60 protein-coding genes and 1 tRNA gene are annotated in these 53,432 nt (G+C 65.4%); 38 read left to right on the top strand and 23 right to left on the bottom strand.

From position 1 onward, the window contains the following. Positions 1-88 precede the first annotated feature (88 nt). Entirely contained in the window at positions 89-1,594 is a 1,506-nt protein-coding gene (gene dacB, locus Q1W68_RS03815) for a D-alanyl-D-alanine carboxypeptidase/D-alanyl-D-alanine-endopeptidase (protein ID WP_300715638.1), read from the top strand. Between the two features lie 16 nt (positions 1,595-1,610). Continuing rightward, complete coding sequence (locus Q1W68_RS03810; protein ID WP_300655799.1) at positions 1,611-1,877, top strand: SemiSWEET transporter; 267 nt, start codon at positions 1,611-1,613, stop codon at positions 1,875-1,877. Here Q1W68_RS03810 and Q1W68_RS03805 read toward each other — a convergent pair whose 3' ends face one another. From Q1W68_RS03805 to purE, 3 genes are read right to left on the bottom strand one after another with little or no spacing between them, the layout of a single operon-like run. Beyond that, positions 1,878-2,891 (bottom strand): L-threonylcarbamoyladenylate synthase, encoded by a 1,014-nt coding sequence (locus tag Q1W68_RS03805; protein WP_300655801.1) that lies wholly within the window; start codon positions 2,889-2,891, stop codon positions 1,878-1,880. It abuts the gene before it with no gap. A 7-nt stretch (positions 2,892-2,898) separates the two neighbouring features. Then, complete coding sequence (locus tag Q1W68_RS03800; protein ID WP_300655803.1) at positions 2,899-4,134, bottom strand: 5-(carboxyamino)imidazole ribonucleotide synthase; 1,236 nt, start codon at positions 4,132-4,134, stop codon at positions 2,899-2,901. 10 nt (positions 4,135-4,144) lie between these two features. Beyond that, entirely contained in the window at positions 4,145-4,633 is a 489-nt protein-coding gene (gene purE, locus Q1W68_RS03795) for a 5-(carboxyamino)imidazole ribonucleotide mutase (RefSeq protein ID WP_300655805.1), read from the bottom strand. A 137-nt stretch (positions 4,634-4,770) separates the two neighbouring features. Between purE and trxA the strand changes: the two genes are divergently transcribed. Beyond that, positions 4,771-5,679 carry a thioredoxin gene (trxA, locus tag Q1W68_RS03790; RefSeq protein WP_300655807.1) on the top strand — a complete coding sequence of 303 codons (909 nt, stop codon included), beginning with the start codon at positions 4,771-4,773 and terminating at the stop codon, positions 5,677-5,679. A gap of 6 nt (positions 5,680-5,685) precedes the next feature. On the opposite strand, the gene Q1W68_RS03785 is transcribed toward trxA, so the two are convergent. From Q1W68_RS03785 to Q1W68_RS03775, 3 genes are all read right to left on the bottom strand, one after another. Continuing rightward, positions 5,686-6,594 (bottom strand): phosphoribosylaminoimidazolesuccinocarboxamide synthase, encoded by a 909-nt coding sequence (locus Q1W68_RS03785; RefSeq protein WP_300715637.1) that lies wholly within the window; start codon positions 6,592-6,594, stop codon positions 5,686-5,688. Between the two features lie 109 nt (positions 6,595-6,703). Beyond that, positions 6,704-7,714 carry a tripartite tricarboxylate transporter substrate binding protein gene (locus Q1W68_RS03780; RefSeq protein ID WP_300655811.1) on the bottom strand — a complete coding sequence of 337 codons (1,011 nt, stop codon included), beginning with the start codon at positions 7,712-7,714 and terminating at the stop codon, positions 6,704-6,706. A gap of 70 nt (positions 7,715-7,784) precedes the next feature. Then, the gene (locus Q1W68_RS03775) at positions 7,785-9,473 is read right to left on the bottom strand and encodes a long-chain fatty acid--CoA ligase (protein WP_300715636.1); all 1,689 of its coding nucleotides are present in this window, start codon (positions 9,471-9,473) and stop codon (positions 7,785-7,787) included. 205 nt (positions 9,474-9,678) lie between these two features. Here Q1W68_RS03775 and Q1W68_RS03770 point away from each other — a divergent pair, with 205 nt between their 5' ends. Continuing rightward, on the top strand, positions 9,679-10,506 hold the full coding sequence (locus Q1W68_RS03770) for an IclR family transcriptional regulator (RefSeq protein WP_300715634.1): 828 nt from the start codon (positions 9,679-9,681) through the stop codon (positions 10,504-10,506). Positions 10,507-10,562: 56 nt separating this feature from the next. Here the strand turns inward: Q1W68_RS03770 and fba are convergent, their stop codons facing one another. From fba to Q1W68_RS03750, 4 genes are all read right to left on the bottom strand, one after another. Continuing rightward, the gene (gene fba / locus Q1W68_RS03765; protein ID WP_300715633.1) at positions 10,563-11,627 is read right to left on the bottom strand and encodes a class II fructose-bisphosphate aldolase; all 1,065 of its coding nucleotides are present in this window, start codon (positions 11,625-11,627) and stop codon (positions 10,563-10,565) included. Between the two features lie 77 nt (positions 11,628-11,704). Then, positions 11,705-12,586, bottom strand: a complete 882-nt coding sequence (locus Q1W68_RS03760) for an alpha/beta hydrolase (RefSeq protein ID WP_300655253.1) — start codon at positions 12,584-12,586, stop codon at positions 11,705-11,707. Positions 12,587-12,649: 63 nt separating this feature from the next. Further along, the gene (gene pyk, locus Q1W68_RS03755) at positions 12,650-14,083 is read right to left on the bottom strand and encodes a pyruvate kinase (protein WP_300715632.1); all 1,434 of its coding nucleotides are present in this window, start codon (positions 14,081-14,083) and stop codon (positions 12,650-12,652) included. 106 nt (positions 14,084-14,189) lie between these two features. Further along, positions 14,190-14,684, bottom strand: coding sequence for a hypothetical protein (locus tag Q1W68_RS03750; RefSeq protein ID WP_300654567.1), 495 nt, complete (start codon positions 14,682-14,684; stop codon positions 14,190-14,192). A 198-nt stretch (positions 14,685-14,882) separates the two neighbouring features. On the opposite strand from Q1W68_RS03750, the gene Q1W68_RS03745 reads away from it, so the two are divergent. The 3 genes from Q1W68_RS03745 to Q1W68_RS03735 are packed head-to-tail and all read left to right on the top strand — an operon-like array spanning position 14,883 to position 16,694. Further along, the gene (locus Q1W68_RS03745; RefSeq protein ID WP_300654565.1) at positions 14,883-15,383 is read left to right on the top strand and encodes a YiaA/YiaB family inner membrane protein; all 501 of its coding nucleotides are present in this window, start codon (positions 14,883-14,885) and stop codon (positions 15,381-15,383) included. 26 nt (positions 15,384-15,409) lie between these two features. After that, on the top strand, positions 15,410-15,871 hold the full coding sequence (locus Q1W68_RS03740; protein ID WP_300654562.1) for a hypothetical protein: 462 nt from the start codon (positions 15,410-15,412) through the stop codon (positions 15,869-15,871). Positions 15,872-15,881: 10 nt separating this feature from the next. Next, positions 15,882-16,694, top strand: coding sequence for a DUF2145 domain-containing protein (locus tag Q1W68_RS03735; RefSeq protein ID WP_300658070.1), 813 nt, complete (start codon positions 15,882-15,884; stop codon positions 16,692-16,694). Here Q1W68_RS03735 and Q1W68_RS03730 read toward each other — a convergent pair. After that, positions 16,676-17,863, bottom strand: coding sequence for an MFS transporter (locus tag Q1W68_RS03730; RefSeq protein ID WP_300653567.1), 1,188 nt, complete (start codon positions 17,861-17,863; stop codon positions 16,676-16,678). The two genes, Q1W68_RS03735 and Q1W68_RS03730, sit on opposite strands and share 19 nt — an antisense overlap. Before the next feature lie 194 nt (positions 17,864-18,057). On the opposite strand from Q1W68_RS03730, the gene Q1W68_RS03725 reads away from it, so the two are divergent. After that, complete coding sequence (locus Q1W68_RS03725) at positions 18,058-19,038, top strand: hypothetical protein (protein WP_300653565.1); 981 nt, start codon at positions 18,058-18,060, stop codon at positions 19,036-19,038. A gap of 347 nt (positions 19,039-19,385) precedes the next feature. Here the strand turns inward: Q1W68_RS03725 and tgt are convergent, their stop codons facing one another. The 3 genes from tgt to Q1W68_RS03710 form a co-directional block, all read right to left on the bottom strand. Next, positions 19,386-20,558 carry a tRNA guanosine(34) transglycosylase Tgt gene (gene tgt / locus Q1W68_RS03720; protein WP_300715631.1) on the bottom strand — a complete coding sequence of 391 codons (1,173 nt, stop codon included), beginning with the start codon at positions 20,556-20,558 and terminating at the stop codon, positions 19,386-19,388. Further along, complete coding sequence (gene queA / locus Q1W68_RS03715) at positions 20,545-21,657, bottom strand: tRNA preQ1(34) S-adenosylmethionine ribosyltransferase-isomerase QueA (RefSeq protein WP_300715629.1); 1,113 nt, start codon at positions 21,655-21,657, stop codon at positions 20,545-20,547. Before queA ends, tgt begins: the two co-directional genes overlap by 14 nt. Positions 21,658-21,739: 82 nt before the next feature. Then, positions 21,740-22,357 (bottom strand): flavin reductase family protein, encoded by a 618-nt coding sequence (locus tag Q1W68_RS03710; RefSeq protein WP_300655134.1) that lies wholly within the window; start codon positions 22,355-22,357, stop codon positions 21,740-21,742. A gap of 101 nt (positions 22,358-22,458) precedes the next feature. On the opposite strand from Q1W68_RS03710, the gene recG reads away from it, so the two are divergent. The 4 genes from recG to ubiA are packed head-to-tail and all read left to right on the top strand — an operon-like array spanning position 22,459 to position 26,989. Further along, entirely contained in the window at positions 22,459-24,558 is a 2,100-nt protein-coding gene (gene recG / locus Q1W68_RS03705) for an ATP-dependent DNA helicase RecG (RefSeq protein ID WP_300715626.1), read from the top strand. A 55-nt stretch (positions 24,559-24,613) separates the two neighbouring features. Continuing rightward, entirely contained in the window at positions 24,614-25,573 is a 960-nt protein-coding gene (locus Q1W68_RS03700; RefSeq protein ID WP_300658078.1) for a hydrogen peroxide-inducible genes activator, read from the top strand. 29 nt (positions 25,574-25,602) lie between these two features. Beyond that, positions 25,603-26,106, top strand: coding sequence for a Dps family protein (locus Q1W68_RS03695; protein WP_300715625.1), 504 nt, complete (start codon positions 25,603-25,605; stop codon positions 26,104-26,106). A 10-nt stretch (positions 26,107-26,116) separates the two neighbouring features. Next, on the top strand, positions 26,117-26,989 hold the full coding sequence (gene ubiA / locus Q1W68_RS03690; protein ID WP_300655143.1) for a 4-hydroxybenzoate octaprenyltransferase: 873 nt from the start codon (positions 26,117-26,119) through the stop codon (positions 26,987-26,989). Between the two features lie 1,265 nt (positions 26,990-28,254). On the opposite strand, the gene proC is transcribed toward ubiA, so the two are convergent. From proC to Q1W68_RS03675, 3 genes are read right to left on the bottom strand one after another with little or no spacing between them, the layout of a single operon-like run. Next, positions 28,255-29,082, bottom strand: coding sequence for a pyrroline-5-carboxylate reductase (gene proC, locus Q1W68_RS03685; RefSeq protein WP_300715624.1), 828 nt, complete (start codon positions 29,080-29,082; stop codon positions 28,255-28,257). 32 nt (positions 29,083-29,114) lie between these two features. Next, complete coding sequence (gene glpK, locus Q1W68_RS03680; RefSeq protein ID WP_300715623.1) at positions 29,115-30,608, bottom strand: glycerol kinase GlpK; 1,494 nt, start codon at positions 30,606-30,608, stop codon at positions 29,115-29,117. A gap of 18 nt (positions 30,609-30,626) precedes the next feature. Next, complete coding sequence (locus Q1W68_RS03675) at positions 30,627-31,409, bottom strand: DeoR/GlpR family DNA-binding transcription regulator (protein ID WP_300658088.1); 783 nt, start codon at positions 31,407-31,409, stop codon at positions 30,627-30,629. A gap of 162 nt (positions 31,410-31,571) precedes the next feature. Here Q1W68_RS03675 and Q1W68_RS03670 point away from each other — a divergent pair, with 162 nt between their 5' ends. The 26 genes from Q1W68_RS03670 (at position 31,572) to Q1W68_RS03545 (ending at position 48,517) form a co-directional block, all read left to right on the top strand. After that, positions 31,572-32,648, top strand: coding sequence for an ABC transporter ATP-binding protein (locus tag Q1W68_RS03670; RefSeq protein ID WP_300658090.1), 1,077 nt, complete (start codon positions 31,572-31,574; stop codon positions 32,646-32,648). Beyond that, a complete protein-coding gene (locus Q1W68_RS03665) occupies positions 32,648-33,724 on the top strand; it encodes an ABC transporter ATP-binding protein (protein WP_300715621.1) in 1,077 nt (358 codons plus the stop codon). Before Q1W68_RS03670 ends, Q1W68_RS03665 begins: the two co-directional genes overlap by 1 nt. Beyond that, a complete protein-coding gene (locus Q1W68_RS03660; RefSeq protein WP_300715620.1) occupies positions 33,721-34,614 on the top strand; it encodes a sugar ABC transporter permease in 894 nt (297 codons plus the stop codon). The genes Q1W68_RS03665 and Q1W68_RS03660 overlap by 4 nt, the downstream gene beginning before the upstream one ends. Then, positions 34,607-35,419, top strand: coding sequence for a carbohydrate ABC transporter permease (locus tag Q1W68_RS03655; RefSeq protein ID WP_300715619.1), 813 nt, complete (start codon positions 34,607-34,609; stop codon positions 35,417-35,419). Before Q1W68_RS03660 ends, Q1W68_RS03655 begins: the two co-directional genes overlap by 8 nt. Positions 35,420-35,476: 57 nt before the next feature. Next, the gene (locus Q1W68_RS03650) at positions 35,477-35,785 is read left to right on the top strand and encodes a DUF2160 domain-containing protein (RefSeq protein ID WP_300654768.1); all 309 of its coding nucleotides are present in this window, start codon (positions 35,477-35,479) and stop codon (positions 35,783-35,785) included. Between the two features lie 91 nt (positions 35,786-35,876). After that, positions 35,877-37,610: an ABC transporter substrate-binding protein gene (locus tag Q1W68_RS03645; RefSeq protein WP_300715618.1), complete on the top strand. Its 1,734-nt coding sequence runs from the start codon at positions 35,877-35,879 to the stop codon at positions 37,608-37,610. 70 nt (positions 37,611-37,680) lie between these two features. Next, on the top strand, positions 37,681-39,264 hold the full coding sequence (locus tag Q1W68_RS03640; RefSeq protein WP_300649853.1) for a glycerol-3-phosphate dehydrogenase/oxidase: 1,584 nt from the start codon (positions 37,681-37,683) through the stop codon (positions 39,262-39,264). A gap of 200 nt (positions 39,265-39,464) precedes the next feature. Next, the gene (gene rplN, locus Q1W68_RS03635; RefSeq protein ID WP_056268999.1) at positions 39,465-39,833 is read left to right on the top strand and encodes a 50S ribosomal protein L14; all 369 of its coding nucleotides are present in this window, start codon (positions 39,465-39,467) and stop codon (positions 39,831-39,833) included. 9 nt (positions 39,834-39,842) lie between these two features. Beyond that, entirely contained in the window at positions 39,843-40,163 is a 321-nt protein-coding gene (gene rplX / locus Q1W68_RS03630) for a 50S ribosomal protein L24 (protein ID WP_069045173.1), read from the top strand. A 2-nt stretch (positions 40,164-40,165) separates the two neighbouring features. Beyond that, entirely contained in the window at positions 40,166-40,705 is a 540-nt protein-coding gene (rplE, locus tag Q1W68_RS03625) for a 50S ribosomal protein L5 (protein WP_159603317.1), read from the top strand. An 8-nt stretch (positions 40,706-40,713) separates the two neighbouring features. Next, entirely contained in the window at positions 40,714-41,019 is a 306-nt protein-coding gene (gene rpsN, locus Q1W68_RS03620) for a 30S ribosomal protein S14 (RefSeq protein WP_056268994.1), read from the top strand. Positions 41,020-41,037: 18 nt separating this feature from the next. Next, positions 41,038-41,433: a 30S ribosomal protein S8 gene (rpsH, locus tag Q1W68_RS03615; protein WP_056268992.1), complete on the top strand. Its 396-nt coding sequence runs from the start codon at positions 41,038-41,040 to the stop codon at positions 41,431-41,433. A gap of 22 nt (positions 41,434-41,455) precedes the next feature. After that, positions 41,456-41,989, top strand: a complete 534-nt coding sequence (gene rplF, locus Q1W68_RS03610) for a 50S ribosomal protein L6 (RefSeq protein WP_300649852.1) — start codon at positions 41,456-41,458, stop codon at positions 41,987-41,989. An 11-nt stretch (positions 41,990-42,000) separates the two neighbouring features. Next, positions 42,001-42,366, top strand: a complete 366-nt coding sequence (gene rplR / locus Q1W68_RS03605) for a 50S ribosomal protein L18 (RefSeq protein WP_056268986.1) — start codon at positions 42,001-42,003, stop codon at positions 42,364-42,366. An 18-nt stretch (positions 42,367-42,384) separates the two neighbouring features. Beyond that, on the top strand, positions 42,385-42,903 hold the full coding sequence (gene rpsE, locus Q1W68_RS03600) for a 30S ribosomal protein S5 (protein WP_056268984.1): 519 nt from the start codon (positions 42,385-42,387) through the stop codon (positions 42,901-42,903). A gap of 11 nt (positions 42,904-42,914) precedes the next feature. Next, on the top strand, positions 42,915-43,097 hold the full coding sequence (rpmD, locus tag Q1W68_RS03595) for a 50S ribosomal protein L30 (RefSeq protein WP_056268982.1): 183 nt from the start codon (positions 42,915-42,917) through the stop codon (positions 43,095-43,097). A gap of 14 nt (positions 43,098-43,111) precedes the next feature. Then, positions 43,112-43,543, top strand: coding sequence for a 50S ribosomal protein L15 (rplO, locus tag Q1W68_RS03590; RefSeq protein WP_300650471.1), 432 nt, complete (start codon positions 43,112-43,114; stop codon positions 43,541-43,543). A 23-nt stretch (positions 43,544-43,566) separates the two neighbouring features. Further along, a complete protein-coding gene (gene secY / locus Q1W68_RS03585; protein WP_300650465.1) occupies positions 43,567-44,886 on the top strand; it encodes a preprotein translocase subunit SecY in 1,320 nt (439 codons plus the stop codon). Between the two features lie 8 nt (positions 44,887-44,894). After that, positions 44,895-45,113 (top strand): translation initiation factor IF-1, encoded by a 219-nt coding sequence (gene infA / locus Q1W68_RS03580; RefSeq protein ID WP_029461331.1) that lies wholly within the window; start codon positions 44,895-44,897, stop codon positions 45,111-45,113. A 43-nt stretch (positions 45,114-45,156) separates the two neighbouring features. Beyond that, a complete protein-coding gene (gene rpmJ / locus Q1W68_RS03575; RefSeq protein ID WP_009514917.1) occupies positions 45,157-45,270 on the top strand; it encodes a 50S ribosomal protein L36 in 114 nt (37 codons plus the stop codon). A gap of 20 nt (positions 45,271-45,290) precedes the next feature. After that, complete coding sequence (gene rpsM / locus Q1W68_RS03570) at positions 45,291-45,656, top strand: 30S ribosomal protein S13 (RefSeq protein WP_056268975.1); 366 nt, start codon at positions 45,291-45,293, stop codon at positions 45,654-45,656. 18 nt (positions 45,657-45,674) lie between these two features. Continuing rightward, the gene (gene rpsK, locus Q1W68_RS03565) at positions 45,675-46,079 is read left to right on the top strand and encodes a 30S ribosomal protein S11 (protein WP_300715614.1); all 405 of its coding nucleotides are present in this window, start codon (positions 45,675-45,677) and stop codon (positions 46,077-46,079) included. 161 nt (positions 46,080-46,240) lie between these two features. Continuing rightward, entirely contained in the window at positions 46,241-46,864 is a 624-nt protein-coding gene (gene rpsD / locus Q1W68_RS03560) for a 30S ribosomal protein S4 (protein WP_056269099.1), read from the top strand. Positions 46,865-46,958: 94 nt separating this feature from the next. Further along, on the top strand, positions 46,959-47,942 hold the full coding sequence (rpoA, locus tag Q1W68_RS03555) for a DNA-directed RNA polymerase subunit alpha (protein ID WP_069045178.1): 984 nt from the start codon (positions 46,959-46,961) through the stop codon (positions 47,940-47,942). Between the two features lie 85 nt (positions 47,943-48,027). After that, a complete protein-coding gene (gene rplQ, locus Q1W68_RS03550) occupies positions 48,028-48,423 on the top strand; it encodes a 50S ribosomal protein L17 (RefSeq protein WP_159603329.1) in 396 nt (131 codons plus the stop codon). A 17-nt stretch (positions 48,424-48,440) separates the two neighbouring features. Then, positions 48,441-48,517, top strand: a tRNA-Met gene (locus Q1W68_RS03545). Positions 48,518-49,156: 639 nt separating this feature from the next. Here the strand turns inward: Q1W68_RS03545 and Q1W68_RS03540 are convergent. From Q1W68_RS03540 to Q1W68_RS03515, 6 genes are all read right to left on the bottom strand, one after another. Next, a complete protein-coding gene (locus Q1W68_RS03540; RefSeq protein WP_008904214.1) occupies positions 49,157-49,504 on the bottom strand; it encodes a cytochrome c in 348 nt (115 codons plus the stop codon). Further along, entirely contained in the window at positions 49,501-50,733 is a 1,233-nt protein-coding gene (locus Q1W68_RS03535; protein WP_041484972.1) for a sulfite oxidase, read from the bottom strand. The genes Q1W68_RS03540 and Q1W68_RS03535 overlap by 4 nt, the downstream gene beginning before the upstream one ends. Positions 50,734-50,818: 85 nt before the next feature. Continuing rightward, positions 50,819-51,421, bottom strand: a complete 603-nt coding sequence (locus tag Q1W68_RS03530; protein ID WP_066787015.1) for a hypothetical protein — start codon at positions 51,419-51,421, stop codon at positions 50,819-50,821. Continuing rightward, positions 51,418-51,951 carry a sigma-70 family RNA polymerase sigma factor gene (locus tag Q1W68_RS03525; RefSeq protein WP_050813810.1) on the bottom strand — a complete coding sequence of 178 codons (534 nt, stop codon included), beginning with the start codon at positions 51,949-51,951 and terminating at the stop codon, positions 51,418-51,420. Before Q1W68_RS03525 ends, Q1W68_RS03530 begins: the two co-directional genes overlap by 4 nt. Positions 51,952-52,021: 70 nt before the next feature. Next, a complete protein-coding gene (locus Q1W68_RS03520; RefSeq protein WP_008904210.1) occupies positions 52,022-52,381 on the bottom strand; it encodes a DUF305 domain-containing protein in 360 nt (119 codons plus the stop codon). Further along, the coding region (locus Q1W68_RS03515; protein ID WP_300715611.1) for a beta-propeller fold lactonase family protein at positions 52,378-53,432 on the bottom strand (1,055 nt) is incomplete at its 5' end. The genes Q1W68_RS03520 and Q1W68_RS03515, both read right to left, overlap by 4 nt.

The following is a 53,432-nucleotide window of genomic DNA, read 5'->3' as shown; positions in this document are numbered from 1 at the left end:
ATCGGCCAGCGTGCCGGTCGTCCGTCCTGTGGCCCATTGAACAAGGGCAATGCCGCGCCGGGCGCGGTGCCGTTTCATAATGAAACACATGTCCCTCACCCGCTCCTTGTTCGCCCTGCTGGCCACCGCCGTGGTCGCGCTGCCCGCCTGCGCCCAGCTCCCCGGCGAATACGGCGCCCTGCCACCCACGGTGGTGGCCGCGCTCAAGCGCGCGCAGGTGCCGCCGAGCGCCTTGTCGGCGCTGGTGGTGTCGGTCGACAACCGGGCCGAAGAGCGGCTGCGTTTTCGCGCCAGCGTCCCGGTGAACCCGGCCTCGGTGATGAAGCTGGTGACCACCTACGCCGCCATCGACCTGCTGGGCGCCGACTACACCTGGAACACCCGCTTCTACACCGACGGCACCATCGACCAGGGTGTGCTGCGCGGCAACCTGTATGTGCGCGGTGACGGCGATCCGAAGTTCGTGCTCGAACGCATCCAGAGCGCCTTTTTTGCCCTGCAGGACAAGGGTGTGCGCGTGGTGCTGGGCGACATCGTGCTCGACCACAGCGCTTTCGAGATCGCCGCCACCGATCCCGGTGCGTTTGACGGCGAATCCCTGCGTCCCTACAACGCCACGCCCGACGCGCTGCTGGTGAATTTCAAGTCGGTCGTGCTGACCTTTCAGCCCGACGGTGCCAACGGCGTGGCGCGCGTGATCAGCGAGCCGCCCATGGCCGGCCTCGCGATCGACGCCACCGTGCCGCTGGCGCGCGTGGGAGAGCGCTGCGGTGACTGGCGCAGTGGCCTGCAAGCCCGCTTTGACGACGCCAACAGCATCCGCTTCGAGGGCCGTTACCCCCAGAGCTGCGGCGAACTCAAGTGGCCCGTGGCCTACCAGGACCCCGCCAGTTACGCGTCGCGTGCCCTGGAAGGTCTGTGGCGCACCAGCGGCGGTGCGATCACCGGCCACGCCCGCCCCGGTCTCACACCACCGGGCGCCACGCTGCTGCACGAGGCCGCGTCGCTGCCGCTCTCGGACATCATCACGGACGTGAACCAGTGGAGCAACAACGTGATGGCGCAGCAGGTGTACCTCACGCTGGGCCGCCTGGTGCCCACGCCGGCACCTCAGCCGGGGATGACGCCTGGTGTCGCTGGCCACCTGATCCCCATGCGCCCGGCGCGCTTCGAGCGCTCGCGCGAGGTGGTTGAAAACTGGTGGAAACGCACCTTCGGCATCCGCAGCGCCATGCCGGTGATGGACAACGGCTCGGGACTCTCGCGCGAGGAGCGCATCACGCCCGAAGCCCTGGCCAACCTGCTGCGCCACGCCAGCCGCCACCCGCAGGGAGAGCGTTTCGCCAACTCCCTGTCGGTGGCCGGTGTCAACGGCACGGCCGCCCGCATGGCCCGGGCGCCCGGCAGCGCGGCGCGCGGCAACGCGCAGCTCAAGACCGGTACGCTCAGGGACGTCACCGGCATCGCCGGTTATGTGAACGCCGTCAATGGTGCGCGTTATGTGGTCGTGGGCTTCGTGAACCACCCCAATGCGCCGGCCGCCCGGCCAGCGCTGGAGGCGCTGGTGGAGTGGACTGCCGCGCAGCAAGACTGAAAGAAGCGCACCGACCATGTCCGGCGATCTCATCGGCTTCAGTGCCGCGTTCCTCACCACGGCCAGCTTCGTGCCGCAGGCCTGGCTCACCTTCAAAACGCGCGACGTGAGCGGGATCTCGCTGGGCATGTACAGCGCGTTCACGCTGGGCGTGGCGCTGTGGCTGGTTTACGGCCTGACGTTGGGCGCGTGGCCAGTGGTGGTGGCCAACACGATCACGCTGATGCTGGCCTTGTCGATCCTGGTGATGAAGCTGCGCTACGGGCGCAGCACTTCAAACTGATCAGGCCGCTGCGCGCACCAGCCGGTCGCGCACACCGTCCCACGCCGCGTCGGGCGGCGGCGTTTCCACCCAGATCAGGCGCACACCCGTGGCATCGAGCTCGCGCAGCACCGCAAACAACTCCTGTGCGCTGCGCACGGCATCGGCCGGCATGCGTCGAACGTTCACGCCCCGTGCGGCCGTGATGGGCGTGCGGGCATACACCGCGATGTGGCGCGCATCCGCGCCCAGCACATCGAGCGCGGCCTGCAGGGGTTGGGCGTCCATCAGCCGCACCTTGGCGCGTGGCGCGTAGTGCGACTCCAACGTGCCCGAGGCGCGGGGCGCGGCGTCGTCGCGCCCGCGCAGCGGCTGCTGGCACACCGCCTCAATCTGCGCAGCCGTGACCATGCCCGGGCGCAGCAGCACCGGCCAGGCGCGGGTGGCGTCGACGATGGTGGACTCGATGCCCACTGGGCAGGCGCCGCCGTCGAGGATGAGCAGGTCGGCTTCCGACAGCGCCGTGAATTCCCCGGCCACGTGGGCGGCGGTGGTGGGGCTCACGCGGCCGAAGCGGTTGGCGCTGGGCGCGGCGACACCGCTCACCCCCATCGCGGCGGCCGCCGTGAGCAGCGCCTGCGCCACCGGGTGGGCCGGGCAGCGCAGACCCACCGAGTCCTGCCCGCCGGCGGCCACCGCCGCCACCCCGTCGCGGCGCGGCAGGATCAGCGTGAGCGGGCCGGGCCAGAAGGCGTTCATGAGCGCGGTGGCAAAGGCCGGCACGTCGCGCGCGTAGTGGTCGACCCCGGCGCGCCAGCCTTGCGCACCCGTGCCGGGCGCCAGGTGCACGATCAGCGGGTGGTCGGGTGGGCGGCCCTTGGCTTCAAAGATGCGGTGCACCGCGGTGGCGTTGTCGGCATCGGCGGCGAGGCCATACACGGTTTCGGTCGGCATGCCCACCAGCGAGCCCGCCGCCAGCCGCTGCGCCGCCTGCTCCACGGCAGACGCCTGGTCGGCGCTCAGCAGCAGCGGCATGGGGTGCTCAGGCGTCCAGTGGGGGCAGGCCGAGCAGCGTCAACACCTTCGCGGCGGTCTCGCGCACCTCGGCCACGGTGGGCGCGGTGATGTTGAGGTGGCCCATCTTGCGGCCGGGCCGCGCGCTCAGCTTGCCGTAGAGGTGCAGGTGGGTGCCGGGCAGCGCCAGCACCTGCGCCCACGGAGGCGACACCCCGCGTTCGCTCACCTTCTCGCGCACGGCGTTGGGCGCGAACCAGAGGTCGCCCAGCAGGTTGACCATGATGGCCGGGCTGTGCTGGCGCGGTGTGGGCAGCGGCAGGCCGGCGAGGGTGCGCACCTGCGCCTCGAACTGCGAGATGTCGCAGGCGTTCTGGGTGTAGTGGCCGCTGTTGTGCGGTCGCGGCGCCATCTCGTTGACGATCAGGTCCACGCCGTGGGCGGTGTCGATCAGGAAGTACTCCACGCACAACACACCCACGTAGTTGAGGTGGTCGGCCAGTGCCACGGTGCTGGCCTGCGCGCGCGCGGCCAGGGTGGGGTCCAGCGCGCCTTCATACACCTCGGTGATGGCGAGGATGCCGTCGTGGTGCGTGTTCTTCTGCACCGGGAAACTCACCGTCTGACCATCGGCGCCGCGCGCCACGATCACCGAGCACTCGCCGCGCAGCGGCATGAGCTTCTCCAGCACACAAGGCACCTTGTTCAGGCTGGCCCAGGCGGCGGCCAGTTCTTCGCGCGTGGACACGCGCACCTGACCCTTGCCGTCGTAGCCCAGCCGCGCCGTTTTCAAGATGCCGGGCAGCAGCTCGGCCGGCACGGCGGCGAGCAGCGCGTCGGTGGTGATGGCGGCATACGGCGCGGGGAACACGCCGCTGACCGGTGCGCACTGCACGAAGTGCGCTTTTTCCTTGATGCGGTCCTGCGCCACCGCCACGCAGCTCGCTGAGGGCGCGACCGGGCGGTGTGCGCCGAGCGTGACCAGCGCGGGCGAGGGCACGTTTTCGAACTCGGTGGTGATGGCTTCGCAGCGCTGCATCAGCTGCGCCAGACCCTGTTCGTCGTCGTAAGGCGTCTGGATGTGGAAGTGGCTGATCAGGCCGGCCGGGCTGGCGGGATCGGGATCGAGCACGGCGGTGAAGTAACCCATGGCTTGCGCCGCCTGCACGAACATGCGCCCGAGCTGGCCGCCGCCCATGACGCCGAGCGTGATCTGCTGGCCGGTGGGCGAGGTGCTGCCGGGGAGGATGGTCTTGAGGCTCATGGGCGTGGTGTCACAGGGGAAGGGTCATGCCGCGTGCGGCGGCGGTCTGCTGGGCGCGGAAGGCTTCGAGCTTCGCTCGCAGGGCCGGGTCTTCGTTGGCCAGCATGGCCACGGCGAACAGCGCTGCGTTGGCCGCACCGGCTGCGCCGATGGCGAACGTGGCCACCGGCACACCCTTGGGCATCTGCACGATGCTGTGCAGCGAGTCCACGCCGCTCAGGTGTTTGCTGGCCACCGGCACGCCGAGCACCGGCACCACCGTCTTGGCGGCGAGCATGCCCGGCAGATGGGCCGCGCCGCCGGCGCCTGCGATGATGCATTTCATGCCCCGCCCGGCCGCGCTCTCGGCGTAGCTGAACATGTCGTCGGGCATGCGGTGGGCCGAGACCACGCGCGCGTCAAACGAAACGCCGAAGTCCTGCAGGATCTGCACGGCGTGCTGCATGGTGTCCCAGTCGCTGCTGGAGCCCATGACCACGCCCACCTGGATGGGGTTCATGAAGTGCCTTTGGCCAATGCGCCCCCGGCGGGAGCGGTGCCCGGTAGCGCGCATGAACAGGCATGGCGCTCTCCGGTAAAGTGTCGATTTTACGGGGCGCTGCGCAGTGCCCCGCTTTCCCTTCAGGCCCTTTCCCCATGATCAACGTCACCATCGCCAATTTTGAAGCCGAGGTCATCGAGGCTTCGCACCACACACCCGTGCTGGTCGATTTCTGGGCCCCGTGGTGCGGCCCCTGCAAGGTGATCGGTCCGCTGCTGGAGAAGGTGGAAACCGCTTACGCCGGGCGTTTCAAGCTGGTCAAGATCGACTCCGACCAGGAGCAACAACTCGCCGCCGCCTTCGGCATCCGCAGCATCCCCACCTGCGTGCTGCTCATGAACGGCCAGCCGGTTGACGGCTTCATGGGCGCGCTGCCCGAAGGCCAGATCAAGGAATTCCTCGACAAGCACCTGCCCGCGGCCAACGAGCTCGAAGCCGTGGCGGTGGAAGAAGAAGCGCTGGATGCCATCGCCGAGGGCGACCTCGAAGGCGCGCTGGAGAAACTGCAGGAGGCGGTGAAAACCGACCCGAACGACGACGACGCGCGCTTCGACCTGGTGAAGCTGCAGCTGGAGCTGGGCCTGGACGACGACGCCAAGGTGGCGTTTGCGCCCGTGATCGCCAAGGCCGCCGCCGTGCGCCGGCTTGATTCGTTGCAACGCTGGATGACCGCACGCGATGCCAACGTCGATGTGGCCGACCCGCAAGCCCGCGCTGCCGAACTGCAAGCCGCCATTGCCTCCAACAAGCGCGACTTTGTCTCGCGCTTCGCCCTCGCCCAGTTGCTCATGGCGCACAGCCAGTGGGTGCCCGCCATGGACGAGCTGCTGGAAATCCTGATGCGCGACAAGGCCTGGAGCGAAGACCTCGCGCGCAAGACCTTCATTGCCATCCTCGACATCATCGACCCCCCCAAGCCCAAGGTGGCCGAAGGCCAGGTGCCGCCGGAAGACCCGACGGTGGCGACCTACCGCCGCCGCTTGTCGAGCGTCGTGCTGAGCTGATCAGCTTCAGCCCATCAACCGGGTCAGCGCTTCCTGGTATTTCGCGGCCGTTTTCTCGATCACTTCCTTGGGCAAACGCGGCGCGGGAGGCGTCTTGTCCCAGGGCTTGCCGCCCACCTGCGCGGTCTCCAGCCAGTCGCGCAGGAACTGCTTGTCGTAGCTGGGTGGGTTTTGCCCCACCACGTAACTTTCGGCCGGCCAGTAGCGTGAGCTGTCGGGCGTGAGCACCTCGTCCATGAGCACCAGTTTCCCGGCCTTGTCCAGGCCGAACTCGAACTTGGTGTCGGCAATGATGATGCCCTTCTGGAGCGCCATGTCGGCCGCGGCCTTGTAGAGCGCGATCGACACGTCGCGGATCTGCGCGGCGAGTTCGGGGCCGATCATGGCCACGGTTTGCTCGAAGGTGATGTTCTCGTCGTGCTCGCCCATCTCGGCCTTGGCCGCTGGGGTGTAGATCGGCTCGGGCAGCTTGGACGCGTTTTGCAGGCCGGCGGGCAGCTTCACGCCGCACACGGCCTGGTTGTCCTGGTATTCCTTCCAGCCGCTGCCGGCGAGGTAGCCGCGCACCACGGCCTCCACCGGGATCGGCTTCAGGCGCTGCACCAGCATCGAGCGGCCGGTGACCTGCGGCGCCTCGGTTACCGAGACCACGCTCTCGGGCGCGTCACCCGTGAGGTGGATCGGACAGATGTTGAGGCCCTTGGGGCCGAGCTTGTCGAACCAGAACAGCGAGAGCTTTGTGAGCAACTCGCCCTTGCCCGGAATCGGCTCGCCCATGATCACGTCGAAGGCGCTGATGCGGTCGCTCGCCACCATCAGGATGCGGTCGTCGCCCACGGCGTAGTTGTCGCGCACCTTGCCGCGCGCCAGCAAGGGCAGGGAGGTGAGGGCCGAGGTGTGCAGGGCAGTGGTCATGATCGGATCGGGGAAAAGGCGGGACAAGAAAAAAGCCCGTTGAACAGCCAACGGGCTTTGAACCATTCGAGGGGATTATCGCAAGTCGGCGAATCCCCCGGTCACCCCCTTATTTGGCGGCCAGGCCCAGGCGCTCGATCAGGGCCTTGTCCTTGGCGTACGTGGTGGCTGCCCATTGGCGGTACTCGTCACCGTTGCGGTACCACATGGCCTGGTTGAGCTGACCCAGCACTTCCAGGTGTTTGGGTTCGTCCATGGCCTTCTTGAACGCGTCGTGCAGCGTCTTCATGATGGCCGGGTCCATGCCCTTGGGGCCGACCAGGCCGTAAGGCGAGGTCGACACCACGTTGTAGCCGAGGTCCTGCGCGGTGGGCACGTCGGGCCAGCGCTTGGTGCGCTGCTCGCCGAAGGTCACCAGCAGGCGCATCTCGCCGCTGTCGACAAACTTGTCCCAGCCGGTGGCGTCGCTCTGTGCCATCACGTGCCCACCCAGCAGGGCGGACTGCAGGTCGGCGTTGCCCCTGAACGGCACATGGACGAATTGCACCTTGGCGTTGTCCGCCACCTCTTCCATCAGCAGGTGGGGGCTGCTGCCGGTGCCGGTGGAGCCGTAGTTGATCGTGCCGGGTTGCTTGCGCGCGGCCTCCACGTAGTCCTTGAAGGTTTTGTAAGGCGAGTCGGCCTTGACGGTGAGGCCGAAGGTGTAGCCCGAGACGCCGATGATGTAGCTGAAGTCGGTCAGCGGGTTCCAGTTGGTCTTCTGCATGTGCGGCATGCGCAGCATGCCCAGCGGGAACTGCGCGATGGTGTAGCCGTCGGGCTTGGCGGTTTGCGCCATGGTGCTCGGGCCCAGGGTGCCGCCGGCGCCGGGCTTGTTTTCGACCACGATGGGCTGGCCCAGGTGCTTGGACGCGAGCTCGGCCAGGGTGCGCAGGTGGCGGTCGGTGGAGCCGCCGGCGGGCCACGGAATGATGAGCGTGACCGGGCGGCTGGGGTAGGCCTGGGCTTGCGCATGGGCCACGCTCCAGGGCGCCACGCCGGCAGCGGCTGTGGCGGTGACGGCGGCCAGCAGCAGCGCGCGGCGGCCGCTGGATCGGGGGGTGGACGGTGTGTTCTTCATGCGGTTGTCTCCTTCTGGGGGAATGCCGTATTGGCGGTGGTTGCGGCGCGGTGCGCACCGCACGGGGTGCTCAAGGGGGAGGGTTGGCCGTGTCGCGCACCGCCTGCTGTTCCTGCAGTTCGCGCCACATCACCTTGCCGCTGCCCGAGCGGGGCAGCGCCTCCACAAATTCCACGGTGCGCGGGCTCTTGTAGGCGGCCATGTGGCCGTGCGCCCAGTCGATCACATCCTGTTCGGTCACCTGCCCGCGGTGTTCAGGCCGCAGCACCACGAGGGCCTTGACGCTCTCGCCCCGGCGCGCGTCGCGCACACCGATCACGCAGGCTTCCTGGATGGCGGGGTGGTGGTACATGAGTGCTTCCACCTCGGCGGGCCAGACCTTGTAGCCGCTGGCGTTGATCATGCGTTTCAAGCGGTCGGTCATGAAGAAGTAGCCGTCTTCGTCCACGTGGCCGAGGTCGCCCGTGCGCAGGAAGCGCCGACCGTTGATCTCGACGAAAGCCTCTTGCGTGGCTTTTGCGTTGCCCCAGTAGCCCTGCATGATTTGCGGGCCGTGCACCACGATCTCGCCGGTCTCGCCTGCGGGCAGCTCGGTCAGGGTGGTGGGGTCGACCACGAGCGCGGTGACATCAAACACCGGCATGCCGAGGCACTGCCGCTTGGGCCGGTGCGTGGGGTTGATGTGGGTGGCGGCCATGGTCTCGGACATGCCGTAACCCTCGATGTAATCCTGCCCGGTGAGCGCCTTGAGGCGGGCAGCCAAGGCCTCGGGCATGGCCGCACCGCCGCCGCGCACGCAGCGCAGGCTGCTCAAGTCGAAACGGTCGAGCTGCGGGTGCGCGAGGAAGTCGATCACCATGGTCGAGATGGCCTGCCACATGGTCACGCAGTAGCGCTGCATGCAGATGGCCGCGGTCTCGCGGTCCCAGCGCGCGAGCACGACGATGGTCGCGCCCACGTACAGCGGCCCGTTCAGGCTGCCGGTGAGGCCGGTGACGTGAAAGAAGGGCAGCACCGAGAGGCAGACCGCATCCGACGCGGTGCCGAACCAGCGCACGCCGCCCACCAGCGTGCTCATGACGCTGCGGTGCGTGTGCATGCAGCCCTTGGGCAGACCGGTGGTGCCCGAGGTGTAGGGCATGGCGCAGAGGTCGTCGGGGCCGGTGGCGAGCGGGCCGGGGCTTCGCTCCGGCGCGATGGCGTCGGCCCACGCCACCAGACCGGGTTCGGTCAGGGCCGCGCGCGGTGCCTTCACGAAGTCGGGCACGGGGAGATCGGTGGGCACGCGGAGGTGGTCGCTGTAGGTGGCCACGACCACATGGCGCAGGCCCTCGCCTTCCGGGGCGAGCAGCGGGTGCACCTGCGGCAGCAGGTCTTGCGCCACGAACGCAATCCGAGCGCCGCTGTCGTCCACGCAGTGGCGCAGCTCTTCCACGCGGTTCATCGGGTTCACCGGCACCACCACCGCACCCGCGCGCAGGATGGCGTAGAAAGCCAGCGCCCACTGCGGGCTGTTCTGCATGCACAGCAGCACGCGGTCACCCGGCTGCACGCCGCCGACCTGCTGCAGGTGGCCGGCGAGGTGTTCGGTCTCACGCAGGAAGTCGGCGTAGGTCAGCACCGAGTCGTAGAACACGATGAAGGGCTTGTCGGGGTAGCGCCGGGCCGACACCTCCAGGTTGTAGAAGACGTGCGTCTGCGGCAGCGCGAGGTGCTGCGGCAGGCCGGGCGGCCAGTGGGCCGGGGTGGGGGGCGTCATGCGTGGGGTGTGGGGCTGCAGAATTCCGCTGGGCGGAAAACATATCTTTGTTGATCAATATACGGTGCCCCCTATCCCATGTAAACGCTGATCAGGGAAAGCGAGCATGCGATGCCTGCCCGTGTGATTCAAAAATTCCGTTCTGCGGAATACGATGGGCGCCGAGTCGCCGCATATTCCGATCTGCAGAAAAAGGACCGCATCCATGGGCCGCCAGCGCCACACACCATCCACCCCGCTGACCGCAGAAGACCCGGCCGACGACCGCCGTTTTGTCACCGCGCTGGCGCGTGGCCTCACGGTGTTGCGATGCTTCAGCCCGTCCGACCGCTGGCTGGCGCACGCGGAGCTGGCCCGGCGCACCGGCCTGCCGCAGGCCACCGTCTCGCGCCTCACCTTCACGCTCACCAGCCTGGGCTATTTGCGCCACCGCGCCGCCACGGGTGAATACGCGCTGAGCCCGGCGGTGCTGTCGCTGGGCTTCAGCGTGTTGTCCAACTTCCAGGTCGGGCGCATCGCGAGGCCGTTCATGGAAACGCTGGCCGAGCACACCCAGGCCGCCATTTCGCTGGGGGTGCGGCACGACACCTCGGTGGTCTACGTGGCGCACTGCCGCAGCACGGCGCGGCTCATCCTGGGGCTCGACGTGGGCACGCGCCTGCCGTTCGCCGAAACGGCCATGGGCCGCGCGATCTGGTGCTCGGCCTCGCCGGGCATGCGCGGCGTGATGGCGCGGCGCCTGCAGGCGCAAGACCCCGAGCGCTGGGCCGTTCGTGAGGCGGGGCTCCAGCGCGCCGAAATCGATTGGGCCGAACGCGGCTACGCGGTGTCGGAATCGGAGTGGGAAAGCGAGATCGCGGCCATCGGCGTGGGCCTGGACCTGGGCGACGGCCGCGAGCCGCTGGCGCTCACCGTGGGCGGCCCGGCCTCGCGGCTGCAGGGCGCCATGCTGCACGACGACTTTGGCCCGGCACTGGTGAAAACGGGCCGCGAGATCGTGGCCGCCATTCAGGCGGCGGGTTGGGAGGACTGAATGAAAAACGCCACCGCGAGGGTGGCGTTTTGAAGGGCGTTTGAGCCGGATGCCGGTCAGTGCACCACCTGGGCCAGTTCGCCCTTGGCGTACTTGGCGGCCACGACCTGGAGGCTCTCGCCCTTGATCTTGCTGGCCTGGCCTTCGCAGCCGAACTCGATGTAGCGCTGCTTGCAGATCGCCTTGGCGGCTTCGCGCGCGGGCTTGAGCCATTCGCGGGCGTCGAACTTCTCGGGGTTCTCGGCCAGGAACTTGCGCACCGCGGCCGTCATGGCCAGGCGGATGTCGGTGTCGATGTTGATCTTGCGCACGCCGAATTTGATCGCCTTCTGGATCTCTTCGACCGGCACGCCGTAGGTTTCCTTGATCTTGCCGCCGTACTGGTTGATCACGGCCAGCAGGTCTTGTGGCACCGAGCTGGAGCCGTGCATCACCAGGTGGGTGTTGGGCAGGCGGCGGTTGATTTCCTGGATGCGGTCGATCGCCAGGATGTCGCCGGTGGGCTTGCGGGTGAACTTGTAGGCGCCGTGGCTGGTGCCGATGGCAATGGCCAGGGCGTCGAGCTGGGTGCGTTTCACAAAGTCGGCGGCCTGCTCGGGGTCGGTCAGCAGCTGTTCGCGCGTCATCACCGCGTCGGTGCCGTGGCCGTCTTCCTTGTCGCCCTGCATGGTCTCCAGGCTGCCCAGGCAACCCAGTTCACCTTCCACGGTCACGCCCAGCTTGTGCGCCATGTCCACCACCTGGCGGGTCACGTCGACGTTGTATTCGTAGCTGGCGATGGTCTTGCCGTCGCCTTCCAGGCTGCCGTCCATCATCACGGAGCTGAAGCCCAGGTCGATCGCGCCGCGGCACACGTCCGGGTTCTGGCCGTGGTCCTGGTGCATCACCAGCGGGATGTGCGGATACGACTCCACCGCGGCCTGGATCAGGTGCTTGATGAAGGGTTCGCCGGCGTATTTGCGCGCACCGGCGCTGGCCTGCAGGATGACCGGCGCGCCGGCTTCGTGGGCGGCGGCCATCACAGCCTGCACCTGTTCGAGGTTGTTGACGTTGAACGCTGGAATGCCGTAGCCGTGAATCGCGGCGTGGTCGAGCAGTTCGCGCATGGAAACGAGCGCCATGAGAATCCCTTAAGTCAGTTGGTAACCGGTTGGTAACTCGCGATTTTACGGCGCGAGGCACGCCGGGCTCAACCGCTTCAGGTCGTGCGCTGCAACAGAAACTGGCTGAAGCGGTCCAGCACCGGGGCCAGGCCGCGCAGCGGCGGGGCCATGGCGCCGATCAATGTGACGTGGTTGACGCGATCGAACAGCGCCAGTTCCACCGGTGTTCCGCGCTGCTGCAGGGCCTGTGCCAGGGCCAGTGTGTTGCGCTGGGGGTTCACCGCCGTGTCGCTTTTGGCCGCCAGCAGCAGCACCTTGTGCTTCAGACCCGTGCCCGAAGGCGCGTGAAACAGCGGTTGCGAACTGGCGGGCGTGTCGGGCCAGTTGAACGCCAGCTGCACCTCGGGAATGCCGATCGGCAGGAAATCGTAGGGTCCCGCCAGGCCCGCCCAGCCGGCGAGTTCGCCCGGATCCATGGCCACCTCGGTCAGCCAGCGCGCATCGAGCGCCAGCATGGCGGCGTTGTAGGCGCCCGCGCTGTGGCCGCTGACAAACAAGCGAGAGGGCGATGCCCCCAGGCGCCGCGCGTTGTCGCGTGCCCAGCGCACGGCGAGCGCGCAGTCCTGCAGGAACACCGGGTAACGCACCTCGGGGCTCAGGCGGTAGTCGGCGATCACGGTGACGATGCCGCGCGAAGCCAGCGCTTCACCAACGAACTTGTAGTCGGCGCGCTCTCCGCTGCTCCAGCTGCCGCCGTAGAAAAACACCGCCATCGGTGCATCGGGCGCTTTGTCCACCGGCAAATACACGTCCATGCGCTGGCGCTCGGCGCTGCCGTAGGCCTCGCCGCGCAGCACGGTGTGGGTGTTTGACGGCACGGTGGCGTTGATCAGGCGGATCGGCGAGCAGGCCTGCAGCAGGGGCGCCAGGCCCAGCGCAGCGAGCCAGCGGCGGCGTGGAGAAAGGGTGTTGGACATGGATTGCGCAGGACTGGGGAATCGGGTGGTTGAGACAGGTACGCAGCCCAGACGCTCCCGGATTCAGCTCGCGCGGCAGATCTTGAGCGTGTTGGTGCCGCCGGGCTGGCCCATGGGTTCGCCCACGGTGATGGCGTACACGTCGCCGCTGTGCACGATGCCGCGTTTCTTCAACTGGTCTTCGGCTTCGGCCAGGGCGGTGTCGCGGTCGGCGCTGGCTTCCATGAGCAGCGGGCGCACATTTCGGTAGAGCGTCATGCGGCGCTGGGTCGAGAGGTTGGACGTCACCGCGTAGATCGGCATGCGCACGTTGTGCCGGCTCATCCAGAGCGCGGTCGAGCCCGAGTCGGTCAGGGCCACGATGGCCTTGGCGCCCAGGTGGTGCGCGGTGAACAGGGCGCCCATGGCGATCGACTGGTCGATGCGCTTGAAGGTCTTGCCGGTGAAGTCGGCGCCCAGTTCGCTGTACTCGGCCTTTTCGGCTTCCTGGCAGATGTTGGCCATCTCCATCACGGTTTCCAGCGGGTATTTGCCGGCGGCGGTTTCGGCGCTCAGCATCACCGCGTCGGTGCCGTCGAGCACGGCGTTGGCCACGTCGCTCACCTCGGCGCGCGTGGGCACCGGGTTGACGATCATGGACTCCATCATCTGCGTGGCGGTGATGACCACCTTGTCCATTTCGCGGGCCATTTTGATCATGTGCTTCTGCAGGCCGGGCACCGCCGCGTTGCCCACCTCCACCGCCAGATCACCGCGCGCGACCATGATGCCGTCGGACACCTTGAGGATGTTGGCCAGCTCGGGAATGGCCTCGGCGCGCTCGATTTTCGCGATCAGCGCCGGCTTGTGGCCGGTGGCCGCGCCGGCCACGTTGCACAGCTGGCGGGCCAGCTCCATGTCGGTGGCGTTCTTGGGGAAGCTCACCGCCACGTAGTCGGCTATCAGGCCCATGGCGGTCTTGATGTCGTCCATGTCCTTGGCGGTCAGGGCCGGTGCGGTCAGGCCGCCGCCTTGCTTGTTGATGCCCTTGTTGTTCGAGAGCTCGCCGCCGAGCTTGACGGTGGTGTGCACCGCCGGGCCCACCACCTTGTCGATGGTCAGCACGATCAGGCCGTCGTTGAGCAGCAAGGTGTCGCCGGCCTTCACGTCGCGCGGCAGTTCCTTGTAGTCCAGGCCCACCCCTTCGAGGTTGCCCGGCTCGGTGCGCGAGGCGTCGAGCACGAACTTTTCACCCGGCACCAGCACGACCTTGCCCTCGGCGAACTTGCCCACGCGGATCTTGGGGCCCTGCAGGTCGGCCATGATGCCGACCTCGCGCCCGGCGCGCTGCGCGGCTGCGCGCACCAGCGTGGCCCGGTCGATGTGGTCCTGCGCCGTGCCGTGCGAGAAGTTCAGCCGCACCACGTTCACCCCGGCGCGGATCATGGCTTCGAGCAGGTCGGGGTGGCTGGAGGCGGGGCCGAGGGTGGCAACGATCTTGGTGGCGCGCATGGGCATGTGGTGTGTCTCCTGTCGGTGGATGAGCGGGCTTCAACGTACCCGGGTGTAATTTGGTTTCAATTATCTGTGAAACCGGTTACATGGCCGCGACAGCCGCAGGCCCTCACAGCCGGTTGTTGCGCACGGACGCCTGCCCGCTGTAGTCGAGCCGCACGAAGCTGCCGTCCACCACCTCCAGGTGCACGACGGTGCGCCGGAAATTCCACTGGCGGTCGATCGTCAGCGACGAGGTGGCGCCGCGGCTTTTGGTGCTCATCTCCAGCCCGTAGCGCGAGCGCAGCGAGGTGGTGAGGCGCTGGCCGAGCGCCCGGGCTTCCTCGGCCGAGCCGGCGTTGGCCAGCAACGTGATGCGCTGCAGCTGGTCGGCCTTGAACACAAACGACACCTTGAACCGGGCGCCGGCGAGTTCGAAGGACGGGATCTCCAATTGAACGCCTTCGCCGCTCGGCGCAGGGGCGGTGGCGGGGGGCTGGGCCTCGGGCACCAGGACCCGCACCTCGGCGGGGGTGGCGCCCACGGGCACCCCTTGCCAGAGCGCTTGCGCCGATGCGCCCGCGGTGAACAGCAGGCAGGTGAGGCAGAACAGGAGTTTTTTCATATGTGCAATGAGACACCGCGCGGGCTGCAAAGTTGTCTGGCGAGTAGACCAAAGATCACCACCGCCGCCCCAGCCCCGAAAAGTTGCGCATTTCGATACCTGGCGGCTTCCTGCAATCTACCGGAACAGGATCTTGCGTCTCCTGGCGGGGTGGCGCCCCACCATCGCGCCACCTTCAACAACCGCAAAGGTTTTTTCATGGCCTCGAACCGATCCCCCCTCATCGTGACGCGCGACACCCGCGCCTGGCAATTCCAGGTCTGGGCTTCGTTTGGCGTGGCGGTCTTTCTCTGTGCCACCGGTCTTGCGTATCTGCCGGGCCAGGCGCTGGACCGCGCCTTCATGGTGATGGGCTATGTGTTCTGTTTGTCCACCGTGTTCGTGTTGTCCAAGGCGGTGCGCGACGGCCACCAGGCCGCGCTCGCCGGTGTGCCCGAGACGCCGATGTGGCGCCTGGTGGTGTGGGGCGGATTTGCGGTGGCCATGGGGCTGACCGGCTGGGGCCTGCTGCGCATGGAGATCAACGACACCTACCGCGCTTACCTCGGCGTGAGCTGGCTGTACCTGGTGACTTCGGCCTTCACGCTGGCCAAGACGCTGCGCGACCGTCACGAGGCCGACCTGAGCGAGGCCCGCGTGCGTGGCGAGATGGCGGGTCGTCAGCAGGTGCTGAACGAACGCGCTGCCGCCGCCGAATGACCATCCATCCCGTTTTTTCAAGGAGCATGAACATGAACACGACACACTTTTCCTGGCGCGCCCTGAGTGCAGCGGTGGCGATGGCTTTGACGCTGGTAGCCAGTCCGGCCCGCGCGCAGAGCGAGGCCTCGGTGGCCCTGTCCGTCCTGCCCGTGGCCTCGGTGGTGGGCGCCGCTTCGGTGGGGGCGGCGGCGGTGAGCGTGGTGCCGGTGGCGTTCTCGGTGGCGGGTGCCGCCTTGGTGGTGAAGGCGGTGGAGGTCACAGCCAGCGGCACGGTCTATGTGCTGGAGCGGGTGTCCGACGGCGCGCGCGCCAGCGTGGAGGTTTCGGGGCGCGCTGCCTCGGCCGTGTCGGTGGGTGTGGGCACGGCGGTGGTGGTCAGCGTGATCGGCACCGGCGTGCTGCTCTCGGCCGCGGGCGAGGTGTTGGCCTTCATCCCGAACGAGCTGGGCCGTGCGCTGTTGCACAACGAACGCATCACGCATTGAGGAGCCGGTCATGACGCATCTCTTCCTGCCGCGGCTTCTGGTGGGGCTCGCCACCGCCTGTGCCTTGCTGGCCGCACCCGCTGCCCAAGCCGGCCGTTCCTGCGAAGCCAAACCCCTCACCGCCCGCGGCATCGAGCAGGGCATGAACCTCGCCCTGCGCACCTCGCAGGCGCTGGACGCCGAACACGCCCGCAGCGGCGCTCGGGTGGTGGTGCTGGCCCGCGCCGGGCAAGACCTGAGCCAGTACCAGCTGCGTTATTCGCATCTGGGCTGGGCCTACAAAACCGCTGAAGGTCCTTGGCGCGTGCTGCACAAGCTCAACGCCTGCGGCACGGCCGAGGGCTCGCTTTACCGGCAGGGTCTGGGCGAGTTTTTTCTCGACGACCTCTGGCGCTTCGAGGCCGCCTGGATGGTGCCCGCGCCCGCGCTGCAGGCGCCGCTGCACGCCGTGCTCACCGACCCGGCGCGCAGCACCGCTTTGCACACGCGGGCCTACAACATGCTGAGCTACCCGTGGGCCACGCGTTACCAGCAGTCCAACCAGTGGGCGCTGGAGACCCTCGCCTCAGCCGCCGAACCCGGGGTGAGCTCCCGCGAACAGGCCCAGGCCTGGCTGCGCTTCAAGGGCTACCAGCCCACCACCTTGCAACTGGGGGCGCTCACCCGGCTCGGTGCGCGCGTGAGTTCGGCACACATCGCGTTCGACGACCACCCCAACGAGAAGCGGTTTTCCGATCGCATCGAAACCATCACGGTGGATTCTGTCTTCGACTGGCTGGAGCGGGCGCGCCTGGCGGGGCCGGTTCAGCGGCTGCCAACCTGAGTACGTTCTTCCCGCCACAACGGACGCAGCGCCCACAGCCCCAGCGCCGGCCCGATCGCCAGCCAGGGCAGCAGGGTGCCCAGCGCGACCGTCTCGGCCAGCGAGACAAACAGCAGGATGCTCACGATGGAGATTGCAAAGCCGATGCTGTTGGTGAGCGTGAGCACACTGCCCACCGCCTGCGGCGGCGCGTTGCGGGCGGTGAGGGTGGAGAACTGCGGCGAGTCGCCCGAGACGGTGATGCCCCAGAGCACCAACCAGCCGTAGAACAACACGTCACTGGCGTCGATCATCCAGAACGCCGCCAGGCAACACAGGCCACTGACGGCCAGCTGCGTGCCGGCCACGCGCGCGCTGCCCCAGCGCTGCGCCACCCAGCCGCCGCCCGCGCAGCCGATCACGCCCGCGCCCAGCACGCAGAACGCGGCCCACGACAGTGCCGCGCCTTGCAGGCGCGTGGCCAGCACCAGCGGCACCATGACCCACATGGTGTAGAGCTCCCACATGTGGCCGAAGTAACCCAGCACCGAACTGCGCACGCGCGCATCCGTCCACAGCGTGGCCAACGCGCGCCATTGCAACACCGTGACGCGGGCTTGGGCGTGTGGCGGGTCGGTGGTGCCGAAGAAAAGCAGCAGGCCACCGGCCGCAGCCAATGCCGCAACCCCGAGCATGAGCGTGGGCCAGGGCAGGGCACCGCCGAGCGCGCGCAGCGCGTGTGCACTGGCCGAACCCAGCACCAGCGCGCCGATCAGCAAGCCGAGTGCACCGCCCAGGCCGCGCGTGTACCACTGCGCGGCGATCTTCATGCCCACCGGGTAGATGCCCGCGAGAAAGAAGCCGGTGGCAAACCGCCAGCCCAGCAAGGCCGGGTAGTCGCGCACCATCCACCACGCGCCCACGGTGCAGGCCGCGCCGGCCAGCGCGCACACGAGGAACACGCGGCGCGGCGCGAAGCGGTCGGCGATGGCCAGCAGGGCGAACACCAGCGTGCCCAGGATGAAGCCGAACTGCAGCGACGAGGTGAGCGTGCCCACGGCGCTGGTCGGCCAGCCCAGCTCGCGTTGCAGGTCGGGCATGACCGCGTTGACCGCGAACCACAGCGAGGTGCCCAGGAACTGGGCGAGCACCAGGATGGGCAGGATGTGGCGGGGAACGTTGTTATCCATGAAGTTTCAGCGCCGCGCCTTGCGACTGTGTCGGACGGTGCCGGTGGTTTGATTTGTATTCCTTGAAATTACTTCAAATGGAAAATAGGTATCAAAGTAGTAAAAATGGTTTAATAGTATGTTTGCTGGCAGGTCGTCAGGCAACGGCTGCTGTTCAACCAAATTTCTTCGAAAACTCAACGAGGGGAGTTCTCATGAGCAAGGCCATGTCTCTGGAAAACGCACTGCGTTGGTCGGCCAAACTGGGTGAGGCATTCTGGCATCTGTGGATGGTTGCCATCGTTTTGACACTGGCGGCCATCGCACTGCCCAAACCGCTGGTGGACGCAGCAGCATGTCGCCTAAGTCCCGAGTACTGCGCCCGTGCCGTCCCTCAGGTGTTGGCTGCCCGTGCTCCAGCAGTCGAAGGCTCCCCGGAGGCGACGCAGATAGCGCCCGGCAGTGCACTGTTCGAGGCGGTGACCGAACGCTACGACGCCATCAAGGGCGAGCAGGATCGGCTCTTTTCGCTCATCGTTGCCCTGGCCGCCTTGCTCACTTTCCTAGGCTTCAAGGGTGTGCAGTCGCTGCTGGATGCTCAACGAAGCGCGCGCCTCGCGGTGGAAAAGGCGCGTCGGTACGAATTGCTTTGGGAAAAACAGTACCCGCGGGACAACCGCGCCGAAATGGCGGTGGTGATGGCAGCTGCCTTGCGCGACATCACCGACATGCAACTGCACATTTTGAAGCAGACCGGCTCGCCCAACCCCATGCGCAGCGAGTTGTATTTCGAATACCTGCACACTGCCCGGCAGCATCTGGAAACCGTGGAGGATCTCGACTGCAGCACGCCCATCAAATTGCAGGTGCTGGGTGTTCTGGGCAATGTCTACTACCGCCTGGAGCTTTATGACAGCGCGTTCCGGGCGGCTCGAAAAGCCATCGAGGTGGAGGCCGGTGACACCGATGCTTACTTCAACGCGGCTTGCTATTTGAGCAAGATGGCAGAGATCGCCGAGGAGCAGAAGAACCCCCTCGAAGCCAACCGGCTGCTGCGCCAAGCGCTTTCTTATGCCAAGCAGTACGTGGCACAAGAAGACAGCAAGAGCATCGCCAGCAAGATGATGAACGAAGAAGGTGACCTGAAGATCCTGCGTGAGCGCATGCAATCCGAATACGAACTGCTGACCACCTGAGTGCTTGCGCGCGCACAAAAAAACAGCGCCCGGTGGGCGCTGTTTTTTTGATGTGTGGCAAACCAGATCAGATGCGAGGCTTTTTGTCGTTCACGAAGATCCTCCTGTTGACGGCGCCATCTGCGCCAGCTGGTTAAAAGTCAGGAAATGCTAACACACGGGCCGCGACTGCTTGTTCGAGGGACAGGGCGAACGGCGCCCCGGCGTTGCGTTTGTCAGACACAGCGGGACTGGTTGTGTACGGGACGCCAATGGAGTCGTTCAAAGGGAGAAAGTTCATGGGATCAAGGCGGGGGGGCCGGGCCCTGCTTGACCGCCGTCGTGCGTGTTTGTTTTGTCGATCAGTCCTACACGCCACGCGAGCGATCCGCCTTGAACCGCGCCTGGAAGGCCCCGAACGTACCGGCGTCCAGCGCCTCGCGCACCTCGCGCATGAGGTTCAGGTAGTAATGCAGGTTGTGGATGGTGGCCAGCATGGGACCGAGCATTTCGCCGCAGCGGTCCAGGTGGTGCAGGTAGGCGCGGCTGAAGCCGTCGCGCCCGCCCTGGTCCCAGCTCACGCCGCTCTTGCCCGCGCACGCCATGCAGGTGCAGGTGGTGTCCAGCGGCTGGTGGTCGGTCTTGTGGCGCGCGTTGCGGATCTTCAGGTCGCCGAAGCGCGTGAACAGGGTGCCGTTGCGGGCGTTGCGCGTGGGCATGACGCAGTCGAACATGTCCACGCCGTCGGCCACGCCCTGCACCAGGTCTTCGGGCGTGCCCACGCCCATGAGGTAGCGCGGCTTGTGCGCCGGCAGGCGGTGCGGCGTGTGCGCCATGATCTGCAGCATCTGTTCCTTGGGCTCGCCCACGCTCACGCCGCCGATGGCGTAGCCGGGGAAGTCCATGTCGACCAGTGCGTCCAGCGACTCCTGGCGCAGGTGCTCGAACATGCCGCCCTGCACGATGCCGAACAGCGCGTTGGGGTTCTCCAGCCGGGCAAATTCGTCTTGCGAGCGCTTGGCCCACCTCAAACTCATCTCCATGCTCTTGCGCGCCTCGGCCTCGGTGGTGAGGTGGCCGTTGGTCTCGTACGGCGTGCACTCGTCGAGCTGCATCACGATGTCGCTGTTCAGCCCGGTCTGGATGTCCATGCTGACCTCGGGCGACATGAAGAGTTTGTCGCCGTTGACGGGGCTGGCGAAGGTCACGCCTTCTTCGGTGATCTTGCGCATGGCGCCGAGCGACCACACCTGAAAACCGCCCGAGTCGGTGAGGATGGGCTTGTGCCACTGCTCGAAGCCGTGCAGGCCGCCGAAGCTGTTCATCACCTCGCGGCCCGGTCGCATCCAGAGGTGGAAGGTGTTGCCCAGGATGATCTGCGCGCCCATGTCGTGCAGGCTCTGCGGCATCACACCCTTGACGGTGCCGTAGGTGCCCACGGGCATGAAGATGGGGGTCTGCACCACGCCGTGGTTGAGCGTGAGCTGGGCGCGGCGCGCGTGGCTGGTGGGGTCGGTCTTGAGGACTTCAAACTGCAGCATCGGGATTCCTTGAAAGCAGCATGGCGTCGCCATAGCTGAAGAAGCGGTAGCGGTGTTCGATGGCGTGGGCGTAGATCGCCTGGATGTGATCGAAGCCCGCGAAGGCGCTGACCAGCATCATCAGCGTGGACTGGGGCAGGTGGAAGTTGGTGACCATGAGATCGACCACCTGGAACTCGAAGCCGGGCGTGATGAAGATGTTGGTGTCGCCCTCGGTCTCGCCCGAGCGCGCCCAGCTCTCCAGCGTGCGCACGGTGGTGGTGCCCACCGCCACCACGCGGCCGCCGCGTGCGCGGCAGTCGGCGATCGCCTGCAGGGTGGCGGGCGGGATGGCGTAGCGCTCGTGGTGCATCACGTGGTCTTCAATGCGGCCGGCCTTCATGGGCGCGAAGGTGCCCGCGCCCACGTGCAGCGTGACGCTGGCGCGCTGCACGCCGCGCGCATCGAGCGCGGCCAGCACGGCCTCGTCGAAATGCAGCGCGGCGGTGGGTGCAGCCACCGCGCCAGGCACGCGCGCGAACACGGTCTGGTAGCGGCGCTCGTCGTCGGCCTCGTCGGTGTGGGTGATGTAGGGCGGCAGCGGCACATGGCCGTGGCGCGCCATCAGCTCGTACGGCGTTTCATCCGCCGGGCCGTGCAGGCGGAAGCGGAACAGCTGGCCGTGTTCGTCGGGCCAGCGGCCGATGAAAGTGGCGTCAAACCCGCCGCGACCGAGGCCGCCCGCCATGTGCAGCCGGCCGCCGACCTGCGGCTTTTTGCTCACGCGCAGGTGGGCCACCACCTCGTGGGCCGTGCCGTCGCTGGCCTCCTGGGGCAGCAGCACGCGCTCGATCAGCATCTCCAGCTGACCACCGCTGGCCTTCTGACCAAACAGGCGGGCTTTCACCACCTGGGTGTCGTTGAAGACCAGCAGGTCGCCGTCCTTCAACAGGTCGGGCAGGTCGCGAAAGATGCGGTCCACCGGCGCGGGGCCGGTGCCGTCGAGCAGGCGCGAGGCGCTGCGCTCGGGGGCGGGGTGCTGGGCGATCAGCTCGGGGGGGAGGTGGAAATCAAAGTCGGCGACCGTGAAGGTGCGCGCAGAGGAGGCAGATGAAGGCATGCAGCTTGAGGGCCGGACAGGCCCGTTCCAAGTGAAGAAACAAGGGCTTTGATTGTCTCAGTTCTGCGCGGGCGATTCGGATTCACCGAGGGCGGTGCATCTGGAACAGCTGTTCAGGGCCGATGCTGAAGTAGTCGGCCGGGCCGCCGCCGCGCAGGATGTGCCCGGCGTTCGCCGTGTCGTACACACCCGCCTTCAGCAGGTGCTGTGCAATGTGCACGCCCACCACCTCACCCAGCACCAGCCAGCTGTCGATGGGCGCACCGGCCGCCGATGTCAGCCGCACGATCTGCGACAGCCGGCATTCGAAGCTCACGGGGCTCTCTTGCACCCGGGGGACGGACACCACACGGGATGCCACCGGCGTGAGCCCGGCCAGCGCAAATTCGTCCACCTCGGGCGGCACGTGAGCGCAGGTCTGGTTCATCTGTTCGGCCAGCGGGCGGGTCACCAGGTTCCACACGAACTCGCCGGTTGCCTCGACGTTGCGCACCGAATCCTTGTGCCCGATGCTGCAGAAGCCCACGATGGGCGGCACGTAGTTGAAGGCGTTGAAGAAGCTGTAGGGCGCCAGGTTGAGCACGCCGTCGTGGGCGCGGGTGGAGATCCAGCCGATGGGGCGCGGCCCGACGATGGCGTTGAACGGGTCATGCGGCAGGCCGTGGCCTTGCGACGGTTCGTAGAAGTGTGCGGCGTCCATGAGCATTGAGGGTTGAAGTGACGCACCATGCTAGGCGAGGGCTACGGGACGCGCTCGTGCGAGGCCATTGTTGACCGTGTGTGGCCGGGCACAATGCGCGCATGCCCGCCCAAGCCGAAGGCAAAACAGCCGCGCCCGCACTGTCCGCCCCCCAGAAAGCCTTGCACCGCCTCGGGCTGGTGCGCGACATCGACCTGGCGCTGCACCTGCCGCTGCGCTACGAGGACGAGACCCGCATCGTGAGCTTGCGCGGCGCGCGCGACGGGCAACTGGCGCAGATCGAGGGCACGGTGACGAACAGCGAGATCAGCTTTCGCCCGCGCCGCCAGCTGCTGGTGACGCTGGACGACGGCACCGACACCTGCACCCTGCGTTTCTTCACCTTCTACCCGGCGCACCAGAAAACGCTGGCCGTGGGTGCGCGGGTGCGCGTGCGCGGTGAGCTGCGCGGCGGCTTCCTAGGTTGGACCATGGTGCACCCGGCGTTTCACGCGGCGGGCGGCGAGTTGCCCGACGCGCTCACGCCGGTGTACCCGACCAGCGCACAACTGCCGCAGGCGTACCTGCGCAAGGTGGTGGCCAGCGGCCTGCGCCGCGCCGATCTCGGCGAGAACCTGCCGCCCGCGCTGCTGGGGGGTCTGAACGCCGTGGTGCGCGGCACCTGGACGCTGCGCGATGCGCTGCAGTTCCTGCACCACCCGGGCGCCGACGTGTCGCTGGACGCGCTCGAAGACCGCAGCCACCCGGCCTGGCAGCGCCTGAAGGCCGAGGAACTGCTGGCGCAGCAGCTCTCGCAGTTCACCGCGCGGCAGGAGCGCGCGGCGCTCAGCGCCCCGGCCTTGATCGCCCAGCCGGGCGGCCTGCACGAACAGTTGCTCGGCGTGTTGCCGTTTGCGCTCACCACCGCGCAGCGTCGCGTGGGCGAGGAGATCGCGCGCGACCTGATGCGCCAGATTCCGATGCACCGCCTGTTGCAGGGCGACGTGGGCTCGGGCAAGACGGTGGTGGCAGCGCTGGCCGCCGCCATTGCCATCGACGCGGGCTGGCAGTGCGCGCTGATGGCGCCCACCGAGATACTGGCCGAGCAGCATTTCGCCAAGCTCATCGGCTGGCTGGAGCCGCTGCTCACCCCGCTGGGCAAACGCGTGGCCTGGCTCACCGGCAGCCAGAAGAAAAAGCAGCGCGGCGAGATGCTCGCGCTGATTGCGAGTGGTGAAGCCGCGCTGGTGGTGGGCACACACGCGGTCATTCAAGACCAGGTGGTGTTCCAGAACCTGGCGCTGGCCATCATCGACGAGCAGCACCGGTTTGGCGTGGCGCAGCGGCTGGCGCTGCGCAGCAAGATGGGATCGGGCATGACGGAGGGCGAGCCCCACCTCCTCATGATGACGGCCACACCCATCCCCAGAACGCTCGCCATGAGCTACTACGCCGACCTCGACGTCTCCACCATCGACGAGCTGCCGCCCGGGCGCACACCCATCGTCACCAAGGTGGTGGCCGACAGCCGCCGCGCCGAGGTGGTGGAGCGCATCCGCTCGCAGGTGGCGCAGGGCCGGCAGGTGTACTGGGTGTGTCCGCTGATCGAGGAGAGCGAGGCGCTGGACTTGTCGAATGCGACCGCCACGCACGCCGAACTGTCCCAGTCCCTGCCCGGCGTGCTCGTGGGCCTGCTGCATTCGCGCATGCCGGTGGCCGAGAAGAAAGCGGTGATGTCGCTGTTCACCGGCGGGGAGATGGGCGTGCTGGTGTCCACCACGGTGATCGAGGTCGGTGTGGACGTGCCCAACGCCTCGCTGATGGTGATCGAACACGCCGAGCGGTTTGGCCTGTCGCAGCTGCACCAGTTGCGCGGGCGCGTGGGCCGTGGGGCCGCCGCGTCGGCCTGCGTGCTGCTCTACACGCCGCCCGACAGCGGCCGCCTGGGGGAAACCGCGCGCGAACGCCTCAAAGCCATGGCGGAGACCAACGACGGTTTCGAGATCGCCCGGCGCGACCTCGAGATCCGAGGTCCTGGCGAATTTCTGGGTGCGCGACAGTCGGGCGCGCCCCTGTTGCGTTTCGCCGACCTCGCCACCGACACCCACCTGCTCGAATGGGCCCGTGCGGCCGCGCCGGTGATGCTGGCGGAGCACCCGCAGCAGGCTGAAAAACACATCGCCCGCTGGCTCGGTGGCAGAGCGGAATTCCTGAAAGCCTGAGCCATTGAACCCGCCTGGCGGGGCGGTTTCAACGGCGGGCGCAAAATACCTCCCCATGACTTTGACCGAACTCAAATACATCGTGGCCGTGGCGCGCGAGAAGCACTTTGGCAAGGCGGCCGAGGCTTGCTTCGTTTCGCAGCCCACGCTGTCGGTGGCCATCAAGAAACTCGAAGAAGAGCTGGAGCTCAAGATCTTCGAGCGCAACGCCAACGAGATCAGCGTGACGCCCCTGGGCGAAGAGATCGTGCGTCAGGCCCAGACCGTGCTGGAGCAAGCCGCTGCCATCAAGGAAATCGCCAAGCGCGGCAAGGACCCGCTGGCCGGCCCGCTGCGTCTGGGTGTGATTTACACCATCGGCCCGTACCTGCTGCCCGATCTGGTGCGCAACGTCATCGACCGCACGCCGCAGATGCCGCTGATGCTGCAGGAGAACTTCACGGTGAAGTTGCTGGAGCAGTTGCGCCTGGGCGAGATCGATTGCGCCATCCTGGCCGAACCGTTTCCCGACACCAACCTGGCCATTGCGCCGCTGTACGACGAGCCCTTTCTGGCCGCCGTGCCGCACACGCATCCGCTTTCCAGGCAGGACCACATCACCAACGAAGAGCTCAAGCGCGAGACCATGCTGCTGCTGGGCACGGGCCATTGTTTCCGCGACCACGTGCTGGAGGTCTGCCCCGAGTTCGCACGTTTCTCCAACGATGCCGAGGGCATCCGCAAGAGCTTCGAGGGTTCGTCGCTGGAGACGATCAAGCACATGGTAGCCGCCGGCATGGGCGTGACCCTGGTACCGCGCCTGTCGGTGCCGTCGTCGGCGCTGGAAGGCCACGCCACGCCGGGACAGGACTTTGGCGACTCGTCGTACGTGCGCTATTTGCCGTTCAAGGGCGAGGCGCCCACGCGGCGCGTGGTGCTGGCGTGGCGGCGCAGCTTCACGCGCTACGAGGCCATTGCCGAGCTGCGCAACGCCATCTATGCCTGCGAACTTCCGGGCGTCAAGCGTCTCTCTTAGTCTTTTCAACCGTTCTTCAGGAGTTCTTCATGGCCAAAACCGCCAGCAAAGTCACCGCGCCCAGCATCAACATCGGCATCAACGAGAAAGACCGCGCGGCCATCGCCAAAGGCCTGTCCAAGCTGCTGGCCGACACCTACACGCTGTACCTGACCACGCACAACTTCCACTGGAACGTGACCGGGCCGATGTTCACCTCGCTGCACACCCTGTTCATGACGCAGTACACCGAGCTGTGGACCGCCGTGGATCCGGTCGCCGAGCGCATCCGCTCGCTGGGCCACGACGCCCCTGGCAGCTACGCCCAGTTCGGCAAGCTCAGCTCGGTGCCCGACGCACCCGCCACGCCGCCCAAGGCCATGGAGATGGTGCGCATCCTCGTGCAGGGCCACGAAGCGGTGGCGCGCACGGCGCGCGAGCTGTTCCCCGTGGTGGACAAGGCGGGCGACGAGCCCACGGCCGACCTGCTGACGCAGCGCCTCACGGTGCACGAGCAGACCGCGTGGATGCTGCGTTCGATCCTCGAGGATTGATCAAGGGATCATGGTCGCTGCGACGTCCCCAGCGCCTTCGCGCCTTGCGCTGTACCTCGACCTGATCCGCTGGAACCGGCCGGCCGGCTGGTTGCTGCTGCTCTGGCCCTCGCTGGCAGCGCTCTGGGTGGCGGCCGGCGGGTTCCCCGGCTGGCACCTGGTGGCGGTGTTTGTGCTCGGCACCATCCTCATGCGCAGCGCCGGCTGCTGCGTGAACGACGTGGCCGACCGCGAGTTCGACAAACACGTCAAGCGCACCGCGCAGCGCCCTGTCACGTCCGGCAAGGTGTCCACGCGCGAGGCGCTGGCCGTGGGCGCGGTGCTGGCGCTGGCGGCGTTTGTGCTGGTGCTCACCACCAACACGCTCACGGTGCTCATGTCGTTCGGGGCGCTGGCCATCACGCTCATCTACCCCTACGCCAAGCGCTTCGTGTCCATGCCGCAGGCGGTGCTGGGCGTGGCGTTCAGCTTCGGCGTGCCCATGGCGTTCGCCGCCGTGCAGGCGCAGGTGCCGCCGCTGGCTTGGGTGCTGCTGTTGGGCAATCTGTTCTGGGTGCTGGCCTACGACACCGAGTACGCCATGGTCGACCGCGACGACGACCTGCGCATCGGCATGAAGACCTCAGCGATCACGCTCGGCGCGTACGACGTGCCCGCAGTCACCGCGTTCTACCTCGTGTACCTCGCGGTCTGGACGGCCGCGCTGTGGAGCGTGGTGAACCCGTGGGTGTGGGGCGCCATGCTGGTGGTGGCGCTGGCCCAGGTGGTGTGGCACTTCCAGCTCATCAAGGACCGCAGCCGCGACGGCTGCTTCAAGGCCTTCCGCCTCAACCACTGGTTGGGGTTCACCGTGTTCTTGGGCGTTGTCCTCAGCTTGGTTTGATCGCGCTGGGTTTCGGTCGTGGTGCCTCGCGTGCCCACGGACGCGGCGTGCCCTGCTCCGCGGCTGTCCCCCGGCGGCTGGTGCCGCCTCCTCCTTGATGCCGCTGCGCAGGACACGCCGCGTCCGTGGGGAGGGTGGCGGTTGGGCGTGTGTGCCATCTGTTTTGCCGCAGTACGATGGCGCATAACACCCTGAAGCGGACGGCAACCTAATGTCGAATGTTCACGATCGCTTCAATCAAGCGATAGTTGATTACGCGAACGTGCTCCTTCGGCACGTGGTTCCGCTCTTCAATGTCCGTCCTGGCAGACGACCAGTCCTCATTGGCACGAGCTTGCTCGTAGAAAAGGCGGGGACGCACTATTTTGTTTCGGCGAGACACGTGATGGATCACGCCCATGACCAAGGCGGTCTTTCCTACTATGTAGAACGCGGTACGTTGCATCGCCTGTACGGAAGCATCCTGCATACACAGCCTCATTCAAACCCCCCTTCAAACGACCGGTACGACGTAGCCGTCGTCAAGTTGGCGTCAGACGCGCGGCCACCAGGAATAAGCATCCGGAAGGTTCCACTTGCATTCGCGTCTCTGCGTGCCTTTCAGCTTCCGCGCCAAGGAAAGCATTACCTCGTCACGGGTTTTCCTCAGTCTCGTAGTCGAGCCAACCCACATAGCCGCCAACTTCGATCTGAGCCGTCAGGCTTTCGCATTGTTTCGGCGTCTTCAGATGACTACCGAAGCCTTGAACTCAAAGAAGACCATCACATCGTTCTCGGGCTAGATATTGCAAACATGACTTTTCCCGACGGGACACAGCGGAAAATCGCAGACCCGCATGGCATGAGTGGATCGCCCCTGTGGCTTCTGTTTGATGAACAAGGTAGAAACGATCCATCTCGGACGCCTGCTGTCGGAGTTGTGACCGAGTACCACAAAGACAAGAGGCTACTGGTAGCCACTGACATTGCGATAGCGATTCATCTCATAAACGAGAGCGCTGCAGTCCCACTTGTGCGGTGAAGCCGATGCTCCAGCCTGCGCCTTCATTCGCTTGGTAGGCTGACCCTAGCTGTGGGTTCGACTTTTACTCTCGGTCAAATTTGTTCTTCTACAAAGACGTCGCTACCGTCTTTGCCCGCCAATCCCGCTCGCGGATGCTGTGCGCTCTGCGCAGCGGCATCAAGGAGGAGCCAAGGGCAAAGCCCTTGGCGGGGGACAGCCGCGGAGCAGAGCGCACCGCGTCCGCGAGCCGAGCGCCAAGGGATTACTTCCCGAATTCCCGCCCCAGCTCCGCAGCGCGTTGCTGCGCGGCAAACAGAGCCTCTTCAAACTTGGCTTTCACACCCGCCGCTTCCATCGACGTGAGCGCGGCATAAGTCGTGCCGCCCTTGGAGGTCACACGTTCCCGCAGCACCTGCGGTGGATCGTCCGAACGCTGCGCCAGGGTCGACGCACCGATGAAGGTGCCGACCGCGAGCTGGTAGGCCACCTCGGGCGGCAGGCCCATGCGGGTGCCGGCGTCGCGCATGGCTTCCAGGAAATAGAACACGTAGGCCGGGCCCGAGCCGGAGAGCGCGGTCACCGCGTCCAGTTGTTGCTCGGCGCTCACCCACACCAGCTCGCCGGTGGTCTTCACCACGGCTTCGACCAGCGCGCGGTCGGCGGTGCTGGCGCCGTCGCGGGCGAAGAGGCCGGTCATGCCCAGGCCCACCAGCGCCGGGGTGTTGGGCATGGCGCGCACGATGCGCTGCGTGTGCAGCCAGCCGGCCATGCTGTCGCTGGTGATGCCGGCGGCCACGCTCAGGTGCAGCGCACTGCCCAGATGCGGTTGGCTGGCCAGCGCAGCGTCCTTGAAAGTTTGCGGTTTCACGGCCCAGACCACGAGGTCCGAGGCGCGCAAGTCTGTGCTGGCGGCGGCGAGGAGTGAGACGCCGGGGAACTGCTGCACGAGCTTGGTGCGCTGTTCGTCCCAGGGTTCGACGATCTGCAAAGCGCTCGCTGGGTGGCCCTGGCGGAGCAGGCCGCCGACGATGGCGCTGGCCATGTTGCCGCCGCCGATGAAGGTGATGGTGGGGTGGGTGGGGGTGTTCATGGCGCCATTGTCGCGCGCCTGCACCCGCCGCTTCAGGGGGCCACCGTTTGCCGCACAGCGTGTTCCCACTGCGCCATTTTTTCGGCCGCGCGCTGGCGCGAGAGCGTGGGGTGGAAGGTGCGCTCGGCGCGCCACTGTTTCGAGAGTTCGTCGAGCCCGCCGAACAGGCCGGTGTGCAGGCCGGCGAGGTAGGCCGCGCCCAGGGCGGTGGTTTCGATCACGGCCGGCCGCACCACCGGGATGCCCAGCAGATCGGCCTGGATCTGCATCAGCAGGTCGTTGGCGCAGGCGCCGCCGTCCACCCGCAGCTCGCTCACCGGCACGCCACCGGCGGCCACCGCGTCGCGGCTCATGGCGTCGAGCAGGGCGGCGCTTTGAAAGGCGATGCTCTCGAGTGCGGCACGCGCGATGTGGGCGATGGTGGTGCCGCGCGTGAGGCCGGTGATGCTGCCCCGCGTGTCGGGCTGCCAGTAAGGCGCGCCCAGTCCGGTGAAGGCCGGGACCAGCACCACGCCATCGGCGTCGGGCACGCTTTCGGCGAGCGCCTGCACCTCGCTGCTCGACTCGATGGCGCTCAGGCCATCGCGCAGCCACTGCACCACCGCGCCGCCGATGAACACGCTGCCTTCGAGCGCGTATTGCTGGGGTCCTGGCGGCTGCGCGGCTGCGGTGGTGATCAGGCCGTTCTGGCTGATCTGGAAGCGCTCGCCGGTGTGCATGAGCATGAAGCAGCCGGTGCCGTAGGTGTTCTTGGCCATGCCGGCAGTGAAGCAGGCCTGGCCGAACAGGGCGCTTTGCTGGTCCCCTGCCACACCGCCGATTTCCAGCGGTGCCCCCAGCCACTCGGCTTTCATGTCGCCGAAATGCGCGCTCGACGGCAGGGCCTCGGGCATCAGGCTTTTGGGAATGTCGAGCAGTGCCAGCAGCTCGTCGTCCCATTGGCGGGTGTGCACGTTGAAGAGCATGGTGCGCGAAGCGTTGCTCACGTCGGTCACATGGCGCGCGCCGCCGGTGAGTTGCCAGATCAGCCAGCTGTCCACCGTGCCGAAGGCGAGTTCACCGCGCTCGGCCTGCGCGCGTGCGCCGCCGACGTGGTCCAGGATCCACTTGAGTTTGGTGCCGGAGAAGTAGGCGTCGATGCGCAGGCCGGTTTTCTGCAGCACGGTGTCGCTCGCGCCCCGTTCGCGCAACGCGGCGCAGGTGGCTTCGGCGCGGCGGTCCTGCCAGACGATGGCGTTGTAAACCGGTTCACCCGTCTTGCGGTTCCACACCACGGTGGTCTCGCGCTGGTTGGTGATGCCCACGGCCGCGATCTGGGTGGCGCTCAGGCCGGCTTGCTTCAGCGCTTGCCGCGCTGTCTCCAGCTGGGTTTGCCAGAGGTCGCGCGGGTCGTGTTCAACCCAGCCGGGCTGCGGGTAAATCTGGGGGAATTCGCGCTGCGCCATGGTCACCACGCGGCCGGCGTGGTCGAACACAATGCTGCGCGAACTGGAGGTGCCCTGGTCCAGGGCCAGCAGGTAGGTCATCTCGGCTTTCAGAAAAAATCAGTGGTGGTCGGCGTCGCTGCCCGCGAGCACGCATTCGACGTTGCCTGCGGCGAGCAGGTCGGAGAAGGGCGGTGGAGGTGGCTGGTCGGTGAACACCACGTCGAGGTCGTCCAGCCGCGCGAGTTCGACCATGGCAGGCCGGTTGAACTTGCTGTGATCGGCGGCGAGCCAGACTTCACGCGACTGCTCCACGATGGCGCGTGCCACTTTCACCTCTCGGTAGTCGAAGTCGCGCAGCGTGCCGTCGGCCTCGATGCCGCTGATGCCGATCAGGCCGATGTCGACCTTGAACTGGCGCATGAAGTCCACCGTGGCTTCGCCCACGATGCCCTGGTCGGCGCCGCGCACCACGCCGCCGGCCACGATCACCTCGCAGTCCGGGTGGGTGCTCATGAGCGAGGCGATGTGCAGGTTGTTGGTGATCACGCGCAGGCCGCGGTGGTGCTGCAGTTCGCGCGCCACCGCCTCGATGGTGGTGCCGATGTTCATGATCAGCGAGCAGCCGTGCGGCACCCGCCGCGCCACGGCGCGGGCGATGCGCGTCTTGGCGTCGGCCTGCATGGCCTGGCGCTGGCGGTAGGCGATGTTCTCGGTGGTCGAGCCCGGCAGGCGCACGCCGCCGTGAAAGCGCGAGAGAAAACCCGCTTCGGCCATGCGCTGCACATCGCGGCGCACCGTCTGCAGGGTGACGCCGAAGCGCTCGGCCAGGGCCTCGATGGTCTGCGGACCGTGCGCGCGCACTTCGTCCAGCAGCTGGGTGTGTCGGGGGTTGAGATTCATCTGGGAGGGCGGGTTCAGCGGAAGCCACCCGAACATAACGGAATTCTTTTTGGCGCTGATCAGGGTAAGTACCGAATAGAAACGAACATAAACGAACCTTAAAATCCCGCAAACGAAACGTCGTCCGTTCATGGGTGTGCGGTTTTTCACAATGGGATTCGAATGCAGTTGTCACTGGAGCACGTGGGCAAGACCGTCGGGCCTGCCGTCCACCTCTACCCCCAAAGCCTGAGCCTGGCCCCCGGCGCGGTCACGGTGCTGCTGGGCGCCACACAGGCTGGCAAGACCAGCCTGATGCGCGTGATGGCGGGCCTGGACGTGGCCACCACCGGCCGTGTGCTGGTGGACGGTGTGGACGTGACGCGCATGTCGGTGCGCCAGCGCAACGTGGCCATGGTCTACCAGCAGTTTGTGAACTACCCCTCGATGACGGTGGCGCAGAACATCGCCTCGCCCATGCGCCTGCGGGGTGATCGCGATGTGGACCAGCGGGTGCGCGACATCGCGGCCCGCCTGCACATCGACATGTTCCTGGACCGCCTGCCGGCCGAGCTCTCGGGCGGGCAGCAGCAGCGCGTGGCGCTGGCGCGCGCGCTGGCCAAGCAGGCGCCGCTGATGCTGTTCGACGAACCCCTGGTGAACCTGGACTACAAGCTGCGCGAGGAGCTGCGCGAGGAGCTCACCCAGCTGTTTGCCGCCGGCGAATCCACCGTGGTCTACGCCACCACCGAACCGGGCGAGGCGCTGCTGCTGGGCGGCTACACCGCTGTGATGGACGCGGGCGAGCTGCTGCAGTACGGCCCCACCGCCGAGGTGTTCCACCATCCGCAGAGCATCCGCGTGGCGCGCGCCTTCAGCGATCCGCCCATGAACCTGATGTCCGCCGAATCGGTGGCCGGTGGCGTGCGGGTGCAGGGTGGCGACATCTGGCCTGTGCCCTTGCCGGCCGAAGCACCGAAGCGCCTCACGCTGGGTCTGCGCGCCGGCGGCCTGCGCGTGACGCAGCGGCCGGGCGACGTGGCCTTGCCCGGGCGCGTGGAACTGGCCGAGATCGCCGGCTCCGACACGTTCGTGCATGTGCACACCGGCGTGGGCGAGCTGGTGGCGCAGCTCACCGGGGTGCACGTGTGCCCGCTGGGCGACCCGATCACGCTGTACCTGCAGCCCGACAGCCTGTTTGTCTTTGACGCCGGGGGCCCGCTGGTGCGCGCCCCGGCACGGCCGGGGAGGGCGCACTGATGGCACGCATCGAACTCGACCTGGCGCACGCCTACAAGCCGAACCCGACCAGGGATGAGGATTACGCCTTGCTGCCGCTGAAGATGACCTTCGAGGACGGCGGCGCTTACGCGCTGCTCGGCCCCTCGGGCTGCGGCAAGACGACCATGCTCAACATCATCTCGGGCCTGCTGGTGCCCTCGCAGGGCACGGTGACCTTCGACGGCCGGGATGTGACGCGCCAGAGCCCGCAGCAGCGCAACATCGCGCAGGTGTTCCAGTTCCCGGTGATCTACGACACCATGACGGTGGCGCAGAACCTCGCGTTTCCGCTGAAGAACCGCAAGGTGCCCGAGGCGGAAATCAAGGCGCAGGTGGGCCGCATCGCCGAGATGCTGGAGATGAGCCACCAGCTCGACATGCGCGCAGCCGGCCTGAGCGCCGACCAGAAGCAGAAGATCTCGCTGGGCCGTGGGCTGGTGCGCTCGGATGTGTCGGCGGTGCTGTTCGACGAGCCGCTCACCGTGATCGACCCGCACCTGAAATGGCAGCTGCGGCGCAAGCTCAAACAGATCCACCACGAGCTCAAGCTCACGCTGATCTACGTGACGCACGACCAGGTGGAGGCGCTGACCTTCGCCGACGAGGTGGTGGTGATGACGCGTGGACGCGCGGTGCAGGTGGGCGCGGCCGAGGCATTGTTCGAGCGGCCCGCGCACACCTTCGTGGGCCACTTCATCGGCTCGCCCGGCATGAATTTCCTGCCCGCGACCAGCGTGCGCGGCGGTCTGGTGGTGCTGGGCCAGCCGCTGGCCCTCACCAACCGTCAGTCCCTGCCCGAAGGACCGCTTAAGCTCGGCATCCGCCCCGAGTACCTCGCGCTAGGCCAGGCCAGTGAGCCCAACACGCTGCCCGCCACCGTGACCCGCGTGCAGGACATCGGCACCTACGTGATGGTGACTTGCGAGGTGGGCGAACACTGGCTCAAGTGCCGCCTCGCGCCCGAAGCCGCCGCACCCTTGGCGGGCGACACCGTGCACCTTCGGGTGCTCGGCGAGCACACCTGCTTCTACCAAGACGAGGCACTCGTGACATGAGCACAACCACCAAACCCGTGAACCAGAAGGCCTGGTTCCTCGTGCTGCCCGTCATCGTCTGCGTGGCCTTCTCGGCCATCCTGCCGCTGATGACGGTGGTGAACTACTCGGTGCAGGACGTGCTGTCCCCCGACCGCCGCGTCTTCGTCGGCACCGAGTGGTTTGCCGCCGTGATGCGCGACGAAGAACTGCACCTGGCCTTGTGGCGGCAGATCCAGTTTTCGCTGGCGGTGCTGCTGGTGGAAATTCCGCTGGGCATTGCGCTGGCGTTGTCCATGCCGGCGCAAGGCTGGAAGTCTTCCGCCGTGCTGGTGCTGGTGGCGCTGTCGCTGCTGATCCCGTGGAACGTGGTCGGCACCATCTGGCAGATCTTCGGCCGTGCGGACATCGGCCTGCTCGGCTACTACCTGCAGCAGGCCGGCATGGAGTACAGCTACACCGGCAACTCCACGCACGCCTGGTGGACGGTGCTGGCCATGGACGTGTGGCACTGGACGCCGCTGGTGGCGCTGCTGGCCTTCGCCGGCTTGCGCAGCATCCCCGATGCGTATTACCAGGCGGCCAGCATCGACGGCGCGAGCAAGTGGGCGGTGTTCCGCTACATCCAGCTGCCCAAGATGCGCGGCGTGCTCATGATCGCGGTGCTGCTGCGCTTCATGGACAGTTTCATGATCTACACCGAGCCCTTCGTGCTCACCGGCGGCGGTCCCGGCAACGCCACCACGTTCCTGTCGCAGTACCTCACCACCAAGGCGGTCGGCCAGTTCGACCTGGGCCCGGCGGCGGCGTTCTCCCTCATTTACTTTCTCATCATCCTGCTGTTCTGCTTCGTGCTCTACAACTGGATGCAGAGCCTGGGCACGTCCGAAAAGGAGCAGGGTCATGGATAACCGCACGTACAAGAAGAGGACGCTGTTCCTCATCGCCTACCTGGTCTTCGCGCTGCTGCCCATCTACTGGATGGTCAACATGAGCTTCAAGACCAACGAGGAGATCCTGTCCTCGTTCACGCTCTGGCCGGCCGAGTTCACCTGGGCCAACTACAAGACCATCTTCACCGACCCGTCCTGGTACTCGGGCTACATCAACAGCCTGATCTACGTGGGCATCAACACGGTGATCTCGCTCACCGTGGCGCTGCCGGCGGCCTATGCGTTCTCGCGCTACCGCTTTCTGGGCGACAAGCACGTGTTCTTCTGGCTGCTCACCAACCGCATGACACCGCCCGCGGTGTTTCTGCTGCCGTTTTTCCAGCTCTACACGACGCTGGGTTTGATGGACACGCACATCGCCGTGGCCATGGCGCACCTGCTGTTCAACGTGCCGCTGGCGGTGTGGATCCTGGAAGGCTTCATGAGCGGCATCCCGCGCGAGATCGACGAGACGGCCTACATCGACGGCTACAGCTTCCCGCGCTTTTTCTTCACCATCTTCCTGCCGCTGATCAAGGCCGGCGTGGGTGTGGCGGCGTTCTTCTGCTTCATGTTCAGCTGGGTCGAGTTGCTGCTGGCGCGCACGCTCACCAGCGTGAACGCCAAGCCCATCGTGGCCACCATGACGCGAACCGTGAGCGCCAGCGGCATGGACTGGGCCACGCTGGCTGCGGCGGGCGTGCTCACCATCGTGCCCGGCGCGATCGTGATCTGGTTTGTGCGGCATTACATCGCGAAGGGATTCGCGATGGGCCGCGTCTGAAACTTTGTGGGTCAGACCATGCGCAGCGTGCTCTGACCCCAACTGACTGGGGGTTTTATGTTTCAGTGGATGGTCTGGACCACACCCGTGGCCGTTTTCTTCACCTGCATCGCACTCATGCTCATCGGCATGACCGTGTGGGAAATCAAGTCGCCCACGGTCGAGCGCAAAGGCTTCCTGCCGATGGTCACCACGCGCGGCGACCGCCTCTTCATCGGCCTGCTGGGCGCGGCCTACATCAACCTCGCCTTCATCGGCCTGGCGGGCTGGCTCATGCAGTGGCTGTCGCTGGAGCAGGAGCCCAGCATCTGGATCTCTTTCGTCGCGTCCATGGCCTGGCTGGTGCTGGCGCTGCGCAAGGGTTGAGCGTTTCATGGTCTCCGGTATTCGGCCCGTTGCTTCCCCGGGGCCGAGACCTGTCACACACCGGGGAAGCACACCGATCGAGGAGACAAACATGAGATTGCGACACACCCCACTGGCCCTGGCAGCCTTGCTCGCCCTGGGCTCTCTGCCGGCCTGGGCCGACGAGGCCGCCGCCAAAAAGTGGATCGACAGCGAGTTCCAGCCCTCCACCCTCACCAAGGCCCAGCAGGCCGCCGAGATGAAGTGGTTCATCGACGCCGCGGCCAAGCTCAAGGCCAAGGGTGTGAAGGAAATTTCGGTGGTGTCCGAGACCATCACCACGCACGAGTACGAGAGCAAGACGCTGGCCAAGGCGTTTGCCGAGATCACCGGCATCACCGTCAAGCACGACCTGATTCAAGAGGGCGACGTGGTCGAGAAGCTGCAGACCTCCATGCAGTCGGGCAAGTCGATCTACGACGGCTGGATCAGCGACTCCGACCTGATCGGCACGCACTACCGCTACGGCAAGATGATGAACCTGACCGACTACATGGCCGGCAAGGGCAAGGAGTGGACGAACCCGGGCCTGGACATGAAGGACTTCATCGGCACCAGCTTCACCACCGGCCCCGACAAGAAGCTCTACCAGCTGCCCGACCAGCAGTTCGCCAACCTGTACTGGTTCCGTGCCGACCTGTTCGCGCGCCAGGACCTGAAAGACAAGTTCAAGGCCAAGTACGGCTACGACCTGGGCGTGCCGCTGAACTGGAGCGCCTACGAAGACATCGCCGCGTTCTTCAGCGAAGACGTGAAGACCATCGACGGCAAGCCGATCTATGGCCACATGGACTACGGCAAGAAAGACCCGTCGTTGGGCTGGCGCTTCACCGATGCCTGGCTCTCGATGGCCGGCACCGCCGACATCGGCATCCCCAACGGCAAGCCGGTGGACGAGTGGGGCATCCGTGCATCGGCAGATGGCTGCACGCCGCTGGGTGCGAGCGTGTCGCGTGGCGGCGCCACCAACTCGCCGGCCGCCGTGTACGCACTCACCAAGTACATCGACTGGATGAAGAAGTACGCGCCGAAAGAAGCCACCGGCATGACCTTCGGCGAAGCCGGTCCGGTGCCCGCCCAGGGCCAGATCGCGCAGCAGATCTTCTGGTACACCGCCTTCACCGCCGACATGACCAAGCCCGGCCTGCCGGTGGTCAACGCCGATGGCACGCCGAAGTGGCGCATGGCGCCCGGCCCGAACGGCCCTTACTGGAAGCAGGGCATGCAGAACGGCTACCAGGACGTGGGTTCGTGGTCGTTCTTCAACGGTCATGACGAAAACAAGACCGCAGCCGCCTGGCTCTATGCGCAGTTCGTGACCGCCAAGACCACCTCGCTGAAGAAGACCATCGTCGGCCTCACCCCGATCCGCGAGAGCGACATCCAGAGCAAGGCCATGACCGACCTGGCGCCCAAGCTGGGCGGCCTGGTCGAGTTCTACCGCAGCCCGGCCCGCGTGGCGTGGACGCCCACCGGCACCAACGTGCCCGACTACCCCAAGCTCGCCCAGCTCTGGTGGCAGAACGTGGCGCAGGCCGTGACCGGCGAGAAAACGCCTCAGGTCGCCATGGACAACCTGGCCGAGCAGATGGACCAGGTCATGAGCCGCCTGGAGCGTGCGGGCATGGAGCGCTGCGCGCCCAAGCTCAACCCCAAGGGCGATCCCAACAAGTACCTGAGCGACAAGGCCGCACCCTGGAAGAAGCTGGCCAACGAGAAGCCCAAGGGAGAGACCATCGCCTACGACCAGCTGCTCAATGCATGGAAAAATGGCAAGGTCCGCTGATGTGATGCATCGCTTTTTATAGCAACCCGCCCTTCGCTCCACTCCGGAGCGGAGGGCCACTCCCCATTTCATGAAACGCGCAGAACTGCTTGAATCGCTCCCCCGCCACGGCGTGTACGACCTGGCGGTCGTCGGTGGCGGTGCCACCGGTCTCGGGGTGGCACTCGACGCGGCACTGCGCGGTTTCTCGGTGGTGCTGCTGGAGTCGCACGACTTCGCGGGCGGCACCTCGTCCCGCTCCACCAAGCTGCTGCACGGCGGCGTGCGCTATCTGGCGCAGGGCAACCTGGCGCTGGTGCGCGAGGCCCTGGCCGAGCGCGCCACGGTGCTGCGCATCGCGCCGCACCTGGCGCAACCCTTGCCCTTCGTCATGCCGTCCTACCAGTGGTGGCAGACCCCTTTTTACGGCATCGGCCTCAAGCTGTATGACATGCTGGCCGGCAGCGCCGGTCTGGGCCGCACCGAGTTCCTCAGCCGCGCGCAAACCCTTCAGGCCTTGCCCGGGGTGAATCCCGAAGGCCTTCGCGGTGGCGTCAAGTACTGGGACGGTCAGTTCGACGACGCACGCCTGGCGCTCGCGTTGGCCCGCAGCGCCGAAGCCGCGGGCGCCCAGGTGTTGAACTACGTCGAGGTCACGGCCGTGCGCCAGCTCGCCGGCGGCGAAGCGCCGCTGTCCTCGCTGGACGTGGTGGACCGACTGGGCGGCGCCACGTTGCAACTGCAGGCCCGCTGCGTGGTCAACGCCACCGGTGTCTGGGTCGATGCCCTGCGCGACCACACCCAGCCGCCCGCCCATCCGGGCACACCCTCGCGCATGGTCAGTCCGAGCCAGGGTGTGCACGTCGTGGTCGATCGCGACTTCATGCCCGGCGGCCATGCGCTGCTGGTGCCCAAGACGCGCGACGGCCGCGTCCTGTTCGCCGTGCCCTGGCTGGGCAAACTGGTGCTGGGCACCACCGACACCCCGCGCAAGGACCTCGCGCGCGAGCCCGACGCTTTTGCCGAAGAGCTCGAATTCATCCTCAGTGAAGCCAGCCAGGCACTCAGCCGGCCAGTGCGCCGCGAAGACATCAAGAGTGTCTGGGTGGGTCTGCGCCCCCTGGTGGCGGCGCCCGAAGCGGCCGAAGGCGGCACCAAGGTGCTCTCGCGCGAGCACACCATCGTGGTCGATCCCAACGGCCTGGTCACCGTGACCGGGGGCAAATGGACCACCTACCGTGCGATGGCCGAGGATGTGCTGGAGCGCTGCTTCGCCGGCCAACTCCTGCCCCGGCGGGCCGGTGGCCAGAGCGCATCGCATGTGCTCAAAGGTGCCGCCGTGGCCAGCCCCGCCACGCCCCTGTACGCCCCGCCCGGGCTGCACCTCTATGGATCCGACGCCGCTCGGGTGAACGAATGCCCGGGGCAGAACCACGTGCTGGGCGCCGGACTGACCGAAGCCATGGTGCGCTATGCCGCGCGCTTTGAATACGCCCGGACGGTGGAGGACGTGCTCGCCCGCCGTTCTCGCCTTCTGTTCCTGGACGCAGCCCAGGCGGCCCGCCTCGCGCCCGCGGTGGCCGAGATCCTGCGGCAGGAATTGGGCGCGGACCCGGCATTGCAAGCCTTTCAGGCGCTCTGCGACTTGTATTTGCCCGCGCCCCCCGCGATTTAGCGAATTTTGCAGGCGAGGGCGTTGACAGTGCGCTGAAACCATGTGATACTGCGCGGCTTCGCTCTAAAAAAGCGAGGCAATCTGCCCACTCGGACAGAGTTGGAGCTGGCATCAAGCCACTCCGGTTCTCGACGACGGGCCCAAGACTGATCACTCCCGGCCGTGGTGGCTGGGGGGATTCAAGTTGGGACTTAAATCAAATGATCCAAACGCAATCTCGACTCGATGTTGCCGACAACACGGGTGCCAAGTCCGTGATGTGCATCAAGGTGCTCGGCGGCTCCAAGCGGCGTTACGCCAGCGTGGGCGACGTCATCAAGGTCACCATCAAAGAAGCAGCGCCCCGTGGCCGCGTCAAAAAAGGCGAGGTTTACAACGCTGTGGTGGTTCGCACCGCCAAGGGCATTCGTCGTCAAGACGGCGCTCTCATCAAATTCGACGGCAACGCAGCAGTGTTGCTCAACGCCAAGCTGGAGCCCATCGGCACCCGCATCTTCGGACCGGTGACGCGCGAGCTGCGCACCGAAAAGTTCATGAAGATCGTGTCGCTGGCGCCCGAGGTTCTCTGAGGAATCATCATGAACAAGATTCGCAGTGGTGACGAAGTCATCGTGATCGCAGGACGCGACAAGGGCAAGCGCGGCAAGGTCGTGCTCCGTGCCGACGACAGCAAGCTGGTTGTCGAGGGCGTGAACATCGTCAAGAAGCACGCCAAGCCGAACCCCATGAAGGGCGTGACCGGCGGCATCATCGAAAAAACCATGCCCATCCACCAGTCCAACATCGCCATCTTCAATGGCGCCACGGGCAAGGCAGATCGCGTGGGCATCAAGCTCCTGGCTGACGGCAAGAAAGTGCGCGTCTTCAAGTCCAGCGGCGAAGAAATCAAGGCGGCATGACCATGGCACGTTTGCAAGACATTTTCCGCGACACCATCGCGCCCAGCCTGGTGGAGAAGTTCGGCTACAAGTCGATCATGGAGGTGCCCCGCATCACCAAGATCACGCTGAACATGGGCGTGAGCGAGGCCGTGGCCGACAAGAAAGTCATGGACAACGCCGTGGGCGACCTGACCAAGATCGCCGGCCAGAAGCCTGTGGTCACGAAAGCCCGCAAGGCCATCGCCGGTTTCAAGATTCGTGAACAGCAGGCCATTGGCTGCATGGTGACCCTGCGCGGCGCCAAGATGTACGAATTCCTGGACCGCTTCGTCACCGTGGCGCTGCCCCGGGTGCGTGACTTCCGTGGTATCTCCGGCCGCTCGTTTGATGGCCGTGGCAACTACAACGTCGGCGTTAAAGAGCAGATCATCTTCCCTGAGATCGAGTACGACAAGGTTGATGCCTTGCGCGGTCTCAACATCAGCATCACGACGACCGCCAAGAACGATGAAGAGTGCAAGGCTCTTCTGGCTGGTTTCCGTTTCCCGTTCAAGAACTGAGGTGGCGCGTGGCTAAACAAGCACTACTGCAACGTGAACTCAAGCGCGAGAAACTCGCCGCCAAGTTCGCCAAGAAATACAACGAATTCAAAGCCGTCGCCAACGACGTCAAGAAGTCCGACGAAGAGCGTGATGCGGCCCGCCTGGGTCTGCAAAAGCTGCCCCGCAACTCGAACCCGACCCGCCAGCGCAACCGCTGCGAGATCACCGGGCGTCCGCGTGGCACCTTCGCCCACTTCGGCCTGGCTCGCGCCAAGGTCCGTGAAATGGCGTTTGCCGGCGAAATCCCCGGCATCACCAAAGCCAGCTGGTAAGCCCTAGGAGAACCACAAATGAGCATGAGTGATCCTATCGCCGACATGTTGACCCGCATCCGCAACGCGCAGATGGTCGAGAAGTCCACCGTGTCGATGCCGGCCTCCAAGGTCAAAGCCGCGATCGCCCAAGTCCTGAAGGACGAGGGTTACATCGACGGATTCCAGGTCAAGAACAACGACGGCAAGAGCGAACTCGAAATCGCCTTGAAGTACTACGCTGGCCGTCCCGTCATCGAACGCATCGAGCGTGTGAGCCGTCCCGGCCTGCGCGTTTACCGCGGTCGCAATGCCATCCCCCAGGTCCAGAACGGTCTGGGTGTGGCCATCGTCACCACGCCCCAGGGCGTGATGACCGATCGCAAGGCTCGCGCCACCGGTGTCGGCGGCGAAGTCCTGTGTTACGTCGCCTGATGCGGGCATTGAGGAGCAATTAATGTCACGTATTGGAAAACTGCCGGTCTCCATCCCTGCCGGGGTCGAGATCGCCGTCAAAGACGATCTGATCAACGTCAAGGGCGCCCTGGGTGCCCTGGCACTGGCGCAAAACGCGCTGGTCAAGATCGAAAGCAACAACGGCGCGCTGACCTTCGTTCCCGTGAACGAGTCCCGCGAAGCCAACGCCATGTCGGGCACCATGCGCCAGCTGGTCAACAACATGGTCAACGGCGTCAGCAAGGGCTTCGAAAAGAAGCTCACGCTGCTGGGCGTGGGCTACAAAGCCCAGGCGCAGGGCACCAAGCTCAACCTCACGGTGGGTTACTCCCATCCCGTGGTGATGGACATGCCCGCCGGTATCAAGGTGGAAACGCCGACGCCGACCGAAATCCTGATCAAGGGTTCGGACCGCCAGCGCGTTGGTCAGATCGCTTCCGAAGTGCGGGCTGTGCGCCCCCCCGAGCCTTACAAGGGCAAGGGCATCCGCTACGCGGATGAAAAGGTCGTGATCAAGGAAACCAAGAAGAAATAAGGATCAGGATCATGTTGACCAAAAAAGAGCAACGTCTGCGCCGCGCCCGCCAAACGCGCATCCGCATCGCGCAGCAGGGCGCTGTCCGCTTGACCGTGAACCGCACCAACCTGCACATCTACGCCAGCGTCATTTCCGACGACGGCGCCAAGGTGCTGGCCTCGGCCTCCACGGCCGAAGCCGAAGTGCGTGCCCAGATCGGCGGCGCCGGCAAAGGCGGCAACGCCAGCGCCGCGGCCTTGATCGGCAAACGCATCGCCGAGAAGGCCAAGGCCGCCGGCATCGAAAAGGTGGCTTTTGACCGCTCCGGTTTTGCCTACCACGGTCGGGTGAAAGCCCTGGCAGACGCCGCGCGTGAAGCCGGCCTGCAGTTCTGATCAAACGGAAACCACAAAATGGCTAAATTTACGGCAAACATCAAGAACGAAGCGAACGAAGACGGTTTGCGCGAAAAGATGATCGCGATCAACCGCGTGACCAAGGTGGTCAAGGGTGGTCGTATCCTCGGTTTCGCAGCACTGACCGTCGTCGGCGACGGCGATGGCCGCGTGGGCATGGGCAAGGGCAAGGCGCGTGAAGTGCCCGTGGCCGTGCAAAAGGCCATGGAAGCGGCCCGTCGCAACATGATCAAGGTCTCGCTCAAGAACGGTTCCCTGCACCACAGCGTGCACGGCGAACATGGCGCTTCCAACGTCATGATGCTGCCCGCGTCCAAAGGTACCGGCATCATCGCCGGTGGCCCGATGCGTGCTGTGTTTGAAGTGCTCGGCATCACCGACGTCGTGGCCAAGAGCCACGGCTCGAGCAATCCCTACAACCTGGTGCGTGCCACGCTGGACGCCCTGAAGAATTCAACCACCCCGTCCGACGTGGCTGCCAAGCGTGGCAAGTCCGTTGAAGACATCCTGGGTTGATTGGAGCGATCATGACCACTCAAAACACCGTCAAGGTTCAGTTGGTGCGCAGCCCCATCGGAACCAAGCAATCCCACCGCGACACCGTGCGTGGCCTGGGCTTGCGCAAACTCAACAGCACCAGCGAGCTGCAGGACACGCCTGCCGTGCGCGGCATGATCAACAAGATCAGCTACCTGGTCAAAGTACTCTGATCGGAGTCACGGACATGCAACTCAACACCATCAAGCCCTCTGAAGGCGCCAAGCACGCCAAGCGTCGCGTGGGTCGCGGCATCGGCTCTGGCCTGGGCAAGACCGCAGGTCGTGGCCACAAAGGTCAAAAGTCCCGTTCCGGCGGCTACCACAAGGTGGGCTTCGAAGGCGGTCAAATGCCTCTGCAGCGCCGTTTGCCGAAGCGCGGCTTCAAGTCGACCCAGCTGCAGTTCAACGCCGAAGTCACGCTGACCGACATCAGTGCACTCAACGTGGCCGATGTGGACATGCTCGTGCTCAAGCAGGCCGGCCTCGTGCCGCACCTCGCCAAGCGCGTTAAGGTCATCAAGACGGGTGAGCTCACACGTGCCGTGTCCTTCAAGGACGTGACGGTCACCGCAGGTGCAAAAGCCGTGATCGAGGCCGCTGGCGGCTCGATCGCCTGAGCGGAACGCGACGGAACCGACCTGTGGCAACTGGATCCACGTCCCTGGCCAAAACCGGAAAATTCGGCGACCTGCGTCGCCGGCTGGTTTTCTTGCTGCTCGCCCTGGTGGTGTACCGGATCGGTGCGCACATCCCGGTCCCGGGCATCGACCCCGCGCAACTTGAACAACTGTTCAAGGGGCAGGCGGGCGGCATTCTGAGCCTTTTCAACATGTTCTCGGGCGGTGCGTTGTCGCGCTTCACCGTGTTCGCGTTGGGCATCATGCCGTACATCTCGGCATCGATCATCATGCAGCTCATGACCTACGTGGTTCCCACGTTTGAGCAGCTGAAGAAAGAGGGCGAGGCGGGCCGGCGCAAGATCACGCAGTACACCCGTTACGGGACGTTGGGTCTGGCGATCTTCCAGTCGATGGGCATTGCGCTCGCCCTTGAAGGTTCGGCAGGCTTGGTGATTGATCCCGGCATGGGCTTTCGCCTGACGGCGGTGGTCAGCTTGGTGGCCGGAACGATGTTTCTGATGTGGCTCGGCGAGCAAATCACCGAGCGCGGTCTGGGCAACGGCATTTCCATCCTGATCTTTGCCGGCATCGCCGCAGGGCTGCCCAGTGCGGTGGGGGGATTGTTGGAGCTCGTGCGCACTGGCGCGATGAACATTCTGATCGCCATCTTCATCATTGCGCTGGTGGTCCTCGTGACCTACTTCGTGGTGTTTGTTGAGCGAGGCCAGCGCAAGATCCTGGTGAACTACGCACGTCGTCAGGTGGGCAACAAGGTGTATGGCGGTCAGTCGTCGCACCTGCCGCTCAAGCTGAACATGGCGGGCGTGATTCCCCCGATTTTTGCGTCGTCGATCATCTTGTTGCCGACCACGATCGTGAGTTGGGTCAGCACGGGAGACTCCACGCGTTGGTTGCGCGACATCGCGTCTGCCTTGTCCCCAGGTCAGCCGATTTATGTGGCCCTGTATGCGGCTGCCATCATTTTCTTCTGCTTTTTCTACACGGCGCTGGTCTTCAACAGCCGCGAGACCGCAGACAACCTAAAGAAGAGTGGCGCTTTCATCCCCGGCATTCGGCCAGGTGACCAGACCGCTCGCTACATCGACAAGATTCTGCTGCGACTGACGTTGGCTGGTGCGGTTTACATCACCGCCGTGTGCCTGCTGCCCGAGTTTCTGATTCTCAAGTACAACGTGCCTTTCTACTTTGGCGGTACGTCGTTGCTGATCATTGTGGTGGTGACCATGGATTTCATGGCCCAAGTTCAGAATTACATGATGTCTCAGCAGTACGAATCGCTGCTCAAGAAGGCGAACTTCAAGACATCACCTGGCAGTTGAGTTCGTGTATGTCCAAGGACGACGTGATCGAGATGCAGGGAGAGGTGGTTGAAAACCTTCCCAATGCGACCTTCCGGGTCAAACTCGAAAACGGTCATGTGGTTCTGGGGCACATCAGCGGCAAGATGCGGATGCATTACATCCGTATCCTGCCGGGCGACAAGGTCAAGGTAGAGCTCACGCCCTACGACCTCACCCGAGCGCGAATCGTGTTTCGCTCGAAGTGAGTGGTTGGTTGTTGAATATTTTTGGAATATCTAGGAGAAGACTATGAGAGTTTCGGCTTCGGTCAAAAAAATGTGCCGCAACTGCAAGATCATCAAGCGGCACGGTGTTGTGCGAGTCATTTGCACCGATCCGCGTCATAAGCAGCGTCAAGGCTGATTGAAGTTTAGAGGACCATCATGGCTCGTATTGCAGGCATCAACATTCCGCCGCACAAGCACGCTGAAATCGGCTTGACGGCAATCTTCGGTATTGGTCGCACCCGCGCTCGCAAGATCTGTGAAGCATGTGGCATCGACTACACCAAGAAAATCAAAGATCTGAGCGACGCTGAACTCGAAAAAGTTCGCGACCAGGTCGGCACGTTCACGATCGAAGGCGACCTCCGCCGCGAGACCACCATGAACATCAAGCGATTGATGGACATCGGTTGCTACCGTGGTTTCCGTCACCGCCGTGGCCTGCCGCTGCGCGGTCAGCGCACGAAGACCAACGCGCGCACGCGCAAAGGTCCCCGCAAGGCAGCGCAGTCGCTGAAGAAGTAATCGGTTCGAAGGATTCCCATGGCCAAGTCACCCTCCACCAGCGCATCCGCACGCGTCCGCAAAAAAGTCCGCAAGAACATTGCCGACGGTATCGCTCACGTGCACGCCTCGTTCAACAACACCATCATCACGATCACCGATCGCCAGGGCAATGCGTTGTCCTGGGCGTCTTCCGGTGGCCAGGGCTTCAAGGGCTCGCGCAAATCCACGCCTTTCGCAGCCCAGGTGGCTTCGGAAGTGGCCGGTCGTGCTGCAATCGAGCAAGGCATCAAGAACCTGGACGTCGAAATCAAGGGCCCCGGTCCTGGTCGCGAATCGTCGGTGCGCGCCCTGGGCGCCCTCGGCATCCGCATCAATTCCATTGCCGACGTGACGCCAGTGCCTCACAACGGCTGCCGCCCTCAGAAGCGCCGCCGCATTTGAGGCGGTACCGCTCTCGCGGTACAATGGAAGGCTTTTTCGAGCGCCACCGCAGTTGCCTGCGGTGGCATTTTTTGCTAAGCCCACCGCCACTTCATTCAAGGAGTGGCTCCCGCAACGACATCGTTTGATGCGGGTTGCGGCAGAAACACAAGGACATCAACGTGGCACGTTACCTCGGCCCCAAGGCCAAACTTTCCCGCCGTGAAGGCTCCGACCTGTTGCTCAAGAGTGCACGCCGCTCGATCAGCGACAAGGCCAAATTCGACTCCAAGCCCGGCCAGCACGGTCGTACTTCGGGGCAGCGCACATCCGACTTCGGCGTGCAATTGCGCGAGAAGCAGAAAGTCAAGCGCACCTACGGTGTGCTCGAGCGCCAGTTCCGCCGCTACTTCGCAGAGGCTGATCGCCGTCGCGGCAACACCGGTGCGAACCTGTTGTTCCTGCTGGAAGCTCGTCTGGACAACGTCGTGTTCCGTATGGGTTTCGCCTCCACCCGAGCCGAAGCCCGTCAGATCGTCTCGCACAAAGCGATCCTGGTGAACGGCAAGTCGGTCAACATCCCTTCGTACTCCGTCAAGGCGGGTGACGTCATCGCCGTTCGCGAGAAATCGAAAAAGCAAGGCCGTGTGCTCGAAGCCATGGAACTGGCCAAGCAGATCGGTTTTCCCGCTTGGGTCGACGTGTCGGTGGAGAAGGTTGAAGGCGTGTTCAAGAAGTCGCCGGACCGCGACGAATTCGCCTCTGACGTCAACGAATCGTTGATCGTCGAACTGTATTCCCGTTAATTTCGTTCCCGGCAGGCGCCCTCGCGGGCGCGGCCGGGCCATGCTCCATCTGCCTTATCGGTGTAACGAGCCGAGGGTACCGAAGGAAGTTTGAATGCTGAACAATCTGCTGAAGCCCAAAACCATCAACGTCGAGCAAGTCTCGGCCAACAAAGCCAAAGTCACGCTGGAGCCGTTCGAGCGCGGCTATGGTCACACACTGGGCAACGCGTTGCGCCGGGTTTTGCTGTCTTCCATGACCGGTCACGCGCCGACCGAAGTCACCATCGCTGGTGTGGTGCACGAGTACTCTTCGATCGACGGCGTTCAGGAAGACGTGGTCAACATGCTCTTGAACCTCAAGGGCGTGGTGTTCAAGCTCCACAACCGCGACGAAGTCACGCTGAGCCTGCGCAAAGACGGTGAAGGTCTTGTGACCGCCGCCGACATCCAGACCCCGCACGACGTCGAAATCGTGAATCCCGGCCACGTGATTGCCACGCTGTCCGCCGGCGCCAAGCTCGACATGCAGATCAAGGTCGAAAAAGGCCGCGGATATGTGCCGGGCAGCCTGCGTCGCAACGACGACCAAGCCCGCTCCATCGGCCGCATCGTGCTGGACGCTTCGTTCTCGCCCGTCAAGCGCGTGAGCTACACGGTTGAGAGCGCCCGCGTTGAGCAGCGCACCGATCTGGACAAACTGGTTCTCGAAATCGAGACCAACGGCTCCATTGGTCCTGAGGAAGCGGTTCGCGCATCGGCCAAGATTCTGGTTGAACAACTGGCTGTGTTCGCGCAGCTCGAAGGCGCCGAACTCAACTTCGAAGCACCCGCGCAGCGCAGCTCGCAGCAGTTCGATCCGATCCTGCTGCGCCCTGTCGACGAACTCGAACTCACGGTGCGTTCGGCCAACTGCCTGAAGGCCGAAAACATCTACTACATCGGTGACCTGATCCAGCGCACCGAGAACGAGCTGCTCAAGACCCCCAACCTGGGTCGCAAGTCGCTCAACGAAATCAAGGAAGTGCTCGCTTCGCGCGGTCTGACCTTGGGCATGAAGCTTGAAAACTGGCCACCGGCTGGTTTGGACAAGCACTGAAATTCCGCAAGCTGGCGCAAGCCGGCCACGGACGAACCCGCAGTACCTGACACGGCTGTGGGCAAAACAACTGAAAGGATGAAAAATGCGTCACGGACACGGACTTAGAAAACTCAACCGCACCAGCGAGCACCGCTTGGCGATGCTTCGCAACATGATGAATTCGCTGCTCACGCACGAAGCCATCAAGACCACGGTGCCCAAGGCCAAAGAGCTGCGCCGCGTGGTGGAGCCCATGATCACGTTGGCCAAAGTGGCCACTGTGGCCAACCGCCGCTTGGCATTTGACCGCTTGCGCGACCGTGATGTGGTTGTGAAGCTGTTCAACGAATTGGGCCCGCGCTTTGCCGCACGTCCCGGTGGCTACACCCGCATCCTGAAGATGGGTTACCGCGTGGGCGACAACGCCCCCATGGCACTCGTCGAGTTGGTCGACCGCGCAGAAGATGCTGCGCCGGCCGCAGACGCCGACAAAGCGTGATAGAATCAAAGGCTTGACGCGCGGTGGAGCAGCCTGGTAGCTCGTTGGGCTCATAACCCAAAGGTCGCAAGTTCAAATCTTGCCCGCGCAACCAACCAAATCAAGCACTTGCTTGTCACTGAAGCCCTCGGAAACGAGGGCTTTTTTGTTTGTGACGAGGTTTGTGACGAGGTCAGTGTCGTCACAGAAGTCTGCCAGTGGAGTAGTGACCGTTGGGCAACTTGTCGACCTTCTTCCCAAACTTATTCCTTTTAGCCCCCCGGGCAATGTCTTATGTGCAGCGGTTGCTGCCGTTCGAGTTTTCAACGTGAATGCCCTTGGCGTGCCGGATTGCGATCACTCCTATTCATGCATCGTGGTAATGCGCAGAGACAGGTTTCAGGCGCGCAGTTGACATTGCTAGAGAGTTGACAACAGCGTGCAGAGATCTGCAAGCTCGACGAGCAAGACTGCAGCAGCATCAAGCATGGTGCGATCAATCACCTGGGCGTGTCGCCAGCGTTGATGGCTTACCGCGAGCACAAGGCCATGCTGGGCAAGACTTAGGCCGGCGAGAAGTTCCCGGCGGTTGTGATGATGGGGGCTGGCTGGATGGTGGTCCCCGACATCAAACCAGGCAAGTGATGGTGAGTGGCTGACCCGCCCTGGGTCAGCCACTCAGTCGGGATCGCTGTTTGCAGGTGATCCCGTCCTTTTTGTCAGTTGGCGCAACAGCGCTGTGGCCAACCAGCCATCACTTTGATCCACCCGAAGCCTTGGCCACGTAGGCCGCCAGGGCGGCAATTTGCGCATCACTGAGTTTGCCGTTGTAGGACGGCATCTGCCCAATGCCGTTGCGCAGCGCGGTGGCCACGCGCTTGGCATCGGGCTTGAGCTCGTCCAGGCTGGGGCCCACGGCGCCTTCGGCTCCCGCGTCCTTGAGCGCATGGCACAGGGCGCAGGCAGGCACCGCGCCTTGGCCGAACAACACCTTGCCTTGTTGAAGTTGCGCGGCATCGTCGGCGGCGTGCACGGGCAGCACTGTGAATGCCAACGACCACAGGGCAGCGACCAACGCGTGTTTTTGGATTGTGCGCTTCATGCCACGCTCACTTTCACGGCGTGGTCGGCCCAGCTGGTGTTGTTGTAGCCGCCCGCGTTTTCCATGCGTTGTTCGGGCTGCACGTTGCCTGCGGTGTCGGTGGCTCGGCTCGCCAGGGTGAACTGGCCCGCCGGCAGGCGCGCCGCAAAAACAAACTGCCGCCACGCAAAGCGGCCGAGGTCGGGCCCCACCATGCGCGCGAGCTGCCAGGTTTTTCCGCCGTCCAGAGAAACCTCGACCTTGGCCACCGCGTTCATGCCGCCAAACGCCACGCCATGGATCTGTGTGTCACCCGCTTTAAGCGGGGCGCCGTCCGTGCCGGGACCGTTGATCCACGACTTCACCGTCATTTCCTGCACCGATGGCTGCGACGGGTCGCCCTTCGCGCCGGGCGGTGAAATGCGGTAGCCGTGCGACATGATGCGTGCGTCGGTCTCCTGAGCGGTGAAGGCCAGGCGTTTGACGTACTTGATGTTGTTCACGCCCGTGTAACCCGGCACGATCAAGCGCAGTGGGCCGCCGTGGGCCAGCGAAATCGGCACACCGTTCATTTCCCAGGCCAGCAGGGCATCGGCGAGTGCGGCAGCAGGCACCGAGCGTTCCACGATCACGCTCTTGGGGTCCAGTCCATCGGGGAGTTTTTCGCCGCCTGTGCCGGTGAGGTAGGCCATGCCGGCCTCCACGCCGCCCAGGGCATCCACCACCCAGCGCACCGGCACACCGCTCCACACCACACAGCCTGCTGCGCCCACTTGCCAAGGCGTTCCACTGGGCTTGTTGGGGAAGTAGCCGCGTCCGTTGCCAGAGCATTGCAACACCATCGCCGTGGTCTCGATGCCTATGCGCTTGAGGTCGCCCAGCGTGAGTTTGCGCGGGTTCTTCACCCCCTCGATGTTGATCTCCCAGGCATCGCGGTTGCCCAGGATCGAGGCGTCGGGCGCGGGCAGGTTGTTGCGGATGTAGAGCTGCTCGGACGGCGTGATTACGCTGGTGCCGAACACACTGCGCTTGGTCTCAATGGTGGTGCTGCTGTGCACGATCAGGCTGGCCGGGTCCTTCCAGCCCACGTACGCTGGCAGAGGCTTGGCAGCACCGGCCAAGGCGACGGGCGCGGTCTCACCAGCAGCGGCTGCGGTGCGGCCAAAGCTGGCCAGACCAACGGCAGCCAAAGCAGCGCCGCTGCCGGCCAGCAGGTGGCGCCGGGGGAGCGAGGTGGGTTGTTGGTTCATTTCTGGGGTCTCCGGTGGTTGGGCGTCGTGCGCCGGTTGGGGTGAAAGGGGTGAGCGGTTGATTCGTTGACAGGGACGCGGTGCCTCAGCCTGGCCCGGACACGGGAGGTGCCTGCAGTGCCGTCTGCGCGACCGCCAGTGCCTTCTTTTTCTGGGCCACCAGCAACAAGGGCTTGCCCTCGCGCGAGCGGATCACCTTCCAGTGCACGTTGCTCCACCAGCCGCTGGCCTCGCGCAGGTCCACAGACTGGTCAAAGGCATACACCGTCACCATGCCGCCCTTCTCGAAGAACGTGGTGAGGTGGTAAGCGAGGTGACCTTCGATATCGCATGGCCGCATGAGTTGGGGAAACCCGGGCACCACGTTGGCGTCCCGCATGCCCAGGTGCATGAGCAACTGGCGCTGCTCCATGAAACTGCCCCGCAAGCTGCGCTCGTGGTATTCGTGGTCGATCGCGTCGCGCACCATCGCTGGCGGTCGCACGGCGAGCACCCCGCCGCTGGTGCCACCGGCCAGCAAAAGCGCAGCCAGAAAACGCTGCAAGCCGCGTCGCGCCAGCAGCGGCTGCGGCTTTCGGTACAGGTGTGCCGGTGCGTCGCTGGCCTCGAAGGCGATCGCCAACTCGGCGCGCGCGCGCAAATCGAATTCGCTGTCGGGCAGGAAAGGCGCGTCGGTATCGGGGCTCATGTCTTGGTCCTGCGAAACGGGGTAACGTTGACATCGGCCTTGGGTGTCGCAGGTACCCCCATGGCCAGCTTCAAAGCGTCGCGCGCACGGGCTAGGCGCGACAACACCGTGCCGGGCGCGATCTCCAGCGCCTCGGCCATCTGGGCGGTGGGCATGTCGTCGAAATAAAACAGCACCAGCACCTCGCGGTGGATGGGCGCCAGGCGCGCGAGCGCCTTGACGACATCGAGTTTGTCGTCCAGCCCCGCGTCGGGCGCCGCTTGCTCGGGCTGCTCTTCATCGTCCAGCGACTGCATGCTGGGTGCGGCCTGGCGAAAGGCGGCGCGGCGCATGATCTGAAAGAGCCAAGCCCGTGCCAGCGCAGCGTCGCGCAGTTGCTCCCGGTGCTTCCAGGCGTTGGCAAAACAGTCTTGCACCACGTCTTCGGCAATGGCGCGCGAACCAGTGAGCGCCCACGCACTGCGCAGCAAAAAACGGTAGTGCTCACGCACCCATTGGTTATAGCGGGACTCGGCAGACTGGAACAGCATGGTGATCAAGAGCGCTGCATGGCTTGGTTCATTCCGTGGCGCTCATTGGTACTTTCCCTAGGGCTGTCGATCAAGGCCCCCGCGTCCCACCCAGCGACGGAAATTCCGCTTCCGCACCTTTGGCTGTGCGCTGCTGCAGGGTGTGCAGTCGGCGTTGCATGCTCTGGATCTCCACCGTCTGCCCGGCAATGATTTCCTCGGCCAACTGCCGGGTGACAGGATCGCGCCCATGCTGCAACACCAGCCGCGCCATGTCCACAGCGCCGGCGTGGTGCGGAATCATCATCGCCAGAAAGTCCTGGTCGGCCTGGCCTGCGTAGCCCGGGCTGTGCATGGCCTGCATCATGCGGGCCATCGATTCGTCCATATCCCGCTGGAATGCGCTGGTGTGCGCGGCGCTGGCGCCGTGGCTGGTGTGCGCGCCGCTCATGCCGTCTGGCCCTTCTCGCCCACACGCACGTAGACGAGGTTGATGCTCTTTTTGTTGCGCAGCGCGCCAGAGGGCAGCGTCAGATTGCCCAGGGGGATCTGCGCAATGAAGGTCGGGCGCAGCGGGTCGCTCACATCAAATGCACTGCACACGGTCTGGCCCGCGTTGGGCGTGCCGGGCAGCTCGTCCTGTTCGTGGGCCACATACAGCAGCGTGTTCTCGGGGTTGGTCCACAACCCGTGCGACTCGCGGCCACGGCTGGAGAAGGTGCCCACCACCTTGCGCTGTCCGCCCGGAGCGCTGCGGTCGATGATGGCGATCGGGCTCGACGCCACGCCGCCGGGGCCACCATCGTCGATGCGCGCCAGGCTGGCATAGACCACGCTGCCGCGCGCATTGCGCACGAACTCAACGTGGTTGGGCCGAGCGCCCATGCCGAGTGGCACGGTGTCGATCAGGTCGAAGCCACCCTGCGTCGAGCGGCAAGACACCGCATCAGCCAGCTTGTGCGAGAACCACACCTCGGCACCGTCGGGTGTGGTCTTCATGAAGGGCGTGAAGCCGGGTTTGTCCTGTGCGCTGATGTCCAGCGTGGTCAGCCGCTGCGGTTGGCTGTGGCCATCCGCGCCGGGGTTGACGCGGAACACGTCGATCTTCGACACCTTCTGGCTGGCCACAAAGGCCAACGTACCCTCACGGTTGAACCACACCTGCGCCGGGCCGCTCAGTGTGGGCAGGTATTGGCGAACCGCGCTGGAGCCCGGGCTGTCGGCCCCCTTGAGCTGGCGAACGGCACGATCGACGCCGACGATGGCAATACGGTCTTCACCGCGCAGCGTGACCCACAGCTCGCGGCCGTTGCGCGTGAAAGTGGGCTCGTGCGGTTCGCGGCCCAGCAGCAGGCCACTACTCAGGCGCTCGGGGTTGGTGGTGGGCCCAGACGCAGGGTTGGGTGTGTTGCCGATCACGCGGCGCTGCTCGGCGTCGATCAGATAAATGTTGCTGGAGCCGCGCCCGCTGGTGGCCAGCAGCCGGCCGTCGGGCGACGGCA

This window comes from Hydrogenophaga sp., from assembly GCF_030158645.1.
In the GTDB taxonomy this organism is placed as follows: Bacteria; Pseudomonadota; Gammaproteobacteria; order Burkholderiales; family Burkholderiaceae_C; genus Hydrogenophaga.
This window is presented reverse-complemented; position numbering and strand designations above follow the sequence as displayed.

Bases quoted from the DNA above. Each gene is read 5' to 3' on its own strand.
- rplE (WP_159603317.1), top strand. From the start codon at position 40,166: ATGGCACGTTTGCAAGACATTTTCCGCGACACCATCGCGCCCAGCCTG.
- queA (WP_300715629.1), bottom strand. From the start codon at position 21,657: ATGCCTTCATCTGCCTCCTCTGCGCGCACCTTCACGGTCGCCGACTTT.
- rplR (WP_056268986.1), top strand. From the start codon at position 42,001: ATGTTGACCAAAAAAGAGCAACGTCTGCGCCGCGCCCGCCAAACGCGC.
- Q1W68_RS03810 (WP_300655799.1), top strand. From the start codon at position 1,611: ATGTCCGGCGATCTCATCGGCTTCAGTGCCGCGTTCCTCACCACGGCC.
- trxA (WP_300655807.1), top strand. From the start codon at position 4,771: ATGATCAACGTCACCATCGCCAATTTTGAAGCCGAGGTCATCGAGGCT.
- recG (WP_300715626.1), top strand. From the start codon at position 22,459: ATGCCCGCCCAAGCCGAAGGCAAAACAGCCGCGCCCGCACTGTCCGCC.
- Q1W68_RS03650 (WP_300654768.1), top strand. From the start codon at position 35,477: ATGTTTCAGTGGATGGTCTGGACCACACCCGTGGCCGTTTTCTTCACC.
- rpsE (WP_056268984.1), top strand. From the start codon at position 42,385: ATGGCTAAATTTACGGCAAACATCAAGAACGAAGCGAACGAAGACGGT.
- purE (WP_300655805.1), bottom strand. From the start codon at position 4,633: ATGAACCCCATCCAGGTGGGCGTGGTCATGGGCTCCAGCAGCGACTGG.
- Q1W68_RS03660 (WP_300715620.1), top strand. From the start codon at position 33,721: ATGAGCACAACCACCAAACCCGTGAACCAGAAGGCCTGGTTCCTCGTG.
- rpoA (WP_069045178.1), top strand. From the start codon at position 46,959: ATGCTGAACAATCTGCTGAAGCCCAAAACCATCAACGTCGAGCAAGTC.
- Q1W68_RS03760 (WP_300655253.1), bottom strand. From the start codon at position 12,586: ATGTCCAACACCCTTTCTCCACGCCGCCGCTGGCTCGCTGCGCTGGGC.
- glpK (WP_300715623.1), bottom strand. From the start codon at position 30,608: ATGACCTACCTGCTGGCCCTGGACCAGGGCACCTCCAGTTCGCGCAGC.
- Q1W68_RS03750 (WP_300654567.1), bottom strand. From the start codon at position 14,684: ATGAAAAAACTCCTGTTCTGCCTCACCTGCCTGCTGTTCACCGCGGGC.
- rplN (WP_056268999.1), top strand. From the start codon at position 39,465: ATGATCCAAACGCAATCTCGACTCGATGTTGCCGACAACACGGGTGCC.
- dacB (WP_300715638.1), top strand. From the start codon at position 89: ATGTCCCTCACCCGCTCCTTGTTCGCCCTGCTGGCCACCGCCGTGGTC.
- Q1W68_RS03725 (WP_300653565.1), top strand. From the start codon at position 18,058: ATGAGCAAGGCCATGTCTCTGGAAAACGCACTGCGTTGGTCGGCCAAA.
- rplO (WP_300650471.1), top strand. From the start codon at position 43,112: ATGCAACTCAACACCATCAAGCCCTCTGAAGGCGCCAAGCACGCCAAG.
- Q1W68_RS03645 (WP_300715618.1), top strand. From the start codon at position 35,877: ATGAGATTGCGACACACCCCACTGGCCCTGGCAGCCTTGCTCGCCCTG.
- Q1W68_RS03540 (WP_008904214.1), bottom strand. From the start codon at position 49,504: ATGAAGCGCACAATCCAAAAACACGCGTTGGTCGCTGCCCTGTGGTCG.
- Q1W68_RS03675 (WP_300658088.1), bottom strand. From the start codon at position 31,409: ATGAATCTCAACCCCCGACACACCCAGCTGCTGGACGAAGTGCGCGCG.
- ubiA (WP_300655143.1), top strand. From the start codon at position 26,117: ATGGTCGCTGCGACGTCCCCAGCGCCTTCGCGCCTTGCGCTGTACCTC.
- rplQ (WP_159603329.1), top strand. From the start codon at position 48,028: ATGCGTCACGGACACGGACTTAGAAAACTCAACCGCACCAGCGAGCAC.
- fba (WP_300715633.1), bottom strand. From the start codon at position 11,627: ATGGCGCTCGTTTCCATGCGCGAACTGCTCGACCACGCCGCGATTCAC.
- Q1W68_RS03710 (WP_300655134.1), bottom strand. From the start codon at position 22,357: ATGGACGCCGCACACTTCTACGAACCGTCGCAAGGCCACGGCCTGCCG.
- Q1W68_RS03775 (WP_300715636.1), bottom strand. From the start codon at position 9,473: ATGACGCCCCCCACCCCGGCCCACTGGCCGCCCGGCCTGCCGCAGCAC.
- rpsK (WP_300715614.1), top strand. From the start codon at position 45,675: ATGGCCAAGTCACCCTCCACCAGCGCATCCGCACGCGTCCGCAAAAAA.
- Q1W68_RS03535 (WP_041484972.1), bottom strand. From the start codon at position 50,733: ATGAACCAACAACCCACCTCGCTCCCCCGGCGCCACCTGCTGGCCGGC.
- Q1W68_RS03695 (WP_300715625.1), top strand. From the start codon at position 25,603: ATGGCCAAAACCGCCAGCAAAGTCACCGCGCCCAGCATCAACATCGGC.
- Q1W68_RS03665 (WP_300715621.1), top strand. From the start codon at position 32,648: ATGGCACGCATCGAACTCGACCTGGCGCACGCCTACAAGCCGAACCCG.
- Q1W68_RS03700 (WP_300658078.1), top strand. From the start codon at position 24,614: ATGACTTTGACCGAACTCAAATACATCGTGGCCGTGGCGCGCGAGAAG.
- Q1W68_RS03670 (WP_300658090.1), top strand. From the start codon at position 31,572: ATGCAGTTGTCACTGGAGCACGTGGGCAAGACCGTCGGGCCTGCCGTC.
- Q1W68_RS03520 (WP_008904210.1), bottom strand. From the start codon at position 52,381: ATGAGCGGCGCGCACACCAGCCACGGCGCCAGCGCCGCGCACACCAGC.
- infA (WP_029461331.1), top strand. From the start codon at position 44,895: ATGTCCAAGGACGACGTGATCGAGATGCAGGGAGAGGTGGTTGAAAAC.
- rpmD (WP_056268982.1), top strand. From the start codon at position 42,915: ATGACCACTCAAAACACCGTCAAGGTTCAGTTGGTGCGCAGCCCCATC.
- Q1W68_RS03780 (WP_300655811.1), bottom strand. From the start codon at position 7,714: ATGAAGAACACACCGTCCACCCCCCGATCCAGCGGCCGCCGCGCGCTG.
- Q1W68_RS03730 (WP_300653567.1), bottom strand. From the start codon at position 17,863: ATGGATAACAACGTTCCCCGCCACATCCTGCCCATCCTGGTGCTCGCC.
- Q1W68_RS03800 (WP_300655803.1), bottom strand. From the start codon at position 4,134: ATGAGCCTCAAGACCATCCTCCCCGGCAGCACCTCGCCCACCGGCCAG.
- Q1W68_RS03525 (WP_050813810.1), bottom strand. From the start codon at position 51,951: ATGCTGTTCCAGTCTGCCGAGTCCCGCTATAACCAATGGGTGCGTGAG.
- pyk (WP_300715632.1), bottom strand. From the start codon at position 14,083: ATGCCCATGCGCGCCACCAAGATCGTTGCCACCCTCGGCCCCGCCTCC.
- rpsM (WP_056268975.1), top strand. From the start codon at position 45,291: ATGGCTCGTATTGCAGGCATCAACATTCCGCCGCACAAGCACGCTGAA.
- Q1W68_RS03770 (WP_300715634.1), top strand. From the start codon at position 9,679: ATGGGCCGCCAGCGCCACACACCATCCACCCCGCTGACCGCAGAAGAC.
- tgt (WP_300715631.1), bottom strand. From the start codon at position 20,558: ATGCTGCAGTTTGAAGTCCTCAAGACCGACCCCACCAGCCACGCGCGC.
- rplX (WP_069045173.1), top strand. From the start codon at position 39,843: ATGAACAAGATTCGCAGTGGTGACGAAGTCATCGTGATCGCAGGACGC.
- Q1W68_RS03745 (WP_300654565.1), top strand. From the start codon at position 14,883: ATGGCCTCGAACCGATCCCCCCTCATCGTGACGCGCGACACCCGCGCC.
- rplF (WP_300649852.1), top strand. From the start codon at position 41,456: ATGTCACGTATTGGAAAACTGCCGGTCTCCATCCCTGCCGGGGTCGAG.
- Q1W68_RS03655 (WP_300715619.1), top strand. From the start codon at position 34,607: ATGGATAACCGCACGTACAAGAAGAGGACGCTGTTCCTCATCGCCTAC.
- rpmJ (WP_009514917.1), top strand. From the start codon at position 45,157: ATGAGAGTTTCGGCTTCGGTCAAAAAAATGTGCCGCAACTGCAAGATC.
- Q1W68_RS03785 (WP_300715637.1), bottom strand. From the start codon at position 6,594: ATGACCACTGCCCTGCACACCTCGGCCCTCACCTCCCTGCCCTTGCTG.
- Q1W68_RS03640 (WP_300649853.1), top strand. From the start codon at position 37,681: ATGAAACGCGCAGAACTGCTTGAATCGCTCCCCCGCCACGGCGTGTAC.
- Q1W68_RS03740 (WP_300654562.1), top strand. From the start codon at position 15,410: ATGAACATGAACACGACACACTTTTCCTGGCGCGCCCTGAGTGCAGCG.
- proC (WP_300715624.1), bottom strand. From the start codon at position 29,082: ATGAACACCCCCACCCACCCCACCATCACCTTCATCGGCGGCGGCAAC.
- rpsH (WP_056268992.1), top strand. From the start codon at position 41,038: ATGAGCATGAGTGATCCTATCGCCGACATGTTGACCCGCATCCGCAAC.
- Q1W68_RS03735 (WP_300658070.1), top strand. From the start codon at position 15,882: ATGACGCATCTCTTCCTGCCGCGGCTTCTGGTGGGGCTCGCCACCGCC.
- Q1W68_RS03530 (WP_066787015.1), bottom strand. From the start codon at position 51,421: ATGAGCCCCGATACCGACGCGCCTTTCCTGCCCGACAGCGAATTCGAT.
- Q1W68_RS03805 (WP_300655801.1), bottom strand. From the start codon at position 2,891: ATGCCGCTGCTGCTGAGCGCCGACCAGGCGTCTGCCGTGGAGCAGGCG.